This window comes from Hyphococcus sp., assembly GCF_041986965.1.
Taxonomy (GTDB): Bacteria; Pseudomonadota; Alphaproteobacteria; order Caulobacterales; family Parvularculaceae; genus Hyphococcus.
The window spans coordinates 111,154-167,173 of record NZ_JBHIXB010000004.1 but is presented as its reverse complement, the minus strand read 5'-3'; the positions used below and the strand labels follow the sequence as shown (position 1 = coordinate 167,173).

The 56,020-nt window shown below is 59.3% G+C and carries 54 protein-coding genes and 1 pseudogene (1 of these 55 cut by a window edge); 37 read left to right on the top strand and 18 right to left on the bottom strand.

What is annotated here, in order from left to right:
• The 8 genes from ACFC5L_RS17290 to ACFC5L_RS17255 all read left to right on the top strand — a co-directional run.
• Positions 1-93: the end of a LuxR C-terminal-related transcriptional regulator gene (locus ACFC5L_RS17290; RefSeq protein ID WP_375203941.1), read on the top strand. The gene continues 2,607 nt to the left of window position 1, outside the view; only the last 93 of its 2,700 coding nucleotides appear in the window; the start codon falls outside the window, past its left edge; its stop codon occupies positions 91-93.
• Positions 94-295: 202 nt separating this feature from the next.
• Positions 296-1,867 (top strand): hydantoinase/oxoprolinase N-terminal domain-containing protein, encoded by a 1,572-nt coding sequence (locus ACFC5L_RS17285; protein WP_375204076.1) that lies wholly within the window; start codon positions 296-298, stop codon positions 1,865-1,867.
• Positions 1,864-2,985 (top strand): DUF917 domain-containing protein, encoded by a 1,122-nt coding sequence (locus ACFC5L_RS17280; RefSeq protein WP_375203940.1) that lies wholly within the window; start codon positions 1,864-1,866, stop codon positions 2,983-2,985. Before ACFC5L_RS17285 ends, ACFC5L_RS17280 begins: the two co-directional genes overlap by 4 nt.
• Positions 2,986-3,035: 50 nt before the next feature.
• Positions 3,036-5,231 (top strand): TonB-dependent receptor, encoded by a 2,196-nt coding sequence (locus ACFC5L_RS17275; protein WP_375203939.1) that lies wholly within the window; start codon positions 3,036-3,038, stop codon positions 5,229-5,231.
• A gap of 50 nt (positions 5,232-5,281) precedes the next feature.
• A complete protein-coding gene (locus tag ACFC5L_RS17270) occupies positions 5,282-6,022 on the top strand; it encodes an aspartate/glutamate racemase family protein (protein ID WP_375203938.1) in 741 nt (246 codons plus the stop codon).
• Between the two features lie 384 nt (positions 6,023-6,406).
• Positions 6,407-7,387, top strand: a complete 981-nt coding sequence (dusA, locus tag ACFC5L_RS17265) for a tRNA dihydrouridine(20/20a) synthase DusA (protein WP_375203937.1) — start codon at positions 6,407-6,409, stop codon at positions 7,385-7,387.
• Complete coding sequence (locus ACFC5L_RS17260; protein WP_375203936.1) at positions 7,388-8,215, top strand: sulfite exporter TauE/SafE family protein; 828 nt, start codon at positions 7,388-7,390, stop codon at positions 8,213-8,215.
• 97 nt (positions 8,216-8,312) lie between these two features.
• Complete coding sequence (locus tag ACFC5L_RS17255; RefSeq protein ID WP_375203935.1) at positions 8,313-9,290, top strand: beta-ketoacyl-ACP synthase III; 978 nt, start codon at positions 8,313-8,315, stop codon at positions 9,288-9,290.
• Here ACFC5L_RS17255 and ACFC5L_RS17250 read toward each other — a convergent pair whose 3' ends face one another.
• On the bottom strand, positions 9,291-10,121 hold the full coding sequence (locus ACFC5L_RS17250; protein ID WP_375203934.1) for a sterol desaturase family protein: 831 nt from the start codon (positions 10,119-10,121) through the stop codon (positions 9,291-9,293). It abuts the gene before it with no gap.
• 93 nt (positions 10,122-10,214) lie between these two features.
• On the opposite strand from ACFC5L_RS17250, the gene ACFC5L_RS17245 reads away from it, so the two are divergent.
• From ACFC5L_RS17245 to ACFC5L_RS17220, 6 genes are all read left to right on the top strand, one after another.
• A complete protein-coding gene (locus ACFC5L_RS17245) occupies positions 10,215-10,913 on the top strand; it encodes a Crp/Fnr family transcriptional regulator (protein WP_375203933.1) in 699 nt (232 codons plus the stop codon).
• Between the two features lie 100 nt (positions 10,914-11,013).
• Entirely contained in the window at positions 11,014-11,436 is a 423-nt protein-coding gene (locus ACFC5L_RS17240) for a hypothetical protein (protein WP_375203932.1), read from the top strand.
• A 68-nt stretch (positions 11,437-11,504) separates the two neighbouring features.
• On the top strand, positions 11,505-13,601 hold the full coding sequence (locus tag ACFC5L_RS17235; RefSeq protein WP_375203931.1) for a TonB-dependent receptor: 2,097 nt from the start codon (positions 11,505-11,507) through the stop codon (positions 13,599-13,601).
• A 138-nt stretch (positions 13,602-13,739) separates the two neighbouring features.
• Positions 13,740-14,453: a hypothetical protein gene (locus tag ACFC5L_RS17230; RefSeq protein ID WP_375203930.1), complete on the top strand. Its 714-nt coding sequence runs from the start codon at positions 13,740-13,742 to the stop codon at positions 14,451-14,453.
• Between the two features lie 45 nt (positions 14,454-14,498).
• A complete protein-coding gene (locus tag ACFC5L_RS17225; protein ID WP_375203929.1) occupies positions 14,499-14,717 on the top strand; it encodes a SlyX family protein in 219 nt (72 codons plus the stop codon).
• Between the two features lie 218 nt (positions 14,718-14,935).
• Entirely contained in the window at positions 14,936-16,033 is a 1,098-nt protein-coding gene (locus ACFC5L_RS17220; protein ID WP_375203928.1) for a lactonase family protein, read from the top strand.
• Between the two features lie 54 nt (positions 16,034-16,087).
• On the opposite strand, the gene ACFC5L_RS17215 is transcribed toward ACFC5L_RS17220, so the two are convergent.
• A complete protein-coding gene (locus ACFC5L_RS17215) occupies positions 16,088-17,587 on the bottom strand; it encodes a phosphomannomutase/phosphoglucomutase (RefSeq protein ID WP_375203927.1) in 1,500 nt (499 codons plus the stop codon).
• 178 nt (positions 17,588-17,765) lie between these two features.
• On the opposite strand from ACFC5L_RS17215, the gene ACFC5L_RS17210 reads away from it, so the two are divergent.
• A complete protein-coding gene (locus ACFC5L_RS17210; RefSeq protein WP_375203926.1) occupies positions 17,766-19,052 on the top strand; it encodes a NupC/NupG family nucleoside CNT transporter in 1,287 nt (428 codons plus the stop codon).
• Positions 19,052-19,444 (top strand): GFA family protein, encoded by a 393-nt coding sequence (locus tag ACFC5L_RS17205; protein ID WP_375203925.1) that lies wholly within the window; start codon positions 19,052-19,054, stop codon positions 19,442-19,444. Before ACFC5L_RS17210 ends, ACFC5L_RS17205 begins: the two co-directional genes overlap by 1 nt.
• Here ACFC5L_RS17205 and ACFC5L_RS17200 read toward each other — a convergent pair.
• The gene (locus tag ACFC5L_RS17200; RefSeq protein ID WP_375203924.1) at positions 19,441-19,917 is read right to left on the bottom strand and encodes a GFA family protein; all 477 of its coding nucleotides are present in this window, start codon (positions 19,915-19,917) and stop codon (positions 19,441-19,443) included. The genes ACFC5L_RS17205 and ACFC5L_RS17200 overlap by 4 nt on opposite strands.
• 76 nt (positions 19,918-19,993) lie before the next feature.
• Here ACFC5L_RS17200 and ACFC5L_RS17195 point away from each other — a divergent pair, with 76 nt between their 5' ends.
• Positions 19,994-20,605, top strand: a complete 612-nt coding sequence (locus tag ACFC5L_RS17195) for a uracil-DNA glycosylase family protein (protein WP_375203923.1) — start codon at positions 19,994-19,996, stop codon at positions 20,603-20,605.
• Positions 20,606-21,148: 543 nt separating this feature from the next.
• Here ACFC5L_RS17195 and ACFC5L_RS17190 read toward each other — a convergent pair.
• Positions 21,149-21,586, bottom strand: a pseudogene (locus ACFC5L_RS17190) (lysozyme); the annotation flags it as partial.
• 221 nt (positions 21,587-21,807) lie between these two features.
• Positions 21,808-22,167 carry a hypothetical protein gene (locus ACFC5L_RS17185; RefSeq protein WP_375203922.1) on the bottom strand — a complete coding sequence of 120 codons (360 nt, stop codon included), beginning with the start codon at positions 22,165-22,167 and terminating at the stop codon, positions 21,808-21,810.
• 505 nt (positions 22,168-22,672) lie between these two features.
• Between ACFC5L_RS17185 and dksA the strand changes: the two genes are divergently transcribed.
• The 3 genes from dksA (at position 22,673) to ACFC5L_RS17170 (ending at position 24,066) form a co-directional block, all read left to right on the top strand.
• The gene (dksA, locus tag ACFC5L_RS17180) at positions 22,673-23,089 is read left to right on the top strand and encodes an RNA polymerase-binding protein DksA (RefSeq protein WP_375203921.1); all 417 of its coding nucleotides are present in this window, start codon (positions 22,673-22,675) and stop codon (positions 23,087-23,089) included.
• Between the two features lie 159 nt (positions 23,090-23,248).
• On the top strand, positions 23,249-23,614 hold the full coding sequence (locus tag ACFC5L_RS17175) for a GNAT family N-acetyltransferase (protein ID WP_375203920.1): 366 nt from the start codon (positions 23,249-23,251) through the stop codon (positions 23,612-23,614).
• 248 nt (positions 23,615-23,862) lie between these two features.
• Positions 23,863-24,066 carry a cold-shock protein gene (locus ACFC5L_RS17170; RefSeq protein WP_375203919.1) on the top strand — a complete coding sequence of 68 codons (204 nt, stop codon included), beginning with the start codon at positions 23,863-23,865 and terminating at the stop codon, positions 24,064-24,066.
• A 52-nt stretch (positions 24,067-24,118) separates the two neighbouring features.
• Here ACFC5L_RS17170 and lysM read toward each other — a convergent pair whose 3' ends face one another.
• The 5 genes from lysM to ACFC5L_RS17145 form a co-directional block, all read right to left on the bottom strand.
• A complete protein-coding gene (lysM, locus tag ACFC5L_RS17165) occupies positions 24,119-24,550 on the bottom strand; it encodes a peptidoglycan-binding protein LysM (RefSeq protein WP_375203918.1) in 432 nt (143 codons plus the stop codon).
• Positions 24,551-24,571: 21 nt separating this feature from the next.
• On the bottom strand, positions 24,572-25,168 hold the full coding sequence (locus tag ACFC5L_RS17160) for a DUF937 domain-containing protein (protein ID WP_375203917.1): 597 nt from the start codon (positions 25,166-25,168) through the stop codon (positions 24,572-24,574).
• 143 nt (positions 25,169-25,311) lie between these two features.
• The gene (locus ACFC5L_RS17155; protein WP_375203916.1) at positions 25,312-25,638 is read right to left on the bottom strand and encodes a hypothetical protein; all 327 of its coding nucleotides are present in this window, start codon (positions 25,636-25,638) and stop codon (positions 25,312-25,314) included.
• The gene (locus ACFC5L_RS17150; protein ID WP_375203915.1) at positions 25,628-26,233 is read right to left on the bottom strand and encodes an RNA polymerase sigma factor; all 606 of its coding nucleotides are present in this window, start codon (positions 26,231-26,233) and stop codon (positions 25,628-25,630) included. Before ACFC5L_RS17150 ends, ACFC5L_RS17155 begins: the two co-directional genes overlap by 11 nt.
• Before the next feature lie 40 nt (positions 26,234-26,273).
• Positions 26,274-26,642: a hypothetical protein gene (locus ACFC5L_RS17145; protein ID WP_375203914.1), complete on the bottom strand. Its 369-nt coding sequence runs from the start codon at positions 26,640-26,642 to the stop codon at positions 26,274-26,276.
• A 361-nt stretch (positions 26,643-27,003) separates the two neighbouring features.
• Here ACFC5L_RS17145 and ACFC5L_RS17140 point away from each other — a divergent pair, with 361 nt between their 5' ends.
• The 5 genes from ACFC5L_RS17140 (at position 27,004) to ACFC5L_RS17120 (ending at position 31,521) form a co-directional block, all read left to right on the top strand.
• On the top strand, positions 27,004-27,678 hold the full coding sequence (locus ACFC5L_RS17140) for an RlmE family RNA methyltransferase (protein ID WP_375204075.1): 675 nt from the start codon (positions 27,004-27,006) through the stop codon (positions 27,676-27,678).
• Positions 27,675-28,247 (top strand): hypothetical protein, encoded by a 573-nt coding sequence (locus tag ACFC5L_RS17135; protein WP_375203913.1) that lies wholly within the window; start codon positions 27,675-27,677, stop codon positions 28,245-28,247. Before ACFC5L_RS17140 ends, ACFC5L_RS17135 begins: the two co-directional genes overlap by 4 nt.
• Before the next feature lie 10 nt (positions 28,248-28,257).
• Entirely contained in the window at positions 28,258-29,733 is a 1,476-nt protein-coding gene (gene guaB, locus ACFC5L_RS17130; RefSeq protein WP_375203912.1) for an IMP dehydrogenase, read from the top strand.
• Positions 29,734-29,892: 159 nt separating this feature from the next.
• On the top strand, positions 29,893-30,144 hold the full coding sequence (locus ACFC5L_RS17125) for a hypothetical protein (RefSeq protein ID WP_375203911.1): 252 nt from the start codon (positions 29,893-29,895) through the stop codon (positions 30,142-30,144).
• An 81-nt stretch (positions 30,145-30,225) separates the two neighbouring features.
• Entirely contained in the window at positions 30,226-31,521 is a 1,296-nt protein-coding gene (locus ACFC5L_RS17120; protein WP_375203910.1) for an RsmB/NOP family class I SAM-dependent RNA methyltransferase, read from the top strand.
• Here the strand turns inward: ACFC5L_RS17120 and ACFC5L_RS17115 are convergent.
• Positions 31,505-32,755 carry a metal-dependent hydrolase family protein gene (locus tag ACFC5L_RS17115; protein WP_375203909.1) on the bottom strand — a complete coding sequence of 417 codons (1,251 nt, stop codon included), beginning with the start codon at positions 32,753-32,755 and terminating at the stop codon, positions 31,505-31,507. The two genes, ACFC5L_RS17120 and ACFC5L_RS17115, sit on opposite strands and share 17 nt — an antisense overlap.
• A 256-nt stretch (positions 32,756-33,011) precedes the next feature.
• On the opposite strand from ACFC5L_RS17115, the gene guaA reads away from it, so the two are divergent.
• Together guaA and ACFC5L_RS17105 are read left to right on the top strand one after the other, a co-directional pair.
• Positions 33,012-34,574: a glutamine-hydrolyzing GMP synthase gene (gene guaA / locus ACFC5L_RS17110; protein ID WP_375203908.1), complete on the top strand. Its 1,563-nt coding sequence runs from the start codon at positions 33,012-33,014 to the stop codon at positions 34,572-34,574.
• Between the two features lie 5 nt (positions 34,575-34,579).
• The gene (locus ACFC5L_RS17105) at positions 34,580-35,182 is read left to right on the top strand and encodes an O-methyltransferase (protein WP_375203907.1); all 603 of its coding nucleotides are present in this window, start codon (positions 34,580-34,582) and stop codon (positions 35,180-35,182) included.
• Positions 35,183-35,320: 138 nt separating this feature from the next.
• On the opposite strand, the gene ACFC5L_RS17100 is transcribed toward ACFC5L_RS17105, so the two are convergent.
• A complete protein-coding gene (locus tag ACFC5L_RS17100) occupies positions 35,321-37,675 on the bottom strand; it encodes a TonB-dependent receptor (protein WP_375203906.1) in 2,355 nt (784 codons plus the stop codon).
• Between the two features lie 237 nt (positions 37,676-37,912).
• Between ACFC5L_RS17100 and ACFC5L_RS17095 the strand changes: the two genes are divergently transcribed.
• Positions 37,913-39,385: an aldehyde dehydrogenase gene (locus ACFC5L_RS17095; protein WP_375203905.1), complete on the top strand. Its 1,473-nt coding sequence runs from the start codon at positions 37,913-37,915 to the stop codon at positions 39,383-39,385.
• A 30-nt stretch (positions 39,386-39,415) separates the two neighbouring features.
• On the opposite strand, the gene ACFC5L_RS17090 is transcribed toward ACFC5L_RS17095, so the two are convergent.
• Together ACFC5L_RS17090 and ACFC5L_RS17085 are read right to left on the bottom strand one after the other, a co-directional pair.
• Positions 39,416-41,968, bottom strand: coding sequence for a LuxR C-terminal-related transcriptional regulator (locus tag ACFC5L_RS17090; protein WP_375203904.1), 2,553 nt, complete (start codon positions 41,966-41,968; stop codon positions 39,416-39,418).
• A 6-nt stretch (positions 41,969-41,974) separates the two neighbouring features.
• The gene (locus ACFC5L_RS17085; protein ID WP_375203903.1) at positions 41,975-42,679 is read right to left on the bottom strand and encodes a TetR/AcrR family transcriptional regulator; all 705 of its coding nucleotides are present in this window, start codon (positions 42,677-42,679) and stop codon (positions 41,975-41,977) included.
• 163 nt (positions 42,680-42,842) lie between these two features.
• Here ACFC5L_RS17085 and ACFC5L_RS17080 point away from each other — a divergent pair, with 163 nt between their 5' ends.
• From ACFC5L_RS17080 to ACFC5L_RS17040, 9 genes are all read left to right on the top strand, one after another.
• Positions 42,843-43,946, top strand: a complete 1,104-nt coding sequence (locus ACFC5L_RS17080) for an isopenicillin N synthase family dioxygenase (protein WP_375203902.1) — start codon at positions 42,843-42,845, stop codon at positions 43,944-43,946.
• Between the two features lie 2 nt (positions 43,947-43,948).
• Positions 43,949-44,833 carry an isocitrate lyase/PEP mutase family protein gene (locus tag ACFC5L_RS17075; protein ID WP_375203901.1) on the top strand — a complete coding sequence of 295 codons (885 nt, stop codon included), beginning with the start codon at positions 43,949-43,951 and terminating at the stop codon, positions 44,831-44,833.
• Complete coding sequence (locus ACFC5L_RS17070) at positions 44,830-46,224, top strand: 3-isopropylmalate dehydratase large subunit (protein WP_375203900.1); 1,395 nt, start codon at positions 44,830-44,832, stop codon at positions 46,222-46,224. The genes ACFC5L_RS17075 and ACFC5L_RS17070 overlap by 4 nt, the downstream gene beginning before the upstream one ends.
• The gene (gene leuD / locus ACFC5L_RS17065) at positions 46,221-46,856 is read left to right on the top strand and encodes a 3-isopropylmalate dehydratase small subunit (protein WP_375203899.1); all 636 of its coding nucleotides are present in this window, start codon (positions 46,221-46,223) and stop codon (positions 46,854-46,856) included. The genes ACFC5L_RS17070 and leuD overlap by 4 nt, the downstream gene beginning before the upstream one ends.
• Complete coding sequence (locus ACFC5L_RS17060; protein WP_375203898.1) at positions 46,853-47,782, top strand: 2-hydroxyacid dehydrogenase; 930 nt, start codon at positions 46,853-46,855, stop codon at positions 47,780-47,782. Before leuD ends, ACFC5L_RS17060 begins: the two co-directional genes overlap by 4 nt.
• Complete coding sequence (locus ACFC5L_RS17055; RefSeq protein ID WP_375203897.1) at positions 47,718-49,061, top strand: glycerate kinase type-2 family protein; 1,344 nt, start codon at positions 47,718-47,720, stop codon at positions 49,059-49,061. Before ACFC5L_RS17060 ends, ACFC5L_RS17055 begins: the two co-directional genes overlap by 65 nt.
• Before the next feature lie 26 nt (positions 49,062-49,087).
• Complete coding sequence (locus ACFC5L_RS17050) at positions 49,088-50,650, top strand: class I adenylate-forming enzyme family protein (protein WP_375203896.1); 1,563 nt, start codon at positions 49,088-49,090, stop codon at positions 50,648-50,650.
• Between the two features lie 318 nt (positions 50,651-50,968).
• Positions 50,969-51,535 carry a 2'-5' RNA ligase family protein gene (locus ACFC5L_RS17045; protein ID WP_375203895.1) on the top strand — a complete coding sequence of 189 codons (567 nt, stop codon included), beginning with the start codon at positions 50,969-50,971 and terminating at the stop codon, positions 51,533-51,535.
• A gap of 114 nt (positions 51,536-51,649) precedes the next feature.
• Entirely contained in the window at positions 51,650-52,438 is a 789-nt protein-coding gene (locus ACFC5L_RS17040; protein WP_375203894.1) for a hypothetical protein, read from the top strand.
• 44 nt (positions 52,439-52,482) lie between these two features.
• Here the strand turns inward: ACFC5L_RS17040 and ACFC5L_RS17035 are convergent, their stop codons facing one another.
• Genes ACFC5L_RS17035 through alr form a run of 4 tightly spaced genes read right to left on the bottom strand, consistent with a single transcriptional unit; the run spans position 52,483 to position 55,963 of the window.
• A complete protein-coding gene (locus ACFC5L_RS17035) occupies positions 52,483-53,283 on the bottom strand; it encodes an FkbM family methyltransferase (protein ID WP_375203893.1) in 801 nt (266 codons plus the stop codon).
• Between the two features lie 2 nt (positions 53,284-53,285).
• The gene (locus ACFC5L_RS17030) at positions 53,286-54,065 is read right to left on the bottom strand and encodes an ABC transporter ATP-binding protein (protein ID WP_375203892.1); all 780 of its coding nucleotides are present in this window, start codon (positions 54,063-54,065) and stop codon (positions 53,286-53,288) included.
• An 8-nt stretch (positions 54,066-54,073) separates the two neighbouring features.
• Entirely contained in the window at positions 54,074-54,847 is a 774-nt protein-coding gene (locus ACFC5L_RS17025) for an MlaE family ABC transporter permease (protein ID WP_375203891.1), read from the bottom strand.
• 21 nt (positions 54,848-54,868) lie between these two features.
• A complete protein-coding gene (alr, locus tag ACFC5L_RS17020; protein WP_375203890.1) occupies positions 54,869-55,963 on the bottom strand; it encodes an alanine racemase in 1,095 nt (364 codons plus the stop codon).
• Positions 55,964-56,020: the final 57 nt, after the last annotated feature.

The window sequence follows — 56,020 nt, the reverse complement described above, 5'->3', positions numbered from 1 at the left end:
AAGTTTCATTTGAAGAATATTTTCTCCAAGCTGGGCGTCGATAACAGAGTCGATGCGGTGACAGTCGCGCGCGAGCGTCAGCTGACGTCCTGAAATCAAGGTATATGCATTTTGTCGCTTGATAAGGCGGCTTTCGGGCCGGTCCTACCCTTTTGGGTAGGGCGCCACGTTCGTCATTGACCCTGTCCCACACTGAAAAACTATCGACCTACACGGATCCTGCTTTGACGAAGGCGCCGGCGTTCCGGATGCTGAGAGATGACTGGCGACCAGGAAACACATGACCGGAGGTGGAATGCGGATCGGCGTTGATGTGGGCGGGACAAATACGGATGCGGTGCTGATGGACGGCGACCGTGTTCTTGCGACCGCCAAGACTGCGACGACGAAGGATGTCGGGTCCGGCGTCGTCAGCGCCATCTCGTCTGTTCTTGAGCAAGCAGGCCAGTCTCCGGCCTCCATAGACGTCGTCATGATCGGCACGACGCATTTCACAAATGCTATTGTCGAACGCAAAGGCCTCGCCCGGGTGGCCGTCATTCGGCTTTGTCTGCCGGCGACGCGCAGCCTGCCGCCAATGATCGACTGGCCCGCGGACCTTGTGGAGATGATCGGCGACGATGTTTATCTCGCCAAAGGCGGTTACGAGTTTGATGGTCGGCTAATCAGTCCCCTTGACCCCGATGAGATCGCGCAGATCGCCGATGACATTGTCAGTAAAGGCGTCAGGAATATCGCCATCTCTTCCGTGTTTGCACCGCTGAACGCGGAGATGGAGCAGGAAGCCGCAAAGATCATCAAGGCGCGGGCGCCGGAAGCAAATATTACGCTGTCTTACGAAATCGGGCGCGTCGGCCTGCTTGAGCGCGAAAACGCGACGATCTTCAACGCCGCGTTGACGGCGCTCGCTGTTGAGGTCGTTGCGGCGTTTGAGAACGCGCTGAAAGAACTCGACATCGCGGCGCCCCTCTATATCAGCCAGAATGACGGCACGCTGATGAGCGCCGAAACCGTCGCGCGCTATCCGGTTCACACATTCGCATCGGGGCCGACAAACTCCATGCGCGGCGCAGCTTTTCTGTGCGACGCGAAAGACGCCATCGTTGTCGATATTGGCGGCACCACTACAGATGTTGGCGTTCTGATCGGCGGCTTTCCACGCCAGGCGTCGTCGCGTGTCGATATCGGCGGCGTGCGCACGAATTTCAGAATGCCTGACGTTTATTCCATCGGGCTGGGCGGCGGAAGCATTGTCAGCGCCGACGGCGGCGTGAAGATCGGCCCCCAATCCGTCGGTTACCGTTTGACCCGGGAAGCGCGGATTTTCGGCGGCGGCGCTCTGACGGCGACAGATATTGTCGTCGCCGCCGGCCGCGCGGAGATCGGCGATGCCGCACGGGTCAGCAATCTCGACGCCGACGCCGTCGAGGCGGCTCGGCAGCTGATTAACTTCAAAATCAATGAAGCCATCGACTGCGTGAAAACTTCCGCCGCCAGGGCGCCGGTCATTCTCGTCGGCGGCGGCTCCGTGCTGGTGACGGAAGATTTGCCTGCTGCGTCGGAAGTCATTCGGCCCGATCATGCGTCCGTGGCGAACGCCATCGGGGCTGCCATCGCGCAAGTCGGCGGCGAAATCGACAAGGTTTATGATTTTGACGCGCTGGGACGGGAGAAAGCGCTGGAGAGCGCCCGCGAAGAAGCGTGTGAGCGCGCGGTCGACGCCGGTGCGGATCGTGAAACGGTTGCAATCATGCAGATCGAGGAAATTCCGCTCGCTTATTTGCCGGGGGCAGTGCGCGTCAACGTTAAAGCCGTGGGCGATCTTGCGGCCGTTAAGCCGGCCCGAACCAAGGAAGCGGCGCAATGAGCAGCACACAGAACGCCGGTTTTGAACTCAAGGCCGAATATCTTGAAGATATGGCGCGAGGCGCGGCTTTTCTCGGGGCGGGGGGCGGCGGCGATCCTTATGTAGGCAGTTTGACAGCGCTTCACGCGGTTCGCACCTATGGAGCGCCGCGTTGCATATCGGTTGAAGACCTTGGCGATGACGACCCGGTTTATATCGCCGCCATGATGGGCGCGCCGAGCGTCATGGTCGAAAAGCTGACCGGGATTGACGAAATCGAAATCGCGATCAGCGCGCTGGAGCGGCAAACTGGCAGGAAAGCCAAGGCGATCATGCCTGCGGAAATCGGCGGGCTGAACGCACTGGCGCCGGTCGCGGTCGCTGCCAAGCGCGGATTGCCGCTGGTGGATGCAGACGGCATGGGGCGCGCCTTCCCGGAATTGCAGATGGTCACTTTCGCCGTGCATGGCGTTTCAACCAGCCCGCTTGCTGTCGGCAATGAGCATGGCGAATATCAGATCATCAATGCGCGTGACAACAAGGCGTCGGAAAATTCGGCGCGCCGACTCGTTATTGAGATGGGCGCCTCGGTGGGTATCTCCTGTTATCCCATGCTGGGCGCGGATGCGAAGCGGTCGGCCGTTCGCGGCACACTTTCCCTGGCCAGAGGGATCGGCGAAGCAATCGCGCGGGGAAGGCGTGAAGGTGATCCGTTCGAAAGTTTGATGCGCTATTTGCGCACAACGGAATATTATAATCAGTGCGGCGTTCTTTTCAGCGGCAAGATCGCCGATCTGGAGCGCAAGACCGAAGGCGGTTTCACTCTCGGCGCCTGCAAGATTCTTTCAAATGAAGGCGACGGGCGCGAGATGGAAGTGATTTTCCAGAACGAATATCTGCGTGCCCGCTGCGGCGATGAAACACGGACGATCGTGCCTGATCTGACCTGCATTCTCGATGCGGAATCAGCCGAGCCGATCACAACGGAAACGTTGCGCTACGGCCAGCGCGTCAAGGTCATGGGAGTTAGCTGTGCGCCTGTGATGAGATCAAAAGCAGCGCTTGAACTTTTCGGTCCGGGCGCCTTTGGGCTCGATGAACCGTTCAAGCCGATAGAAGAGCTGATCGCCGCCGGGTAAGGCGCGGTCAAAATGGCGACTTTGAGGGGACTTAAGAGGAGTTTAAGGCGATGAGACAGGTTAGAGCGAGTTTGATGGCGGGAGCGGCGATCGCCGCAATGGCGGGGGCGTTGACGTCCGGCAGAGCGTTTGCGCAGGAGGAAAGAGCCGCTCCCCTGGACACGATCACGGTCACGGCGCGCAAACGCGAAGAAAATGTTCAGCAAACGCCGATTGCGCTGACCGCTTTCTCGCAAGCGACCCTCGAAGACCGGCAGATTTTCAACGTCAATGAGATTGCGCAATATGTGCCGAACCTGCAGGCGTCTTACGCCGCAGGCGGCTCTACGGCGGGGTCGAGCTTCTCCATCCGCGGTATCGGTCAGGCCGACTTCATCACCACAACCGATCCCGGCGTCGGGACATATCTCGATGGCGTTTATCTCGCGCGTGTGACAGGGGCGGCGCTTGAACTGGCTGACATTGAACGCATCGAGGTTTTGCGCGGGCCGCAGGGAACGCTCTTCGGGCGCAACACGATCGGCGGAGCGGTGAGCGTGGTGACGGCGAAACCCTCCGGCGAGTTCGGCCTCAAGGGCGAATTGACGGCAGGCAGTTTCGCCCGGTTTCAAGGGCGCGCGATCCTCGATGCGCCGCTTGTCGAGGATGTGCTGGCGGCGAAGATTGCGGTCTTCGGCAAGACGAGCAATGGCTATGGCAAGGATATCGAACCTCTCGGCGGTTCGGGCGATCTCGGCGCCGACGATGACATCGCTGGGCGGATTCAATTGCGCTTCACGCCCGGCGACGGGATCGAGTTCAATCTCTCTGGCGATTATTCGCGCCGACGCGGCACACAGGCGCCGCAGGGCCGCGTTTTCTTCGATCCCACAAGCGCAGTGGGCATGATATTTGACGATGGCGGCGCCAATGACGTCATTGGCGTCAATGGCGATGTGGACAGCGATGACCTCGACAGGATCGCCGTCGATACGCCGATGACCGACGATCTCGACGTCTATGGCGTCTCCCTGATCTCCGACTTCGATCTGGGCGGGGCGGATCTCAAATTGATCACCGCCTATCGCGGTCTTGAAAGCCAGAGCGGGCAGGACTTCGACGGCGGTAACGACCCCATTCTCAATCAGTTCATCGACAGCGAGCAGTGGCAGTTCAGCCAGGAAATTCAGCTCACAGGCGTCGCCATGGACGGCGCTCTTGACTGGCTGGTGGGCGGTTATTTCTTCACCGAAGACGGCCGCTTCGATACGGATGCAAATATCACAGGCACGCAGGTGCTCGTATTCACCAACAACAAAACGGACTCCTATGCCGGTTTCGCCCAAGGCACCTATCGCCTGAGGGACCGGTTCGCGGTCACCGGCGGCCTGCGCTATACGTCGGAAACCAAGAAAATCGATATCGACACGACCTTCGGCGGCTTCCCGCTGGTCACGGACGGGATCGACCAGAAGACGTTCGACGCGCTGACAGCAAAGGGAAGCCTTGAATTTCAGGCGACGGAAGATTTGTTGCTATACGCATCGATCTCGCAAGGTTTTCGCAGCGGGGGCTATAATGGCCGTCCGTTCTCGCCCACCGATCTTGCGCCTTTCGACGCCGAGCGCTCGCTTTCCTATGAAGGCGGCGTCAAATCCGATCTGGCCGATGGCCGTCTGCGCCTAAATCTCGCAGGCTTCTTCAACAAATATGACGATGTTCAGCTGACCGCCACAACCATGGACAGCATGGGCGGTTTCATTGTCATCACTGACAATGCTGGCGAGATCAATCTCTATGGGTTTGAGGCGGAAATGCAGGCGGCGCCTACGGACGCCCTGCGCCTCTTTGCCCAGCTCGGCCATACGAATACGGATAATCTGAAACCCAAAACCGGCTTCACTATCGGCGCCAACACGCTGCCTCTGGCTTCGGAATGGACCGCAGGCGGCGGGCTCGAATATACGGTCCCTCTTGGCGACGCCTATGAAGCGACCTTCGGCGCGGATGCGTCTTACCGGAGCAGTTACTATCCGCAGTTCAACAATTCGCCGATTGCGGAGGAAGACGGCTACACGTTGGTCAACGCGCGGCTGGCGTTGCGGCCGACCGGCGGCGCCTGGTCTCTGACTTTCTGGGGCAAGAACCTGACGGACGAGGTTTATCGTTCTTTCGGTCAGGACGGTCAGGGCGGCGGCACGCCGGCGGTGGTGGCAATCTTTGCGCCGACGCGCGAATATGGCGTGACGCTGGCCTTTGATTTCTAGGGACGGACGATGTGTTGCAGCAGGCTTTGCATTAAGAAAAGGAAAACGCCATGGCTATCGTGCATCTGGTGACGCCGATCATCACGGAAGGCATTCGCTGTCTGGACGACGTGAAGCCGCTGGAAAAGTTTGGAATTGAAATTCGTCATTCAATTCTCGACTCAGGGCCGGCCTCTATAGAATGCGAATATGATGAAGCCCTTGCTGTTCCGGACACGATCAAAAAATGCATTGAAGCCGAACGCGGCGGCGCCGATGCGATCGTGATTGACTGTATGGGGGATCCGGGCGTGCGCCCCTCGCGCGAGGTGGTTTCGATCCCCGTGCTGGGCCCGATGGAAACCAGCATGCATCTGGCGGCGACACTGGGTTCGCGCATGTCTGTCGTCACGGTCGTCGACGGCGTCGTGCCGATGATTGAGAACCTGGCGCGGATTTACGGCGTTAAGGAACGTCTGGCGCCGATCCGGGTGATCGATCTGCCCGTGCTTGAAATCGAAAAGGATATCGAGCGCACCAAAGCGCTATTGTGTGAAGCTTCGCAAAAAGCGGTGGAGGATGACCGCGCCGACGTGATCATTTTCGGCTGCACCGGATTTCTCGGCTGTGCGGATGCGATTCGAGAGCATCTTGCGGAACGTGACCTCGCCGTGCCTGTGCTCGACCCGGTTCCGGTCACCATGATGCAAGCTGCGGCCATCGCCAATGTTGGATTGTCCCACAGCAAGCGCTGCTACGCGCCTCCTCGGCCAAAAGAGATTAAGGGATACTCTTTCGATATATTGGGCTGATTTCCCTCTAACTCGTCACGAAACGCCACACTTATGCAAATTGCATGAAAAGGGTAATTCGCCGCAAGCGGTAGTCGTGGAACTGGCGGGCAGGTTGGCTCGCCGCCGTCTTAATTCATTCCCCCCGATCCACCGGGGCTCTCGTCTTGGATGCATCCTTGACGCAGTTTTCTTTTTTAGATTTTTCACGCCTCAGAGCGCGCGAACCGTAAGCCGCGCTATTACGTCATCCGCCCTGCAACGAGCCTTGGAATATTGGGCTGAGCGGGCAAGATGCGATAAATTGTTTCAAAGCAAATAGGCTTATAGGATCGGCATGCTGAAAGTTGACTAGCAGCCGCGCATCGTCACATTCTCGCTTAGTTCATTGGTTCAAAAAGAAAAATGCCGGTAAATCAAACATATCAATTCTGCGTAGCGCCGCTGATGGACGGCACCGATCGCCATTGCCGCTATTTTCACCGGCTCCTGTCTAAACGCGCGCGGCTCTATACCGAGATGATCACGGCGGATGCGGCGATCCATGGCGAGCGCGACTATCTTTTGGGCTTTGACGAAAGCGAGCATCCGGTCGCCTTGCAACTTGGCGGGTCTGAGCCGGAGAAACTGACCGAGGCTGCAACAATCGGTGAAGGCTTCGGCTATGATGAAATCAACATGAATGTTGGCTGCCCGTCCGACCGGGTCCAGTCGGGCGCCTTTGGGGCCTGCCTGATGAAGACGCCAGACCTTGTCGCCGATTGCGTGGCGGCCATGAAGACCGCCGTCGGGATTCCGGTGACGGTTAAATGCCGCCTCGGCGTTGATGACCAGGATCCGGAAGAGAGTCTTTTCGGGTTCGTTGAAAAAGTCGCCGCGGCGGGCTGCGAGATTTTTATCGTCCATGCGCGCAAAGCATGGCTGCAAGGGTTGTCGCCGAAGGAAAACCGCACCATCCCGCCGCTTGATTATGACCTTGTACGTCGGCTGAAAAAAGCGCGGCCAGATTTGACCGTTGTGTTGAATGGCGGAATTGAAACCATCAATGATGGTTGCGCGCTCGCGGCTGAGTTTGACGGCGTCATGCTGGGCCGCGCCGCCTATGGGACGCCTTACATGCTCGCCTCTGTCGACGCCGCCATGTTCGGGGAAACGGCGAGTGCGCCCTCCCGTGAAGAGGTGGTGCGCGCCATGTCGGATTATGTGAAGCGCGCCTTTGCGGCGGGCGTTCGGCCACATTCGGTAACGCGCCATATGCTCGGTCTTTATCACGGCGCGCCGGGGGCGAGAGCGTGGCGGCGCTTTCTGTCCGAAAACGCCAGCGCAGCGCGCGCGACCATCCTCGATGAAGCGCTGGAAATCATGCGCGCGCGCGAGCCCGCCTAGATGAGTTTGCTTGCTGAACACTGGGTGCTGATCGTGGCGCTGCTCGCCGCCGGTTTCGCATCGGGTTTCGCGGGCGGGCTGTTCGGCATTGGCGGCGGGGTCATCACGACGCCGGCGCTCTACGCGATCTTTCACCTTCTCGGCTATGAAGAGGGCCCGAGCCTTAAAACCGCGATCGGCACCTCGCTCGCGGTCATCATTGTCACATCGGTGCGGTCGCTGGCGACCCACCATCGCGCCGGTCATGTTGACGGTGAAATGTTACGCCATTGGGGGCCGTGGATTGCGGGCGGCGCCGGGGCGGGCGGCTTGCTCGCACATTGGGCGCCGGCGGAGCTGTTGACCATCGTCTTTGCGGGGGGCGCCTTTTACGTCGCTTACCGGCGCCTTTTCGGAAAAAACCGCGGTCACGCAAAGACCATCAATCTCAACCGCAAGCGCATGAAAATTCCTCTCGGCTTCGGTACCGGCTTTTTCTCAAGCCTCATGGGGATTGGCGGCGGCGCCATGGGCGTGATGGTGATGACGCTCGCCGGGCGCACCATGCATCAGGCGATTGCGACGTCCGCAGGGTTTGGCGTCGCGGTCGCGGGGCCAGGCGTCGTCGGCTTCATTCTTTCAGGGCTCGCCGCCGATGCGCTGCCGCCGGCCTCGCTCGGCTATGTGAACCTCCCGGCTTTTATGGTGATGGCTGTTATGGCGGGGATCGCTGCCCCCTGGGGCGCAAAAGCTGCGCATCACCTTGACGCCGATCTCCTGTCCAAGGGATTCGGGGCTTATGTGCTGTTCGCCGCCGGGGCGCTCGCCTTCGACGTTTTCACCAGTTAAGCGGCTAATCTTAAAATTTGTGCAGTGCGGCGAATTTCCTGTCGTCATGACCGGCGCATGTGCTTAAGGTGGCCATACGCGGCTTTGGGGAAGAGCGATGGCGATGATTGAGACGATAATTTCAGGTGTCGGGTCTTATTTGCCGGAAAAGGTCGTCACAAACGACGATCTCGCCAAAATCGTGGAAACCTCGGATGAATGGGTCCGCAGCCGCTCAGGCATCGCCCAGCGCCATTTTGCGGCTGAAGATGAGGCGTCCTCGGATCTGGCGACCGCCGCCGCCTGGAGCGCCCTCGATCAGGCGGGGCTCAAACCCCGGGACATTGGTCTCATCATCGTGGCGACGGTGACCCCGGACAAGACCTTTCCGTCGACGGCCGTCTATGTACAGGACAAGATCGGCGCGCCGCCGGGAATCGCTTTCGACGTCTCGGCCGCCTGCGCCGGATTTCTCTACGCGCTCACCCTCGCCAATGATTTCATCAAGACCGGCCAGGTGCAGCATGCGCTCGTCATTGGCGCCGAAAAACTTTCCTGTTTTCTCGACTGGGAGGACCGGGCGACTTGCGTACTCTTTGGCGACGGCGCCGGCGCGGTCGTCTTGAGCGGGGAACAGGCGCAGACCGCGCGTGAACCACGCGGCGTGCTTGCGACCTATCTTTCTTCTGACGGCCGGCTTGCAAAACATCTTTACGCCGATGGCGGCCCGTCATCGACCGGGACCGTCGGCAAGGTGCGCATGAATGGCAAGGAAGTTTTTCGAAACGCCGTTGAACAGATATCAAGCGCTGTTTTTGAAGTGACCGAGCGCGCGAAAGTAAGCCGTCATGAAATCGACTGGTTCGTGCCGCATCAGGCGAATATCCGCATCATCGAATCCTGCGGCAAACGGCTGGAGCTTGATGAGAGTAAGGTGATCGTCACCATCGACAAGCACGCCAACACATCGTCGGCGTCGATCCCGCTGGCGCTCGACGCCGGTATTCGCGACGGGCGCATTAAGCGCGGACAATTGCTGGTGTTTGCAGCGCTTGGCGGCGGTCTCGCCTGGGGTTCGGCGCTGGCGCGGTATTGATTATTCAGCAGGCGCGACAGCCGGCTCTTTTGCTTCTTTCACCCGCACCAGCGGCCACAATAATTGCTCTGCGGCGGTGGTGTCGGGCAGGTTCTCGACCCCAAATTCTTCCGGATAACGGCGCGTGATTTTCGCCGTGCCGAACAGGACATCCCAGAAGAACAAGAGATTCCCGTAATTGCCTTTGTAGTTGGTCACCCCATCGGCCTGATGCTTGCCGTGATGTGCGCTATGGGTCGCCGGCGTGGAGATCACACGCTCGACGACCCACAGCGCGGGGGAGAGCCATTTAATTTTGTAAAGCGGTTCATCCCAGCGCACGTCGGAATGCGCACCGTAAATGACAGCCATTTTGACGATGATGTAGCCGGCGTAGATCCAGCCGAGGCCGAGATAGATCAGGGCGCCGGAGAACCACAGGCCGGGCATCAACAGATAATAGAAAAGATTATTGCGATAGACGACGCGAATGGAAAGATACTCGCCATTGTGATGCGGGCGGTGGAGATTGTAGAGCCACGGGAAACTGTGCGAGGCGCGATGCCACCAATATTGCATCATGTCGTCGAAGATCAGGAACAGCGCGATCCCGGCGAGGACGGGTATGTTCGCCAGCGCGCCTTGCGCCCCCGGGGCGATCAACGCGGCGACCGTTGCGCCGCCGAGAAGGGCGAGCGGTTGTGTGACAAGCATCAGCGTCAGCGTTGACGCGATCTCCACGATTACGTCGGCGCGCTTCTGGTTCGGTTTGCGAAAGAAATTGGTGAAGATGATTTCAAGCAGGGCGAACATCGCCAAAATGCCGAGGATGACCAGCATTTCCGGTTTCATGAGCGTCTCTCCCTGCTGTCTGTTTTTTTTGGTTGGCGCTTGATTACCACCGGCGGCAGGAGCAGAATGCTAATAATTTAGCATTCTGGATCTATGGCGGATCTGCTCGATTTTGGCTCCACGCCGCTGCTCTCCCTTCTGCCGGAGGCGATCGCCGCCCGGCTCAGCGCCGCTGCGTCCGTCGTTGAGTATGATGACGGCGAGACCATTCATTCCCGGGGCGACGCCAAGCCGGGTCTCTCCATAATCCGGATCGGGGCGGTGCGTTTCGCCAATCCCGGGGCGGATGGCTCCTACGTTACGACTTCCATTCTTGGGGAAGGCCATTGTTTTGGCGAGGCGACCCTGTTCGCGCGGCTGCCCCGCGCCTATGACGCCATTGCGGTGGGCGAGACCGTGATCGAGCAAATCACCAAACCACGTTTCGACCGTATTTTTGATGAAGAGCCGGACCTTGCCCGCGCACTCGTCATTGCCGTGACGCGCCGGCTCTATTCGGTGCTGGATTTTCTGGAAGATGTGCGGCGCCTGCCCCTGGATGTGCGAACGGCGAAGCTCATCGCGGGCATGGAGCGTTCCGCGAGACATGAGGGCGTAGTTGAATGCAACCAGTCAGATCTCGCCTTCACATTGGGGGTCTCCCGCGTGTCGATTGGCAAGGCGCTCGCGCGTCTACAGGATGAAGGATTAATTTCGCTTGGTTATGGGAGTATCGAAGTGTCGGACCGTAAAAGCCTCCATGACTGGGTCGCCGCCCGCCTGCCGGTTGAGCCCCTGATGCGCGGCGAATAGCCCTACCTTTTGAAAGTGTCTTGTAAACCCGGCGCGCTATAGGGTTCGGCGGATATGACTGGCAGGGTGTAATTACTCAATGATGTTGAACCGTCAAAACATGACAGGAGCGCGCGCCTCGGCGTCCGCTTTCTCATGGGTGCGGTTCATGCTCGTTGCGGCCCTGTTCGCCGCGGCCCTGCGGGCGGTGACGCCGATTGGCTACATGATTGGCCATGACGACGCGACGGGCCGCATCGCCATCACCATCTGTACGGGAAGCGGTGAAAAGCCCGCATATTTCAATCCCGAAACCGGCGAAGTGACAGAGGAAGACGGCGCGCCGGCGCCAGCCGTCAATGAAGCCGGTCAGTGCCCATTCGCATCGTTCAGCCTTCTTTATGCGCCGGAGCAGGCGCCTGACGGTCTCGGACTGCCGGTCGCTTTTGCGCAATCGCCGCTGTGGCGCGCGCAATCTGTATTTCATGACAGTCAAAGCGCTGTCTCGCCGCCGCCTTCGCGCGGGCCGCCGCTCCATACCTGATCCGACATTTCCTTTTTGATCAGACAATGCGCGCTGTCCTTTGAGGCAGGCGCGCGATGGAGCATACAATGAAAACCTATCTGTTTTTGTCCGCGAGTCTCGCGGGCGTCATGAGTCTGTGCGGCGCAGCCCAGGCGCAATCTTCCGCTTCCGCGCTTCAGGACGTGATTGTCGTAACCGGCTCTCCGCGCGAGTCGATGACCGTCGATGCAACGGCGCCGGACTTTACCCCGGACGCCGGCCCTGATGCGGCGGGTATTGTCGCGCGCCTTCCGGGCGCGGCCCTGATCGATAACGGCGCGCTGTCCGGCCAGGTGCAGTATCGCGGTCTTTTCGGTGAACGGCTGAACATTCGCGTTGACGGCCAGTCCTTTGCCTCGGGCGGCCCTAATATGATGGACCCGCCGCTGCATTATGCGCCGGCGCCGCTGGTTGGCGTGATCGTCGTCGATCGCGGCGTCAGCCCGGTGCGCAACGGTCCCGGTCTTGCGGGCGGGGTAGACGCCCAGTTCAAGCGCGTTGGTTTCACCGAGGGGTCAGATTTAAAACTCGGATATGACGTAACCGCGCTCGCGCGCAGCGTCGATGAAAGCTATGCGGTGGGGGGCGTCGCCGGCGCATCCAATGAGGCTTTGCGCTTCAACATTCTCGGCTCTTATGAAGATGGCGGCGATGTGGAGTTTCCGGGCGGAACCATTGCATCGTCATCACACAGGCGCGCAGTCTATGGCGCATCCGCTGGTGCGAAATTTGGCGATCACGAAGTCGGCGTTGATGTGCGGCGTCAAAAGACAGGGCCTACAGGCAACCCGCCTTTCCCCATGGATATTCGCTTCTTTGAGACGGATTTCGCCCGGGCGACATGGAATGGCGCTTTAGGCGGCGTCAAATTCGAAAGCGCGTTCTCCATCGCCGATGTTGATCACGCCATGAACAATTTTGATCTGCGCCCGGCGCCGCCGGACCCGGCGCGGTTCCGTGAAACGTTTGCTGAGGCGCGCACGCTATCAGGCAAGGTCGCCATCATTGTTCCAGCGACGGGCGGCGATTTACGCCTTGGCGTCGATATTGAAGATGCAGACAAGGATGTGACGATCACCAATCCGAATAACCCGAATTTCTTCATCAACTCCTTGGCGGACATCGAGATACAGCGCAAAGGCGTTTTCGCCGAATGGACCGGCGCTGCTGGCTGGCTCAATGCGGAGCTGGGCGTGCGCGCCGATTTCCACGACGCGAGCGCCGGGGAGGCGACGGTCGGTCCCGCACTGCCGATGGGCCCGGTTAATCTCGCCGATGCATTCAATGCTGCTGACCGCGAATGGGACAAGACGACAGTGGACGGCGTCATCCGGTTGTGGTCGGAGGAAGCAAACGGCGTTTCATGGCGCCTGACCCTGGCCCATAAAACCCGGGCGCCCGGTTATGTGGAGCGGTTCTCCTGGCTGCCCACACAGGCGAGCGGCGGTCTCGCTGACGGCAATGTCTATATCGGCGACTTGCAGCTTACCAATGAAACCGCATGGATCGCCGAAGCTGGAACCGATCTGCGCGGCGACAATTTCTATCTGCGGCCGACGGTCTTTTATCGCCGCATTGACGACTATGTGCAGGGTGTTCCTTTCGACGCGACGGTCGACGTGATCGACACGCCGCAGGAAATGATCGCCGCCATGAACGGCGATTCAACGCCGCTGCGTTTCGCCAATGTAGACGCCGAACTTTATGGCGTTGATGTTGATGGCGGTGTTGCGTTGACGGATCATCTTCGACTTGACGGGGTTGTTTCTTATGTACGCGGCAAACGGCGCGATATTGACGACAACCTCTATCGCATCTCGCCGCCGCATGCGTCACTTGCGGCGACCTATGAAAGGGCGAAATGGTCCGTGAGCGCTGAAACAGTGCTGGTCGCAGATCAAAACAAAGTGTCTGTCACAAACAGCGAACAAGCGACGGATGGATATGCGTTGTTCAACATCACCGGCGACATCGAGCTCGCAACGGGCGTATCGCTTTCCGCTGGCGTCACCAATATTTTCGACAAGGATTATCGCCACCATTTGGCCGGCTATAACCGTGTCGCAAATTCAGACGTTGCGATCGGAGAAAGATTGCCGGGCAATGGCCGGGGCGCCTTTGTCCGGGTGCATCTGTCACGCTAATGAGATAGTGGGGCGGCTGGCTGTCTGGCCGCCCCGTTTTCTCATGTGAGACATTTTGTCTTGGCTTTTCGTCGCTGGATTTGCGGTCTCGCGCCGTTAAACAGGGGTGACACGGATGATTCGAGAAGGGGCGGCGCCATGAGTGAGGCCAAAACTGAAAAGCAACAGAAGCCAAAGCGGCGCGCTGGCGGTTATCTGTTCATTCCCAAGGACCTGCAAACCAACACCATTCTCACCTGGCTTCGGCGCAGCCATGCCTGGACCGGTTTTTATGGCGCGCTTTTCTTTTTCTTTCTTGGCCTGACAGGTTTCTATCTCAATCACCGGACGGCGCTGATGCATATAGAAGGCGGCGTCACGAAAGAGGTTGCGTCCCTTTCAGCGCCTGTTGACCCGGGGCTGATCACCAGTGAGGAAACGCTGGCGTTATGGATGCAGGACGCGTTCGATATTGACGCCGAACCGTCTCGCGGGCGCCGGCGTGCGGGCGGGCCTGTCTCCTTTGGCGGCCGCGCAGCTGAACAGGCGCCGAGCTATACGGTGACGTTTCGGGGGCCGAACGCAATTATCACTGGAGAGTACGAGCTTGGCGCCAATCGGGTTAGCGTGAAGCGTTCCAATGCGAGTTTGCTCAAGGGATTGATCGATTTGCACAAGGTTGTCGGCGTCAACAAGCTGTTTATCTTGATCATGGACACCATGGCGGGCGCCATGATGTTCATGGTGATGTCGGGGATATTGCTCTGGACCCGCCTTCACGGGCCGCGCCTGGCTGCCGTCGGCATTCTCGGGGCGGTTGCTGTGGCCGCCATGCTTGCGCTATCGGGGACGTGGATCGGCTGGGCGGCGTAAACTTCTTCCTGCGCACAGCCATGATAATGCGAAGGAATTTTCGCCATGACTGACGATGCTTTACTGTCGCGAATTGAGAAGCTGGAAGAACGCTCCGCCTTTCAGGAGCAAGCCATTGAGGACCTTTCCAAGGCGTTGACCGATCAATGGAAGCTGCTGGAATCGTTCAAGCGCGACGTGTCACGCCTGAGCGACGAATTAAAGGCCGTTGAAGATGCGGTAGATCATGGCGGTCATCGCGAACCGCCGCCGCCGCATTATTAGTCGCTGCGGAGCGGCTTTAAACTTACGGCCACAATTCTCCTGAATTCCAATCTCGACCGTGTGATCTCAAACATCTTTTCACGTCTTTAGCGCATCACACACAGTTTACTGAGCTCACAGACCTTTGGCGCGAATGTGAGTTCTGGACAGTGTGAACGCGTGCCAAAGCTCCTCGCCGTCAATGTTCCTTTATTGGGAAAACAACACGGAGGAGAAGTATGAAGTTTTTCAATTTAAGAATAGGTGTCGCTGCACTCACAGCTGCATTGGCTTTGGGCGCCGCATCAACGGCGAACGCGGTTACTGTCTATACGTCCAGCAATGACGCTGGCGGCAATCGAATCCTTACTTTTGAATCGAAAGGCGCAACCGGCGCTTTCATTGAAAAGAGGCCTGTTTCAACGGGCGGTTTGGGATCTGGCGGTGGCCTTGGAAGTCAGGATGCGCTCACTCTTGCGCGCAATGGACGCGTGCTTCTTGCTGTAAATGCCGGCAGCAATGACGTTAGCACATTCCGGGTTCGCAGAAACGGCGTCAGGCTCATTGGCGTGTATCCGTCCGGCGGCGTCATGCCGACCAGCGTCGCGGTTCATGATGACCTCGTTTACGTCATGAATGCCGGCGGTGAAACCAACGTTTCAGCTTTCCGTCTTGAACGTGACGGTTCGCTGACGCCGATTCCGAATTCTACGCGTTCCCTGTCTGTCGCGGCTTCCGCGCCAGCCCAGGTCGGTTTTAACGGAGCCGGGGATGCGCTGGTCGTCACCGAGCGGGCGACCAATAATATCCGGGTCTTTCCGGTTGATGAGGACGGCCTTCTTGGCGAGCCAGTAGATAACGCTTCAAGCGGTCAGACGCCGTTTGGTTTTACTTTTGACCGCCGCGATAACCTGCTTGTAAGCGAAGCTTTTGGCGGAGCGCAAAACCAGGCGGCGTTGTCATCTTATGGCCTGAACATTGATGACCTCTCGCTGGAGACAGTTACCGGCTCGGCTTCCGCAGATCAGACAGCGGGGTGCTGGGTCGTGACGTCCCGCAATGGCCGCTACGCCTATGTGACGAACACCGGTTCCGGCACCGTTACAGGCTACTCGGTTGGCCGCACGGGAGCGGTGACGCGTCTCAGCAATGACCCGGTCACCGGCGTTACGGGCGGCAATCCACTTGATGCTTCAGTCCGCGCCAACACCATGTTCGTGCTGACGCCGAGAAACGGTGAGATCGTTCCGTTCAAGATCGAACATGACGGCTCGCTTACGCGTGAACGGCCGATCTCCGGCGTATCGACGACGGCCGCCGGCGTCGTTGCCTGGTAGTAATAAAAAGGAGCGCCATGGATTTCCATGGCGCTCCTCTTCAGACTGATGGATCTAGATCTTCTGATTATACTCGCCGACTTCGGAATGCTTGCGCAGTTCGGCGTCCATTTCCTCGAACATCTTTTTCATGTTCTCTTCCGATGTCGGGCTTTCGATCACCACGACAAGTTCGGGTTTGTTCGACGAGGCGCGAATGAGCCCCCAAGTGCCGTCTTCCGCTGTAATACGTACGCCATTCACGGTGACGACATCGCGGATTTTCTGGCCGATAATCGTGCCGCCGGATTTCGCACGTTCCTCGAACGCTTTCACCACCTGTTCGACAACGCCATATTTGGTTTCATCGGCGCAGTGCGGCGACATGGTTGGTGAGGACCAGGTTTTCGGGAGTGATTTTCTTAAATCCGAAAGCTTCTTGTCGGGATTGTGGTCGAGCATCTGAAGAAGTGCGATGGCGGCGACAAGACCATCATCATAGCCGCGTCCGATTGGCTTGTTAAAGAAGAAGTGGCCTGACTTTTCAAAGCCGGCCAGCGCCCCCATCTCGTGGCTCTTGCGTTTGATGTAGGAGTGGCCGGTTTTCCAATATTCGGTCTTCGCGCCGTTCTTAATCAGCACCGGATCCGTCACGAAAAGGCCGGTAGACTTTACATCCACCACGAACTGCGCGCCGGGGTGCTGCGCTGAGAGATCGCGGGCGATGAGAACGCCAATCTTGTCGGCGAAAATCTCCTCGCCTTCGTCGTCGACTACGCCGCAGCGGTCGCCGTCGCCGTCAAAGCCGAGCGCCACGTCGGCGCCGTGTTCCCGGATAGCGGCCTGCATGGCGTGCAGCATTTCCATATCTTCCGGGTTCGGATTATAGCGCGGGAAAGTATGATCAAGCTCGGCGTCCATGGGGATGACTTCCAGCCCCATGCGCTCCAGCGCCTCTGGCGCATAGGCGCCAGCCGTGCCGTTGCCGCAGGCGGCGATGACTTTCATCTTCCGCTTGAAGGAAACGCCGTCGACAAGATCGGCGATGTAACGCTCGCGCAGGCCTTCGACATATTTATAGGCGCCGCCGGGGAAGGATTTATATTCGCCGTTCAACACGATCTCTTTCAGCCGGCCCATCTCATCAGGCCCGAAGGTGAGGGGGCGCGCCGCGCCCATCTTCACACCGGTCCAGCCATTTTCGTTATGGCTCGCCGTCACCATGGCGACGCAGGGAATGTCGAGATCGAATTGCGCGAAATAGGCGACCGGCGAAAGCGCGAGACCGATATCGTTGACTTCGATCCCGGCCGTCATGAGGCCAACGGTGAGCGCCTGTTTGATGGAAGCCGAATAACCGCGGAAATCATGGCCGACGACGATGCGCGGCTCTTTGCCCATTTCGCGGATCAGCGTGCCAAGGCCCTGTCCCAAAGCCTGTATGCCCAGGAGATTGATCTCTTTTTCGAAGACCCAGCGGGCGTCATATTCCCGAAAGCCCGTCGGTTTGACGAGAGGGGTTACTTCATAGGCGAGCGTGTTGGATTTCAGATCGGCGCGCGGCGCAGGCAGCATGGGTTCTTCCTTCAAGTCTGTCTCTTGCGCTGCACAATAGAGCCCCCGGCGGGACGTGCAAGCAGCAAAGAATCTTAACAGAATCAGTGACAAAGGCGCAGCGGTTGCGCATAGTTCCCGGCGGCATAAAAGGGCGGGTCAGCATAAGGCCTGGGGCGGCGCGACTTCCGAGGGGTTCATGGATTTGCCAGAGCAGTTGAGCGAGATCGGCCTGCGCGGCCAGAGCGCGATAGGTCTTGTGGTCTTCATCTCTATCGCATGGCTGTTTTCGAGCCAGAAAATGCGTTTTCCATTTTTTGCGGCGGTCTGGACGGTTGCAGCGCAGATCCTGATCGCCGCCTTTCTTCTTTATCAACCCTGGGCCCGGGCCGGCCTCGCCTCGCTGCAAACCGTGGTCGAAGTCTTACAGGCCGCGACCCGGGAGGGCACAACGTTCGTTTTTGGATTTCTTGGCGGCGGCGATGCGCCGTTCGAGGTTGTGAATGAAGGCGCGATGTTCAGTTTCGCTTTTGGCGCCTTGCCGCTCGTGATCTTTTTTTCCGGCTTGTCGGCGGTCATGTGGCACTGGGGCATTTTGAAAATTTTTGTGCGCGGCTTCGCCTTTCTGCTTGAGAAAGTGTTTCGCGTCGGCGGCGCAGTGGCGCTCTCCTCGGCGGCGAACACTTTTCTTGGACAGACAGAAGCGCCGCTGCTCATTCGTCCTTACCTGTCGAAGATATCGCGCGCTGAAATGCTGATTGTCATCACCGGCGGTTTCGCCACAGTCGCCGGATCGGTGATGGCGGTTTTTGCAATCATTCTTGCAGACATTGATCCTTCTATTTTGGGTCATATCATTGTCGCGTCGATTATTTCTGTTCCGGCCGCGATCCTGATGGCCCAGGTGATGATGCCGGAGGAAAAAGGCGCAACGCCGACGCCGGTCGAGGCTGCGGACGATTTCGGTTATGGCGGCACCATGGATGCCTTCATGCGCGGGGTCACCGATGGGCTCGGCCTCTATCTCAATATTCTCGCGTCATTGATCGCCTTTATTGCGGCGGTGGCGCTGATCAACATTATCTTGTCCGCAGGGCCGGATGTCGCCGGCGCCCCAATCACGTTGGAGCGCATATTGGGCTATATTTTCGCTCCCTTTATGTGGCTGGCTGGCGTTCCCTGGTCGGAAGCCAAGGCGGCCGGCGAATTCATGGGGTTGAAAACGGCGCTCAACGAATTCGTCGCTTATCTTCGCCTTGCAGAAGCGCCGCCGGGCACCTTTTCAGAGCGCAGCGTGCTCATCGTCATTTATTCGCTTTGCGGCTTCGCAAATTTCTCTAGCCTTGGCATTGTCATTGGCGGCTTGACGGCGCTGGCCCCGGACCGGCGCATGGATGTTATCGATCTTGCGCCGCGCGCGCTCATCGCCGGCACGCTGGCGACGCTGATGACGGGCGCTGTCATCGGCCTCATCTGGGTCGGGTGATGGCGGCCCAGAAAACAGGAAGGTGTCATTGCGGCGCCGTGACATGGGAGGCGGCGCTTCCTGATGAGATCGTCGCTGACGAGTGTAACTGCTCCATGTGCGAGATGGTCGGGTTTCTCCACGTCATTGTCCCGCGTTCGAAATTCAAGCTGCTAACCGGCGACGATCACCTCACGGAATACCGCTTCAACACAGGCACGGCGCGGCATTGGTTCTGTAAAACCTGCGGTGTGAAGTCTTTTTATATCCCACGTTCGAACCCGGACGGTTATGCGTTGAATCTGCGTTGCATGGACCGCAGCCAGTTTGCAAAAATCGAGATCCGCCCGTTTGACGGACAGAACTGGGAAGCGAACGCGAGCAAGCTCGCTCATTTGTCCAAAGGTGATTAAGGCTGTTTTGGCGGCCAGCTTTCCGTCTCATGATCGGGATGCTGGCGGTTCGCAGAATTCATCGCCGGTTCTTCGGGAAAATCAGTCACTTTGAGGGTTGCGATATCCACAAACCACGCAATGCGCGAGGATGTTCCCATCTGGTTATGCGGCGGGAACTGATCAGGATGGTCGAGCGATCCGATCGTGAGATTGATGCGGTCATTGTCAAGAGAGTTGAAAAAGAGCGGCGTGCCGCAATCAGCGCAGAAGCCGCGTTCAGCGTAATCGGAGCTCTGAAACACCGCCGGTTCGCCGCGGGTCCATTGCAGCGCTTCATTGGGCGTCGCCACGAGTGCGGCGAAGATGTTGCCCATGGCTTTCTGGCACATGCGGCAGTGACAGAGATGGGAATTATCCAGCATTCTGTCCGTGCGATAGCGCACCGCGCCGCATTGGCATCCGCCGGTGACATCCATTTTGATAATCTTCATGTGCCTTCACCTGAAATTGAAAGTAATCGTGATGCGTGCGCGATGACATTTTCGCCAATTTCAATATAGCAGCGTTATGGCCGCCAAAAAACAAAGCCTCGCCTCGCTCCTGAAAGAAATTCGCGCCTGCCGCCTTTGCGTGGAGGCGCCGAAAGGCGCTGCGCTGCCTCATGAGCCGCGGCCGGTGTTGCGAGCCTCATCGACAGCGAGGCTCGCCGTTTTCGGTCAGGCGCCTGGCAATCTGGTTCATCAAAGCGGCAAACCCTTCACCGACCCGTCGGGTGTGCGCCTGCGTGAATGGATGGGGGTTAGCGATGAAGAGTTTTATGACGAAAAGAAGATCGCCATTATTCCCATGGGCTTTTGTTTTCCCGGGTATGACGCCAAGGGCGGCGACAAGCCGCCGCGAAAAGAATGCGCGGGCGCCTGGCGCGCGCGGCTTATGGCGGCGATGCCTAAACTCGAAACCATGATCCTCGTGGGCGGTTACGCCCAGAAATGGCATTTGGGCGATGACGCGAGAAAGACCCTGACGGAAACGGTGGAGAACTGGCGTGATTATACGCCGCGCTATTTTGCGACGCCGCACCCGTCCTGGCGAAACAATGTCTGGCTGAAAAAGAATCCGTGGTTTGAAGAGGAGCTGCTGCCCGTTTTGCGCAAGCGGGTGAGGACGCTCTTGAAGTAACTGTTACCGCCGGTAGTTCCGCCAGTCATCGAAACGGGCGTAGATCACGAACAGCACCGACAGGATGATGAGGATGACGAGCGCAAACTGCACCTGCGCTTCGACGGCATGGACTTCATGTTTTGATGGACGGTCGCCCGGCACTTCGATCATTTCGCCGGTTTCTACATCAGCGCCGGACTGGCCCGTGGACGGGGCGCTATCGCCGCCGTCTTCTTCGCCTTGCGCTTCCTCGCCGCCTGCTTCGCCACCCTCGGAGCCGTTACCTTGCGTTTCGCTGGCGGGCGGGGTTGAGCCTTCGCCGGCTTCCGGGTTTTCGGTCATGCCGGTCCCGTTTTCGATATTGGTCTCGATCTGGTCGAGCTCTTCGGCGTTGTCCCTGCCCATGGTCGAGGCGGCGACGCCGGCGCCGCCAGCGATAGTGGCGCCTTGCACGGTCCGGCTCTCGGCGACGTTTCCGCGGCGCGGTGAGTCTTCAACCGGCGTCGCGCGGGAATTTTCATCCAGCTGTTCGGGATCGCGCACCTGCGGCGCCGCTGTCGGGGTCAAAAACAGCGCCTTTTCGGCGGCCCTCCGGCGTGTAAGACCAAGAACTTCACGCAAGACGCCGCCAACAGTCGCCTTGTTCCACCAGGTCAGCGCGTCGGCGGCGCCGACCCGGTCGCCCTTATTGAGCCGCTTTAAGGCGGTGGAGCCGCGAAAAGCCGCCGCACCGACATTGTAAACAAAGCTGACCAGCGCATCGAATTCGTTCTGGTTCAGGGGGACTTTGACCGCGCCTTCAACGGCTTGCTCGCGCGGCTTCAGATCGCGTCGCAGCAGTTCTTCGGCGTCCCGTTCGCTGATTTTCATGCCCGGCTGTACATCTGCGCCTGTGTGGCCATAGCCAATCGTCCAGATGCCCGCGATGTCCTGATAGGCTTCGAGCTCCAGCCCCTCAAATCGCTTGATTAGCTCGACGCCATTTTCAGAAGTTCTCACGACTACACTCCCACCCCTCTAACGGCGCCACCTTAACCTTAAAAAGGGGCGAAATGTAGAATGTTCCGGCGGAAAATAAGCGGCTCGATGCGGTCTGGGGCGAACGGAGATTTCCGACGCAATAAGAACAACTTAGCGGTGAAAGTCCGGCTTTTCCTGACAACAGGCGATCGACTGCGGTCCATCACAACCCGGTGGGAGCCCGCTCATCGGCGCCTTGTCTACGCGATCTGGCCGCAATCTTCGCCAGTTTCGGCGGTCTCTTCGACGCCATCAAGCAGCGCCCGCTGGCGCGCAGCCCGCGCTTCGAACACCGCCGTTACGGCGCGCAAACGCACCAGCGCGGCCTCATCCACGGCGGCGACACCGATGCGATCGGCGGCGATCATCCGGATCGACTGGGCGTAGGCCGAGGCGAGGCGGGCTTTTTCCTCCTGAAGAGGGGCCGCATCTTCCGGGCGATCTTCTTCTATCGCCTCATTTTCCTCTTCGAAAATGAGGTTGAGGGACTCCGTGATGTCGATTAGCGCCGCAACCCGGTCAGCGGCCTCTGGCGAATGGATCGTTTCGAGGGCGGTCATGCCGGCGTTCCTTTAGTGCTGGCGGCGGTATGCTCCGTATCCTGAGCGTTGACCTCAGGAGGCAGGCAGGGTGCAGGGGGCTGCATGATGGCTTGCATGGCTCGCACAGTGTTTTCCTCGGTTCCGCAGGGTTTTTGGCTGCGGGCTCGCTCGCCCTCAGGGGCGCGCTCTTCGGCTATACGAAACCCGGAAGAACAAAGGTTTGAGCATTTGAGTGAAATTGTTCGTATCTTGTGCGAGGCGGGGCTCAGGGGCTCTCACACCCTTATGGGACGGCTCCCGGCGGCGGCGGCCCAATATGCTGCGCCGCAGCGAAATCGGCTTCCGGGCGGCCGATTTCCCTCAGAGCAACTGAAAATCAAGACTTCAAAAATATGAATTTTTTTCGATGACGCGCTGGGTGCGAAAACCCTGCTTGAGCCCATGGGACGGCGCCGTTATAGAGAGCCGCGACTCGGCGCCGGAATCGGCTTCGGGCAGGGGGCTTGTTAGTTGGGAGAAGGCCATGTCTGCGTCCGAGATTGATGAGTATCGTCCGTCCGAAGACGAACCCTTCATGAATGACCGTCAAAAGGAGTATTTCAAGAAAAAGCTCCTTTCCTGGAAACAGGACATCCTGAAGGAAAGCAAAGGCACGCTGACCAATCTTCAGGAAGATGACAACCACCTGCCGGACATCGCTGACCGCGCGTCGAGTGAGACCGAAAAGGCGCTTGAGCTCAGAACCCGCGACCGCCAGCGCAAGCTGATCTCCAAGATCGACGCCGCCTTGCGCCGGATCGAAACCGGTGAATATGGCTATTGTGAAGAGACTGGCGAGCCCATCGGCGTGCGCCGTCTCGATGCGCGTCCCATCGCGACCCTTTCCCTCGAGGCGCAGGAGCGCCATGAGCGCGAGGAAAAAGTCTACCGGGACGACTGATGACCGGGCGGGCGACGTTTGAACTGTCGCATGAGTGACGATTGCCGCATCCGGCCTTTCCGGCCGGCGGATCTGCCAAGACTCCATGAAATAAGAATAGCGGCTTTTGCGCCGGTCTTTGCGTCCTTTCGGGAATTGGTGGGCGAAAGGATCGCGTCAGTGGCGTTTGCGGGCGCGGAAAAAGAGCAGGCGGCTCTGCTTGATCGTTACTGCGGGCCGGATTCCGATCGTGAGGTGTATGTCATTGAGCGGCGCGGACAGGTTGCGGGCTTTTGCACTCTGTCGCTGAACCGGGAAACCCTGATTGGGGAGATCGATCTGAACGCTGTCGACCCGGATTGTCAGGGCGAGGGGCTTGGCGAAAAGCTCTACGCTTTTGCTCTTCGCCGCATGAAAGAGGCGGGAATGAAAGTCGCCACAGTCGGAACGGGCGGCGACGAGGCGCATGCGCCCGCACGGCGCGCCTATGAAAAGGCGGGTTTCGCCGCCGCGATCCCGTCGCTTTATCTCTACAAATCGATTTAAAAATCCCCGAAAAAATCCTGTTATTTTCGTCACTTGCGAAGCGGGTGAGGGACGCCTATATCTGGGTTCGCAATTTCTGTTTTGGGCCGCAGCCGAACCGCGGCCGATGCTAACACCGTCTGCTGAACTTCGACGTTTCCAAGACATGAGCTTGCATACACCGGACGCTGTCTCTTTAGAGGCGGCGGCCAACAGCCTGCGAGGACAACAGACTTCGCAGGCGCGCCTTATGTCAAAGGAGACTAAAAATGGCGACTGGTACTGTAAAATGGTTTAACGGCCAAAAAGGTTACGGCTTCATCCAGCCTGATGACGGCGGCAAGGACGTATTCGTCCACGCAACCGCTGTTGAGCGCGCTGGCATGTCGGCCCTGGTCGAAGGCCAGAAGATCGAGTTCGAAATCGTAACCGATCGCGGCAAGTCCTCTGCGGGCAACCTGCAAAAAATCTAAACCGGTCTCCGGTTTGAAAAGAAAACGGCGCCTCTTGGGGCGCCGTTTTTTGTTAGTTGATCGACGGGATCCGTAATGTCTGGCCCGGATAGATCTTGTCCGGATCGGAGAGCATCGGTGTGTTGGCCTCGAAGATCACCGGATATTTCATGGCGTCGCCATAATGCTCCTTGGCGATTTTCGAGAGCGTGTCGCCTGATTTGACCGTGTAGAAGATCGTCTGATCCGGCTCATCCTCGATATCAATATGCGCTTCGACTTCGCCAACGCCCGGCGTATTGCCGGCGGCGACAATCGCTTTCTCCGCCTCGGCGCGGTTTTTCGCTTTACCCTTCAGGACGACGCGGCCGTCGCCCGCCTCTTCGACTTTCAGGTCTTTGACTTCAGTCTTGTGACCCTGGATACGCTCCTTGATGCCTTCGGCCATATTGGCGACGCCTTCACGAAATTTCTCGCCGGCTTCTTTTGCGAATTTGAATAGCATTCGAAGTGCCTCCCTTGATGGTTATTTCCGCCCGAAAAGGCCGCCGAGCAATTGCTTGCCGGCCTGCTCAAGAATGTCGTCCTTGAAGTCGCCGTCGCCGTCCTGATCGAGAAAGCCCATGAGGCCGCCAAGGGCCGGCGGCGCCGATTTCTGCGCGCGCACGCTTTCTTCGGTGACGAGCCCTGCGAGGGCTGAGGCGTCGAGGCCCTGTTCGCGCTTGGCGCGGCCGAGAGAAGCGAGCACGGCGGGCGCCGCCATGGCGAGAAGCTGAGCGATCTGGCCCTGATCGACGCCGGCGGTTTTGGCGAGCGCCTGTGCGGTCTGGTCCTGTTTGCCGCCAAGAATGTGACCGAGGATTTTCTGGCCGTCTGAAAGGACATCGTCATTGGCGAGCGCGGAAACATTGTTCAACAGGCTGCCGTCATGCCGGTCGAGCGCATTGGCGAGCGCCTGTGCGCCCTCGGGCTGGGAGGCGTTCTTTTTTAATCCCGCCATCAGCGCCGCCATGGCCATCGGCATCATTTTTTCTGCAAGGCCTTCCGAAAGGCCGGTCTTCTGCGCCGCCTGGCCCGCCATCTGGCCGACAACGACATCCGTCAACTGATCCATCAATGACATGATAACCTCCACCCTGAATTCGCGGTCCCACGACCTATGCGCGAAGTGTAGGTCTCAAATTCGCCTGCCGCAAATTATTCAGGGCGAAGCGCCTGGCGCGCACGCTATAACATTCGGACAGGTCGGCGTTTTTGAAGGCCGCCTTAAAAATCCTGACGCAGCACCAGGGCCGTCGCCGTCAGTGCGCCTGCGAGCATAAGAGCTGCGAGGAGATGTGGAGAAAGCCCCGCCGACGCCATTTCCGGCGCCGCGTTTCCAAGCGCAGGCGCCAGCGCCGAGACGAAGCCGGTGAATTGAGACGCCGCGAAGGCCGCGCCGATCCCGCCGGCAAACGCCACGACGCCGAGCCGGGCGCGCTGGCGGGCGCCGAGTTTGAACAGGATACGCTCTGCAAAGCGATCCCGTGTGAGCCGGTCCGCCAATGCGTCGAAATCCGATTTCAAGATATCTTCGACAGGATCAGAAGACATAATGCTTTCCCTTTACTGGTTGAGAAGGAGAGGCGACGGCTGTGGGCTTCTGCTCGCCTTCAGTCGAGGTGTCGGAAAGGGCGGCGCGCATTTTGTCTCTGGCGCGCGCCACATAGGTTTTGACGGAGCCTAGCGGCGCCCCAAGCGCGGACGCCGCTTCCGTATGAGAAAAGCCGGCGGCGTCGCATAAAAGGATTGCTGCGCGCTCCATCTCGTCAAGGCAGGAAAGCGCCTTTCGAAGATCAAGCGACATGCCGGCTTCGAGTGTATCGGTCCGCGGACTTGCCGCATTGTCTTTCAGAGCGTCTTCCAGTCTTGCCGCCGCTTTCGCCTTGCGCGCATCCTGAAGGAACTCGCGATAGGCGATGGCGTAAAGCCAGGACCGGAAAGAGCCGCCGCCCTTGAAGCCGGCAAGGCCGGCATGAGCCTTCATGAAGGCTTCCTGTGCAATGTCGTCGGCGAGCGCGCCGTCTCCGCAGAGTCGGATCAAAAACGCGCGCAGCCGCGCCTGATGGCGCCGCACAAGCACGGCGAAGGCGCGCTCGTTCTGAGCGGCCTTCGCAAGCGTGACGAGTTCGATGTCAGCAGGCTCCATGGAGCGGCCTCCCGCCGCGGGCGCGCTTTGACCGACGAGTCTAAACCGTCGGCTCTCTGGGCGCAAAGAAGTGGAACGCCACATATGCCGCGCCGACAAGGCCGGGAAAGGATGCAACACCCAGCATGGGTCTGACGGCTTCTTCCTCGGGGATGGCGAGGCCCAGCGTGATAAAGGCGGCGGCGATGGCGATCAAAATGATGCCTTTGCGCAGATCCGCATAGGGCCCCACATTGTCGCGAATAATCGCCTCTACGAGCGCCGCATCGACCGTGCCGGTCTTTTCGATGGCGACCTTGATCGCATCGTAAACGATAGTCCGCTTTTTGTAGCTGAAATAGAAAGCAGACACGACAATCACGGCGAGAGACCCGAAAACCACGAGGGGGATGAGAACATCTTCGGCCATAACTCAAATTTCCTTTTCTTTACTTTTAACGTGTTCGCCCGGCTTTTCGCCGGCTTGTACCCTGTTGGATGCGCCGGGCCTCCCGTTTGGATGTCCGGGGCCGCGAATTTTCTCCGAAAAACGGCCAGATGATGGGTTTGAGCGGCGAAATGAGCCGTTTTCGGGCCGTCTGCGGATCCTGCCGCGCTGCGTCAAAAACCGGTTGAAACACCCTGAGACTCCGCTATGAAGGCCCATGGAGCGACGCAATTCCTCATCCAAACCGCCGCAAACCCGGCGAAAGCGCGCGAAAAAGACCAATATCGCGACGACGGCGCTTGGCGCAGAGCCTGAAAAACGCTCGCGCAAGAAAGACGCGCCCATGGCCGGTGAGGCCAAGCCGCGCGACTTCAATGTCCATGTGAAGACGGCCAAGCGGCGCGATTACGCATCGACGCTCTGGCTCAAGCGGCAATTGAACGATCCCTATGTGCGCAAAGCCAAGGCCGAGGGATGGCGTTCGCGCGCCGCTTACAAGCTTCTCGAACTCGACGAGAAGTTTTCCCTGCTAAAGCCTGGCGCCCGGATCGTCGATCTCGGTTGCGCGCCCGGCGGCTGGCTGCAGGTCGCGGTGAATGCCATTGGCAAAAAAGGCAAGGTCGTCGGCATCGATTATCTCCATGTGCCAGCGGTGCCGGGCGCGGAAATTCTCGAAATGGATTTTCTCGACGAAGAAGCTCCCGACCGTCTGAAAGAGATGCTCAGCGGCGAAGCCGATGTGGTGCTCTCCGACATGGCGGCGCCGACGACGGGACACCGCTCCACGGATCACTTGCGCATTGTCGCGCTCGCCGAAGCCGCGCTTGATTACGCCGAAGACGTGTTGGCGCCCGGCGGCGCTTTTGTCTGCAAGGTTTTCGCCGGCGGCGCCGAGGGCGATTTGCTGACCCGCCTCAAACAGAATTTCGAAAGCGTCAAACACGCCAAGCCGAAAGCCTCGCGTTCGGATTCGGCGGAAAAATATGTGGTCGCAACCGGCTTCAGGGGGCGGTCATGACAGTCATCACCGCAATCTATGATCAGGCTGAAAACGTGACATGGCTAGGTTCCAATGGCCGGGCGACAATCGGCAGCTATGTAGGGCCGTCCATCGATACAAAATGGTGGGCGATCCATGACTGGGCCATCGGCATCACCGGCGCAGGCCCGAAACTCGAAGCGCTGGAAGCCAACCAGAAAGATTTTCCGAAACACGCAACGCGGCCGTTTGAAGTTCTGACCTTCATGAAGGAGGCTTACGGCGCCTTTGACATTGGCGAGATGGAGGAGGGGTTGAAGCGCTATTGCGGCAATGGCCTTCTCATCCATAAGAGCGGCGCCATCTGGGACTTCGACAATTCGTTTTGTTTAACCCCGGTCGCCAAAGGCGGCTTCTGGGCGCGCGGCTCCGGCATGGATATCGCGCTCGGCGCCGGGATCGCGCTGAAAGAGTTCATGCCGTCAGCCAAGGCGCTCACAAGGCGCGTTCTTGAGATCACTGTCGCCAATGATGTCGACAGCCCTGGCGAAATTCTGCTGCAATCATTCGACGCCGACGGCGTCCTGTCCGATCCGATAGAGGTGTGAGGTAACGATCATGCAAATCCGTGAAGCGCTGACATTCGACGATGTGCTTTTGGAGCCCGGAGCGTCCGAGGTGATGCCTTCGGAGGTGGATGTGAAAGCGCAGCTGACGCGTGAGATCACGCTCAACATTCCGGTGCTGTCTTCCGCCATGGATACAGTGACGGAGGCGGAAATGGCCATCGCCATGGCTCAGAATGGCGGCATTGGCGTGCTTCACCGCAATTTGTCTGTTGAGATTCAGGCCGAACATGTGCGCCGGGTCAAACGCTTTGAAAGCGGCATGGTGGTGAACCCGCTCACCCTGACGCCGGATGACACCCTTCACACCGCGCAGGAATTGATGCTGGAGAAAAGCATATCCGGTTTCCCGGTCGTGGAAAATCGCGACGCCAATGGCGTCGGCAAGCTCGTCGGCGTGTTGACCAACCGCGACATGCGCTTTGCGCGCAATCTCGATCAGCCGGTGCGCGATCTCATGACGGCGGTGGATCTTGTGACAGTGAAACCCGGCACATCGCAGGATGAAGTGCGCGAGCTTTGTCACAAGCGCCGCATCGAGCGAGTGGTCGTTGTCGACGATGATTATCGCTGCGTCGGACTTATCACCGTCAAGGACATGGAAAAGGCGCGGGCCTATCCTATGGCGGCGAAGGATGCCGAAGGGCGTTTGCTCGTCGCGGCAGCGTCCTCTGTGGGCGATGCGGGCTATGAACGCATCGAAGCGCTGATCGACGCCGGATGCGACGTCATTGTCATCGACACCGCGCATGGTCATTCCTCGAAAGTTGTCGATCAGGTTCGCCGCGTAAAACGCGCGTTCAACAAAACGCAAGTGATCGCCGGCAATGTCGCCACTTATGACGCGGCGAAAGCGCTGATCGACGCCGGGGCTGATGCGGTGAAAGTCGGCATCGGGCCGGGCTCCATTTGCACGACCCGTATTGTCGCGGGTGTCGGCGTGCCGCAATTGACGGCGGTCATGGACGCCTCGCGCGCGGGCCGCGAAGCGGGCGTTCCTGTCATCGCCGATGGCGGCGTCAAATATTCCGGCGACATGGCGAAGGCGCTCGCCGCCGGCGCCGATTGCGTCATGATCGGCTCGCTGCTTGCCGGCACTGACGAAGCCCCGGGCGAGGTCTTTCTCTATCAGGGCCGCTCCTACAAATCCTATCGCGGCATGGGCTCTATTACGGCCATGTCGCGGGGCTCCGCCGACCGCTACTTCCAGGCCGATGTGAAAGAACAGATGAAGCTCGTCCCTGAAGGGATCGAGGGGCGCGTTCCCTATAAAGGTCCGATCGGTCCGATCCTGCATCAGCTTGTGGGCGGGGTCCGCGCCTCCATGGGCTATGTGGGCGCGCCGTCGATCGCCGAAATGCAAAAGCGCGCGCGGTTCGTCAAAATCACCAATGCGGGGCTGAAAGAAAGCCACGTCCATGACGTCGCCATTACCCGCGAAGCGCCGAACTACCCGACGCCGAATTAGGGTTTCCCATCGAAAACGGCTTTGTCTTCCCCGCCGGTCTGTTCGCGAGGGGCGGAATTGCGCTAGGCTCCGGCCCGGGCATACCGGAAAGTCGCGCAGCGTCCGGTGCAAGGGGGCCCGACAGATATGAAAACGCACAAGGATTTAGGGAGTTTACCCATGAAAAAAGCTTACCTTCTTGCGGGCGCCATGGCGCTCGTCGCCAGCGCTGCGCTTGCCGGCGACTCACAGTCGGCCTGTGAAGAATTCGCCGCTAATAATGGCGTTTCGGCCGAGCCCTGCGCCTGCATCGCCGAAGCGGTCGCTGGCGACGCGGACCTTCAGGCCGAACAGATGGCGCTTGTCACGATGGAGGATTATGAAAATTCCTCCGACGAGTTGCACGCCGCCCTCGATCCCTGCGTCGAGTAATAAACGGCTAAACACTTTTGAGCGCCGCGATTTATCCGTAAAGGGATGATCGCGGCGTTTTTATTTGAAAAGGCTAACTGAATGCAGCTCGGTGGACGGATTTCCGCAGCGATAGAGATCCTTGAGGATTTTGAGGCGCGGCGTGTGCCGTTGAGGACGGCGATCGCAGACTGGGGCCGCTCGAACCGCTATGCGGGCGCCAAGGACCGTGCGTTTATATCGGGTCTTTGTCTTGATGCGCTGCGCCGCCGGCGGTCGCTGGCGAGGACGATGGATAGTGAAGGCGCCCGGGCGGCTATACTTGGCGCGCTGGGGTTTTTGTGGAATCGTCGCGTCGAGGATATCGCGGCGGCTGTCACCGAAGAGCACGGTCCCGGCGCACTCACCGAAAATGAACAGGCGACGCTTTCGGGCGCCGTGCTGGAAGAGGCGGGCGATTATCCCGACTGGCTGGCGCCCAACCTCCGGCGTGTATTTGGCGATGATGTGGATGCGGTCATGGCGGCGTTTTCGGAACGCGCTGATGTCGATTTGCGCCTCAACACGCTCAAAGCATCGCCTGAAAAAGCGCTTACGGCGTTGAAGACCGTAAAAGCCGAAGCGGCGCCCCTGCTTAAAACCGCCGCACGTATCGCGGCGCCGCAGCCAAGCGAAAAGGCCCCGGGCGTCACCGTCATCCCAGCCTTCAACAAGGGCTGGGTCGAGGTGCAGGATCTCGGAAGCCAGCTTGCGGCCTCGGCGGCCGGCGATGTTAAAGGGGCGCAGGTTTTGGACTATTGCGCCGGCGGCGGCGGCAAAACGCTGGCGCTCGCGGCGATGATGGAGAACACAGGTCAGCTTTACGCCTATGACCGTGATCCGCGCCGTCTCCAGCCTTTGTTTCATCGCGCCAAACGCGCGGGCGTCCGCAATCTCCAAATTCGTTCGCCTGCGGGCGGAGAGGGGCTCGATGATCTCACGGGCAAAATGGATTTGGTTTTCGTCGATGCGCCCTGCACTGGCGCAGGCACATGGCGGCGCCATCCCGACACCAAATGGCGGCTCACGGAAAAACAGTTGCAAACGCGGATGAGCGAGCAGGATGCGGTGCTGAAGGAAGCGGCGCGTTTCGTCAAACCCGGCGGGCGCATGGTCTGGGTCACCTGTTCTTTTCTTATGGAGGAAAACGAGGACAGGCTCGCCGCGTTTCTTGAAACGCAGTCAGAATTCTCCCGTGCGCCGGCGCTTGAGTTTATGGAAAAATCCGGCCTGCTCATCGACGAAGAGAAAGCAGCGCTTCAGCCTTGCATGACGCCTGAGGGCGCGGTTCGTCTAACGCCGGACAACATCCGCGCCGATGGATTTTTCGTTGCTGTCCTCGTCAGGGCTGGCGGATAATCGTTCCGCCCTGCATGACGAACGAGACTGCGCGCAAAGCCGATATATCAGCGGAGGGATCGCCCGGCATGGCGGCGAGATCGGCGACCAGACCGGGGTGAATGGCGCCGATCTCATCTTCAAGATGCAGGATTTTCGCGTTGCCGGATGTCGCCGCCTTTAAGGCGTCAATCGGTGAAACACCGTAATCGACCATGAGCTCCAGCTCCCAGGCATTATCGCCGTGATCGAAAACACCCACATCCGAACCGTTGCAGAGCGGTGTTCCGGCGCGAAGGATGCGCGCCATCTGGTCGTGCTTATCCGTGATGCGATCGGGCGCAGAATCGGGGCGGCCGTCCCACCCGCGGTAGCGCATAATCGCTTCAACCGCGCCGAGGGTGGGGCAGATGGCGACGCCTTTGCGCGCCATCAGGCGATAAGTATCCAGCGAGCCCCTGTCGCCATGTTCGATCGTCTCGACGCCGGCTTCAATCGCCATACGCATGCTTTCGTCAAGTCCGGCATGAGCGACAACCGGGACGCCGGCGGCCTTGGCGGTTTCCACAATCGCTTTTAATTCGCTTACGGAAAATGTTGGTCGAGGCTCTCCCGCAGGCCCCCAGCTGTAATCGGCGTAGACCTTGATCCAGTCGGCGCCGCCGCCGATCTGGCGGCGTGTTTCCGTGATCAGGTTTTCAATGCCGCTGACCTCAACCGCGCCTTTGGGGACTGTCACGCCCTCATGAAACCCTTTGGGTCCGTAAACACCCGTCGCGACAATGGCGGGACCGGCGACGATAAGACGGGGGCCCTTGATGACGCCTTTTTCGAGCGCCTGGCGCAGCCCCACATCGGCGAATCCCGCGCCTTCCGATCCAAGGTCGCGCAGGGTCGTGAAGCCGGCCTCGAGTGTGTCTTTCAAATGATTGACAGCACGCGCTGAGCGTTCGGCGACAGACTCCTTGAGGACTTGGTCGTTCCACGAGGTTTCGTCATAAGGGTGGAGCAGCACATGGGAGTGGGCGTCGATGAAGCCCGGCGTCAGCGTCATGCCGGAAAGGTCGATTACCTCGGCTCCGGTCTGGTCCACATTTGGCCCGGCGGCTGCGATGCGTCCGCCTTCGACCCGCACATGCCAGCCTTCGCGCATGGCCTCGCCGTCGAACACGCGATCGGGCGTCAGCACATAAATCTGCGCCTGCGCCGCCATGCTCGCCAGAAACCAGAAAATTATGGCCAGAACTCTCGTCATCGCCCGTCTCCGTTTTGTGAGAGGGTCGTCGACGCCGCGCCGAGGGTCAAGGCGACGCGCCGCCACTTTGGTGGTGGGGGACGCATGGGGCGGCGGCAAGTATAAGGGCAATCCGGCTCCCGTGGATAAGTTTTCACGGGGGTTCGCCAGGCCCTATAGTGCCATGGAAATTCTCTGTTGCGCTTGCGAAAAGAGGCGTGACCTTACCGTGAGACTCAGCTAAAGGCTCAACATGCAGCCAGATCCTCAAGCCCAAATGCACGCCCCCCAACATGAGAGGGCCCTGATTGTCGATTTCGGCAGCCAGGTGACGCAGCTCATCGCCCGCCGCCTTCGCGAGGCCGGGGTTTATTGCGAAATTCATCCTTTCAATCGCGTCGACAAGGCGTTTCTGGACGATTTCCGGCCCAAGGCGATTATCCTCTCCGGCGGCCCGGCCAGCGTCAAAATCGAGACGAGCCCGCGCGCCGATCAGGCGGTTTATGATTACGGCGCGCCGATCCTCGGCATCTGCTACGGCGAACAGACCATCTGCGCCCAGCTTGGCGGCGATGTTGAAAGTTCCGATCATCGCGAATTCGGCCGCGCCATGATCGACGTGGTGAAAGCAAGCCAGCTTTTTGACGGTGTGTGGGAGCCGGGTTCGCGCCATCAGGTGTGGATGAGCCATGGCGATCGCGTGAACGCGATCCCTGACGGTTTTGAAGTCATCGCCAAATCCGACGGCGCGCCCTTCGCGGCCATCGCGAACGAGGCCCGCAAGATTTACGCTGTGCAGTTCCATCCGGAAGTGGTGCACACGCCGGACGGGGCGAAGCTGCTTGCGAATTTTGTCCAGAAGATCGCGGGGCTCACTGGCGACTGGACCATGGCCGCGTTCCGCGAGGAGGCGATCGCCCAGATCCGCGAACAGGTGGGCGACGCCCGCGTCATTTGCGGCCTATCTGGCGGCGTCGACTCCTCCGTCGCCGCCGTGCTGATACACGAAGCCATCGGCGAGCAGCTGACTTGCGTTTTTGTGGACACGGGGCTGATGCGCGCGGGCGAGGGTGAGGAGGTCGTGCGTCTCTTCCGCGACAGCTACAACATCCCGCTGATCCATGTTGAGGCGGAGGACTTGTTCCTCGGCAAGCTTGCCGGCGTCGACGACCCGGAGAAAAAGCGCAAGATTATTGGCGGCCTTTTCATCGACGTCTTCGACAAGGAAGCCTCGCAGATCGAGAATGCGGAATTTCTGGCGCAGGGAACGCTCTACCCGGACGTCATTGAAAGCGTCTCTTTCGACGGCGGGCCGTCGGTCACGATCAAGTCGCATCACAATGTGGGCGGTCTGCCGGAGCGGATGAATCTGAAACTGGTCGAACCCTTGCGCGAGCTTTTCAAAGACGAGGTGAGGGCGCTGGGCCGCGAGCTTGGGCTTCCTGAGCATTTCGTTGGGCGCCACCCGTTCCCGGGCCCAGGGCTCGCCATCCGTATTCCAGGCGAAGTCACGAAAGAAAAAGCGGATATCTTGCGCAAGGCCGACGCCATCTATCTCGATGAGATCAGGAAAGCGGGTCTATACGACGCCATCTGGCAGGCTTTTGCCGTATTGCTTCCCGTGCGCACGGTCGGCGTCATGGGCGATGAGCGCACTTACGATCATGTGCTGGCGCTGCGCGCCGTCACTTCAACCGACGGCATGACCGCAGATTATTATCCGTTCCCGCATGAATTTTTGGGCGCCTGCGCCACACGCATCATCAATGAAGTGCGCGGCGTCAATCGCGTCGTCTATGACGTCACCTCAAAACCACCGGGAACGATCGAGTGGGAATAGGGCCCATGGATGATAAGGTAACCGCTGTTCTCGACGAGTATCACACGCGCATGCAGCGCGAGCGTAATGAGCGCGAAGGCAAGAATAGCGCCGATTTTCTCGACAAGCACATGTTGTCGGTCGGGCCGGACACCGGTCCGTTTATCAATCTGATCGCGCGCAGCATGGACGCACCGCACATTCTCGAGATCGGCACATCTTTCGGCTATTCCGGCATATGGCTGGGTGATGCGGCAAGGGCTTCGGGCGGGCGTGTGACGACGCTGGAGCTGGACGCGTCCAAGTCAGCCCACGCAAAGAAAATGTCGGAAAAAGCGGGGCTTGCAGATTACGTAGACTTTCAGATTGGCGACGCCGTCGAACTCATCGGCAAGCTTTCATCAGGCGTCGATTTCGTCCTGCTCGATCTCTGGAAGGATATGTATGTCGCCTGTCTCGAGGCGTTCTTTCCGAAGCTCAATCCCGGCGCCATCATCGTCGCGGACAATATGATTTATCCGGGCGGCGAAAACACCGAACGCTATGGAAAAGCTGTGCGCGCCAAGCCGGGGATCAACAGCGTCCTCCTGCCCGTCGGCACCGGGCTCGAGATTAGCCGGCTGTCCTGATTGGACAGCGGCTATATGCAGCTTGCGAAGCGTTTTTTGACCGGTTTCGATTGAGAGTTCTATGAACGCAGATCGCTTCAATCTGTTCTTCGCCTTGTTTCCCAATCAGGCGGGGCCTTTCGCCGACGCCTTTCTGACCTAATAGTTGAAGCGTACGCTGACGCCATAAGTTGCGGGAACAGTGTACTGCACGCGGTTAAAGCCGAAGTCTCCGAGATCGGCGACATAAGTGATGTAGCGCGTATTTGTGATGTTCTTGCCCCATGCGGCTATCTCGGTCCGGCCGTCCGGCGTGCGATAGGCCGCACGCAGGCCGACGATAACGCCATCCCCGGTGCGCAGGTTCGCCAGATTGCGGGTGTCAGTATAAGTGCGTGACTGATAGCTGTAATCACCAGACAGGATGATTGCCGCGGATGACGGAAGGTCGATGGTGTAAGTCGCGCTGCCGCTCGTCGAGACTTTCGGCGCGTAGGCGAGTTCGTTGCCGCGCAGATTAGCGCCGTTTCCGCCGATAAAATCGGCGGTGATTTCCGAGTCGAGAAGGCTAAGGCCGGCGCTAACGACGAGCGCTTCGACCGGGCGCGCCAATAGTTCCAGCTCGGCGCCGTAGACGCGCGCCTTCGGCGCGTTCCGCAATACCTGCTGCGGGATGCCGCCTGTGCTTTCCAGAGAATAGACCTGCAGGTCGCGGTAGTCGTAGTAAAACCCTGTCGCATTGAGACGCAAGCGGCTGTCAAGCCATTCGCTTTTCACCCCGGCTTCATAGGCGCGAAGACTTTCGTCTCCGAACGGCTCAGCTTGAATGGGATCGAGCATGAATGCGCCGTTGAAGCCGCCGGACTTCGATCCCTTGCTTGCGCTTGCGTAGAAAAATACGTCTTCGGTCGCCTGCCATTCGATGGCGCCGCGCCAGGAAAGATCGTCAAAAGACGTCTTGTTGTTGCCGAGCGCAGCGCTGACTTCAACCAGGGGAATGGTGACGAAGGGCTCTACTAGAGCGGACATGTAATCAAAAGTGCGATCTTCTTCCGAATAGCGCAGACCGCCCGTCAGCGTCACAGAGTCGGCAAGGCGATAATAGGCTTGCCCGAAGAACGCCCATGACTCCACTTTCTGGTCATAGGAATAAGTGCTAGCGAGAGTTGGATAGGCGAAGATCGGGTTGCCGAGCATAGCGGCGAGATCAGGCCCGCCTGTGGGATTGAAGCCGGCCTCCAGCGGCAATCCAAGCATCAGGTCTGCAGCGGCGGCGGCGATGGCGGGGCGGACTTCACGGAAGAGGTCAAACGCGCCGTCAAAATGCAGATCTTCGTTGAAGTAATAACCGCCGGCGAGCCAGTAAAACCGCTTTTCTGTCGGCGAAGCGATGCGTACTTCCTGCGTGAACTGAGTGCTTTCCGGCCGGTGCACGGCGTCCAGAAGGTCGTTCGGGCTGTCGTCGCCGTCGAAAATCGTGTCGCGGCGGACATCTTCATATGCTGATATTGAAGTCAGGGAATATTCGCCGATGGCGATGTCGGCTTTCAGATTGCCGCCCCAGACTTCGACCAGTTCCCGGCTCGGGTGATTGTACTGGACTGTGTCTGGGTCTGTGTAGCCTTCACTATACCCCAATGCGTCGACGCAAACACCAGTATCAAGCATGTCGAGAGAGCAAGGCGTGAAGGTGGCCGGGTCAAGGAGGCCGCGGTGGTTGAAATTGAGGCCCGTGGTTTCGCTGCGGCCGTAGTGAACATTGAATTTCAGTTCGACTGCGTCCGATGGCGTCACATCGACCAGCAGCCGCATGGCGCCTGTGTCTAGGTCGTTAAATCGCTCCGGCGCGCCTTCGAGGACGGGCGAAGTGTTTTCGATCGTGCCGTCGCGGCGGTGATAGGTTCCGGAAATACGCGCTTTCACAACGCCGGGAACGATCGGGCCGCCGACGCCGAGCTCCACCTGTGCTTCGTCATAGCGGCCATAGAGGGCGCGCGCATAAGCGCTGAGTTCGTCAGTGGGACGGCGCGACAGGAAATTGATGGCGCCGCCCGTTGTGTTGCGGCCGTATAGCGTGCCTTGAGGGCCGCGCAGAACTTCGACCCGTTCCGTATCGAAGAACTGGAAGAGCTGTCCGGCGGGCGAGCTTTGATAGACTTCGTCAATATAGACACCGACCGCGCCAGTGACATTAGCGTTAAAGTCCCCAATGCCGACGCCCCGAATATAAATGTTCGGATTCGCTGCGCCAAAGTCCGTCTTCACTGCGAGACTGGGCGTCTGCAATGCAAGGTCCTGCACATTGTTGATGCCGCGCGCTTCCAGGGTTTCGCCTGTCACCGCGGTGATGGAGAGGGGAGCGCTTTGCAGGTTCTGCGACTGACGCTGGGCCGTGACGACAATGTTGTCGAGCCCGGCGCTGCTGTTGGCCGCCGCATTATCCTCTTGCGCTTGTGCTGCAGTTGCGAATGCGATGCTGCTGACGCAGGACATCAAAAAGTGACGAACACACATATTTATACCCTCCCAAAAATGCGGCCGATCTTGGGTTCATGCATGCCGGCCGTCATATTTTATATGTTTGCGCCAGCTTAGGGCGGGCAGATGGCCCATGTACCAGCCCAAAGTCGGGGTTGGGGGCGGGACCGACAAAATTTCACCGGCTGCAGCGGCCCATCCTTTGGGCGGGTCTCTGGCCCGCCAGCCTCCCTTAGGTTGTCCAGCAAGAAAACCAATAAAGGAGGAGGGACCATGGCCGTCCTGCGCACATATCAACAATATATTGATGGTAAATGGACGGATGCGGTCTCGGGCGCGACCTTTGAGTCCGAAAATCCTACGTTTCGTGAACCGTGGGCGGTCGCGCCGGATAGTGGAAAAGAAGATATCGATCTGGCGGTCGCCGCGGCGCGGCGCGCATTTGAGTCGGAGGAGTGGCGCACATCGCTTCCGCAATACCGGGCGCGCTTATTGCGTCGTCTGGCGGCGCTCGTGGAAAAATACGGACCTGACATTGCGGAGATTGAAACGCAGGACAATGGCAAACTGATTACAGAGCAACGCCTGCAATGGATGCTAGCGGCGGAGCTATTGTATTACTGGGCCGGCATGGCGGATAAAATTGACGGGCGCATGATTGCAGCGCCCTTGCCGCTGCCAGTGAAAAATCTGCCGATCCCAGAAAGCTTCGTTTATACAAGGCGCGAGCCGGTTGGCGTGGTCGCAGCGATTACCCCGTGGAACTCGCCGGGCGGCCAGCTTCTATACAAATTGGGCCCAGCAATTGCCGCCGGCTGCACGATTGTCGCCAAGCCGTCAGAGCACACGCCCGCCTCTGCGCTGGAGATCGCCAAGCTTGTCGATAAGGCGGAATTTCCCGCCGGCGTTTTCAATGTTGTGACCAGTCAGGACCGCGAGGCCGGCGCCGCGCTTGTCGCGCATCCCGATGTGCACAAGGTGAGCTTCACAGGATCCACGGCGACGGGAAAGGCGATTGTTCGTGCGGCGGCTGATAATATGAAACGCGTCACCTGCGAACTTGGCGGCAAGAGCGCCAGCCTTGTTTTTGATGACGCCGATATTCCGACTGCAGTCAAAGGCGTCATGGCGGGGATTTTTGCGGCCGCTGGCCAGACCTGCATGGCGGGGTCTCGCGTGCTTGTGCATGAAGATATTCACGACAGCTTCGTTGCTGCGCTGGCGGACGCAGCGCAGAGCATGGTCATTGGCGACCCTATAGACCCTGCGACGCAGATGGGTCCGATTTCGAACCGGCAGAATTACGAAAAAGTGATGGGTTATCTCGAAGTCGCGGAGGATGAAGGCGCGCGCATCCTTTGCGGAGGGCCGCATGAGACATTAGGCGGGTATTACATAAAGCCGACTATCGTGACCAATGTCACGAATTCCATGCGTATTGCGCGCGAAGAGATTTTCGGCCCGGTCGCCTCAATTATCCGTTTCAACAGCGAGGAAGAGGCGATTGCGATCGCGAATGATACGGAATACGGACTTGGCGGCGCCGTCTTCACGCAAAGCATTGCACGGGCGCATCGCGTCGCGCACCGGCTGAGAACAGGATCGGTGTGGATCAACACTTACCGGCTGGTGACGCATATGGCGCCATTTGGCGGCTACAAGGAGAGCGGGTGGGGACGTGAAGGCAGCCTTGAAGGGCTCGACGCCTTCCTTGAAACCAAGGCGGTCTGGACGCCGGTTGAGTAACTCCATCCTGTCCAGGCCTTTGCATCGCGATCAGGCCAGGAGGCGAAGCTGACGCGCGCGCGCAATGGCCGCGGATCGGTTTGAGGCGTGAAGTTTCGACAATATGTTCCCGATATGCCACTTTACGGTTGCGACGGATATAAACAATTCTTCCGCTATGCCCTGATTGTTGCGCCCCTCGGCCGCAAGCTGAAGCACTTCGAGTTCCTTCGGGGTAAGGTCCGTTGTGGCCGCAACGCGCGCATTGCACGCGAACGCTTTGCGCTGTGCGGGCGTTTCGTCGAACCGGTCTGCATTTGGGCGGTCCGCATCGACCAGCCAGGCGTCGTCCGTGATGTCCTGGGCGCTGCGCTTGCTGCGATAGGCGGAAAGAAGCTGTTGAAAAGACGCATGATGGAAGTCGAGAAATGCGCGCATATTGCGTGATTTCTCGCCGAGCTTGAATGCTTCGCGCAATGTGCGGAACGCTTTGGCGTCTTCGCCGCCTGAATGTAAGGCTGTCGCATGCAAGAGCAAAGCCTGCAGCAACATTGGCGCGCTTTCACTGCGTCTTGCCAGTCCCAGCGTATCGTATGTTTTCGCGATAAGGTTTTCTTCATCGCCGTTGGCAAGCGCAAGACGATGTTCCGCCAGCATGGCCACAAGCTGGGCCCGCTTCAGCCAGAACGATTTCGCAGGCGCGTTTTGAAGCGCTGTATGTGCGTCCTCAAGCCGCTGTTGTGCTGCTTCGGCGGCGCCGAGCGCAGACTGTATGTCGATGACGATGGCATGGGCTCTGGCTGTTGTGACCGGCCGGCGAAGGCGGTGAGCAAGGCCGTGAAGCGCTTCGGATAAATGGAGGCCGCTCTCCCAATCGCCTTGCGCGCAGGCGAGGCGGGTTTCAAGCAGCCGGTGCTCAAATTCCCATTCCGGGCTTTGCAGCGCAGGCAAGAGCTCTGCGGCTTCGCTCAGCCATCGCGCGGCGTTTTCAAGATTGTTGCGCGCATAAGCAAGCCGCGCCAGTATAATGACGGCCGGAGCAATCGCCGGAATGCGCATATTTGTCCATTGTGCGAGATCCTTCACCAAGGCCGTACAGCGATCTTCCGTCTGAATGAAATCGCCGCCGTCATAGTCAATCTGCGCCAGCACCATCTGACCGACAATGAGCGCATACCAGGACGAACTTGCCTCCAGATGCGCCATTGAGTCGAGAATGGCGGCGCGTGCGCCCGCAAAATCACCCTGGCGGTGGAGGATAGCGCCTTTTAATAAAAGCGCTTCGCCGTAGACAGTTCTTTGCTGTCGAAACGTATCTTCCAGCAAAGCATCGATCCGGCGCAAATCGATGTCATCGGGGCAGCGGTGGAAGTCAATAAGCTCCCTGTGAAAGCGCGTATGGGCGGCGATCTCATCAGCGCGCTTCGCCTGCCCGTCGGTATCGTTGAGAAGCGACAAAACTTCTTCATTTGCACGGTCTGCTTCTTCCAGCCGTCCCGCCGCCGCAAGCGCAGTGACATAAAAGAGGCGGATGCGCGGACGCCCGTCATGTTCGACGACGGGCAGCCGGTCGAGCCAGGCGAGCGCTTCGCTGATTTGCCCATTGGCAATGAAGGCGCGCGCGCCTTTGTCGATGACCTCAGCAGCAAAGCGCGTGTCGCCGCATTCAAGTGCGTGTGCAGCCGCTTCGGTCGGCGTTCCGGCGGCAAGGCGCCATTCGGCTGCGGCGCGGTGCGCGCGCTCAAGCTCATCCAGACCAAGAGTCTGCGCGCTTCTTGCGAGATGTTTGCGGAACATGCGGTGGAACCGCCACCAGCCTTCCCGGTCGGGCGACGGGAAAAGCAGTGCGCCGGCCTCAGCAATAGCGGGAAGGTCCGTGCCGCCAGTGATATGCTCGAATAGCGGCACGCAGAGTTCGTCGGAGATGCTCGCAAGCAGAAGGCGCTGGCGTTGCGGTTCTGGCAGCGGGCGCAGGATGGTTTCATTGAAATAAGCTTCAAGACTGGTCGCGACATCAACGCTTCGATTGCTCCTGCGGCTGGCGGCCCATTGCAGCGCGAGAAATTTTGCCCCGGCTATCCAGCCTTCAGCCTTTTGTGCAATCTCGTGACAGACAGTTCGCGGAGCCTCCGGTTCTCTTATCGTCTTCAATAGAGCGAGAACATCCTCGGCGTCGCAACGAAGGTCGAGATGCGTCCAGATGCGCAAGCTCTCCTGCAATTGCATCTGCGCCGTTTGGATCGCCGGACGCGCGCGCGCGGCCATGATGACCCGCGGGCCTTCATCGGCGGATGTGAGGCGCATAACCGCATCAAGCAGGCGCGCATCATTGGCGTCGTCAATCAGGATAACATCGCCTTGACTGGCTGCGTCGAGTTGCTGCGCGTTCAGGTCCGGCTCAAGACGCAGGACTGTGTTGCTTTGCGCCAGGCGATTTTCGATCTCGTCCAATAGGCAGGTTTTGCCGTAACCGGCAGGCGTGCAAAGCAGGTGCAAGCGTTGCGGCGCTGAAAGAATGGCGTCGACGATAAGGCGGCGCGGCGTCGGCGAGACGTCGGGATGAGCAAGGCCTGCTGAAAGGGAGGTGACAGCGCCGTCAGGCATGGCGGATCAGGGCTGTGCGCCCAGAGAGGCGAGAATATGGGCCTTGATGTCCCGCACAAGTTTGGCGCGGGGCCTGCCGACGGCGCGCATGCGCGGGTTGTCATCTGTCATCTGAATGACTGTCGTCATCATGCCCCACATGGACATGACCTCGAATTCAGGATCGGAACAGGTGAAGACGCCGTCTTCAACGCCATCTTCGATCACTTTCCGGATGATGGTGATGTTGGACCTTACGATCTCGTTGGTTTCTCGAACAAGATCTTCGCCGAGCGCAACCGAAGACCGCATGCCGAAATGATAACGGACGAGAACATCGAACAAGTGTCTCGCCTCAACATATTCTGACGTGTATGCGTCGATGATCGCGAGCAGTCTTGCCCGTGGCGTTCGATGGGCGGCGACCGCCTTTGTCAAGCGTTCGTGCATACGCTTGACGCCGTCAGTGACGACCGCCGCATAAATTTCTTCCTTGTTGGCGAAATAATAATAGATCGGTCCGCGGGTGAGACCGCTCTCCGCTTCAAGGTCCCGGACAGAGACGCTTTCGTAAGGTTTGCGGTCAAACAGGCGAACGGCTGCGTCGATAATCTGCTGGCGCCGCGCATCGGCGCCGGCGTTGTCGCCGAGCGAGTCGGTTCGTGGCCGCCCGGCAGGGGGTCGTCCTGCCGCGGTGCGGACGGGGAGCTTTTCAAGCGTCTTCGCCATCATGGCAGTTTATCTCCGTTGGCGGCGGCGTCCATATAATCGCCTTGCGAGGCCTCGCCTTTGAGACCCTCTTGAATCGGGTTTAAAAATATTATAACGTAATAATATTATCTGTTCCAGCGCTATAAAGCAACCAGAAATCAGGCGCAAACCACGGGAGGATTCGATGGACGAGACTGAACACAAGTCCCTTTTCAAGGCGCGTTATGTAAAGGACGAACGGCGTTTCGGCGTTCAACGGCGCGCCATGCGCGAGCTTCCAGTGATCGATATCGGTGCGCTGGTGGACGGCAGGCGAGACGTTGACGCGCGCGCCAAGACGGCGGCGGAGATTCGCGACGCCTGCATTAACAGCGGCTTTTTCTATATCAAGAATTACGGCGTTTCTGACGACGACATGCATGTCATACGCGACATGGCCATGAGGTTTTTTTCCCTGCCGCTGGAAAAGAAAACTGTTGCAAAAGCAGTCGAATTTAACGCGGCGCGCGGGTATCAGCCTATGGATGCGGAGCGGATCACGCCCGGCTATGAGCCAGACTTCAAGGAATATTACGATTTCGGTCTTGAACTTGAAGACGAGACGCTCGCGCCGATTGACCGCGGAACGACCTTGTGGCCGCATGAGGAAGACCTACCGGGCTTTACAGCGCTAATGCGCGAACACGTAAAGCGTACCGCCGATATTTCACGCAATCTTATTCAGGGCTTTGCATTAAGTCTCGGACTTGATGATACATATTTCGATGAAGCCCATCGCGCGCCGTTCTACAATATGCGCACTTCCTATTATCCGCCGGCGCATGACGTGTTGAAGGCGAACAGATGGAGTTGCGGGCCGCATACCGATTATATGGCGTTCACGATGCTGTGGCAGGACGATGTGGGCGGTCTTGAAGTGATGAACCTTGACGGCGAATGGATTGCGGCGCCGCCAATGCCGGAGACCATGGTCGTCAATGTCGCCGACATGATGTCCATATGGACGAATGACCTTTACACCTCAAACCCGCACCGGGTCGCCAATCGCGCGGACCGGCATCGCATGTCGATCGCCCATTTCATGGGGCCGGGCGCGACGACCAAGGTCGAATGTCTGCCCACATGCCAGGGGGAGGGCAACCCGCCGCGCTATCAGCCGACCACGACGACGCAGCACATCACTAATATCATGGCGAAGGCGCTTGATCCTGAGCTGATGCGAGATGTGAAGGTCGATAATGAAGGGGCGACAGAACAGCTTCGCAATCTTGAGCGCATCGGAGGGTAAAGGTGCTACGCTCATTGCTGAGGGAAGAGCGGTTCATCGCCGCGCCTGGCGTGCATGACGGGTTTTCTGCATTGCTGGCGGACCGGTTTCCCTTCGATGCTGTCTATATGAGCGGCTATTGTGTGGCGGCGAGCCGGTTCGGCTTGCCGGACGCCGGTCTCATCGGCCTTTCCGATATGCTGCAAGTCGTAAATCTGATCCGCCGCTGCACCGACAAGCCGCTGATCGCCGACGCCGATACGGGGTATGGCGGTCTTCTCAATGTTCAGCATACCGTGCGCGAATATGAGGCGGCGGGTGTGAACGCAATCCAGATCGAGGATCAGGAAACGCCCAAAAAATGCGGTCACACAAAAGGAAAACGCGTCATCGATGCTTCGGAAATGTCCGCTAAAGTCGAAGTGGCTGCGGAATCGCGCAACGATGATAGCTTTCTTATCATTGCGCGCACCGATGCGCTTGCGACCCATGGGCTGGATGAAGCGATCAGGCGAGCGCGGCTTTATCGGCGCGCCGGCGCGGATGTCGTGTTCATTGATGCGCTTGACAGCCAGGAGGCGATGGAGCGTGCGGGTGAGGCGCTCGGTGGGGAGGGGCCGCTGATGATCAACATCACGCCCCAGATGCCCGGCTTTGTCACGCCTGAAGCGTCGATTGAGGAGTTGTCCGCCCTCGGTTTCGCCATCGCAATTTTTCCGGGGCTTTTCGCAACGCCGTCTCTGGCGGCCATGGAAGCGGCGGCGCAGACCTTACTCAACACGGGGCGTCAGCCAGCGGCGGCGGGTTCCTCCCTCGCGCCGGCGCATGAACTTGTCGGTTTCCCGAAGGTCTGGGCCGACGAGGCGCGCTGGCAGGCACGGTATCAAAATGGTGGCGGAACGACGTGACGCCGCCGCAAACGATTATCGAGAAAATCTGGTCTGCGCATACTATTCTCAGCGAGAATGGTCTGGATCTTATTCATATCGACCGCAGTCTGCTGACGGACCTTTCGGGCACAATCGGCCTGGAAGAAATGGAAGCGGACGGCTTGCCCGTCCATGATCCTGCGCTCAATTTCGCGATTCCCGATCATGTGGTGGAAACCGGAGAAAGCGCCGGTTTTGATCCTGCGCGCCGCGAGCGTTTCGTCGCCACGCTGGAGCGTCTTTCCGCACGCGCAGACGTGCGGCATTTTCCGCGCGGTTCCGGGCGTCAGGGCATCGTTCACGTGGTCGGACTGGAACAGGGCGTCACCTTGCCGGGGCTGACGCTTGTCTGCGGCGATAGCCACACATCCACTCATGGCGCCGTCGGCGCGCTCGCCTTCGGGATTGGCTCCACTGAAGTCAAGCACGCGCTGGCGACGCAGACTTTATGGATGCAGCGTCCGCGCCTCGCGCGCATCACCTTGACGGGAAAGCTGCGCGCCGGCGTTTACGCCAAGGACGCGGCCTTATGGCTTATCGCGCGCCTTGGCGCCGATTGGGGCCGCGAACATGCGATTGAATTTGCCGGGCCGGGCATAGAAGCCATGAGCGTCGATGAACGCGCGACGCTTTGCAACATGGCGGTCGAACTCGGCGCGCGTATCGGCGTCGTCGCGCCGGATCAAACTGTTTTCGATTATTTGCGCGGCAAGCCCTATGCGCCGCGGGGCGCCGACTGGGAGACGGCGGAGGCGGCGTGGCGTGCGCTCCCCAGCGATCCATGGGCGGCTTTCCACAAGGAAGCAAGTTTCGACTCTGGCGAGATCACGCCTCAGATCACCTGGGGAACGAGCCCTGAACACGCTATTGCGGTCGGCGGCGCCGTGCCGCCCGCAAACGAGGCGGCCATGGCGGCGGCGGACTATATCGGTCTGGCGCCGGGACAGGCGATGGGCGGCGTTCCGGTTGATTTCGTCTTCATCGGGTCGTGCGCGAATGGACGGATTGAGGATCTGCGCGCGGCGGCGGCCGTCGCACGCGGCGGTCATGTGCCTGAACATGTGACGGCGCTTGTCGTGCCAGGCTCGGAAGCGGTGAAGGCGCAGGCCGAGCGCGAAGGGCTCGATGCCGTGTTCCGCGACGCCGGCTTTGAATGGCGCGAGCCCGGGTGCTCCATGTGCGTTGGCGTGAACGGAGACATTGTGCCGCCCGGCAAGCGCTGTGTGTCGACGTCGAACAGGAATTTTGTGGGACGGCAGGGGCCTGGCGCCCGCACTCACCTTGCGAGTCCCGCCACGGCAGCGGCTTGTGCAATCGCCGGAACGATTGTGACGGCGCCGCATAGCGTGGAGAAAGCGGGCGCCGCATGAAACCGTTCACCAAGATTGAAGGCGTCGCCGCCGCGCTGCGGCTCGACAATGTCGACACCGATGTCATCATTCCCATGGATGCGCTTTTGTCCCGGCCGCGCGACGAGCTGGGCAAATATGCTTTCGAACCGCTGCGTTATAAGCCCGGCGGAAGCGAGAGTGCTGACTTTGTCCTGAACAAACCGGTTTACCGCAAGGCGTCGATTCTAATCGCCGGACGCAATTTCGGTTGCGGCAGTTCGCGCGAGGGGGCCGTGCACGCGCTTGCCGGTTTCGGCGTCCGTGCCGTGATTGCGCCGACATATGGCGATATTTTTTACAGCAATTGCATCAAGAACGGCGTCTTGCCTGTGCGCCTGAACGTAGAAACCGTTCATGCGGTGATGGACGCCGCCGATGAGGCTGCGGGCGCCGCGCCGTTCCGCGTTGACCTTGTTTCGCAAACTGTCATGGCTCCCGGTATGGCGCCGGTTTCATTCGATTTCGATCCGGCGCTTAAGCAGCGTCTCATTGATGGCGAAGATGAAGTTGCGATGACGTTGCGGCATCAGGCGGCTATTCGCGCCTGGCAGACGCAGGATCGGTCCACAAGGTCATGGGCGTGGACTGTGCTTGAGGGCTACCGCCAATGAAGCGCGTCGCGCATACCGCTGAAATGCCCGAAAGCGTCGCCAGCTTGATCGGCTCCGTTTTTGGCTTGCGCCACGCGCCGCTGCGGGGGCGTCCAATCGGTGAATTCCTTACCGACATGGAAGATGTTTCGGCGCTGATCGTCGCGCCCGGCGATCCTGTTGACGCGGCTTGCATCGCTGAGCTTCCGAAGTCGATCAAGCTGATCGCCAGCTATTCGACAGGCCTCGACCATGTGGATGTTGAGGCTGCTCAGCGGCGAGGTATTCCGGTCAGCAATACGCCCGATGTGTTGACCGATGCGACGGCCGACATCGCCATGCTTCTCATTCTGTCCGCTGTACGCGGCGCCGGGGACGCCGAGCGGATGCTGCGCATGGGCGACTGGAAAGGCTGGACGCCGCATCAGATATTCGGATCGGATCTGGCGGGGCGCGTGCTCGGCATTGCGGGGCCGGGCCGGATCGGCGCCGCCACGGCGCTGCGGGCGGCGGCGTTCGGGATGCGCCTCGTTTATTGGGGGCGGCGTCAATCGGAAGCGATGAACGGCCTTGGCGCCAAACCGCTGCTCGACCTAGACGCCTTTCTCGAAGCGGTTGATGTGATCTCGTTGCATCTGCCGTCGACGCCCTGGACGCGGCGTTTCATCAATGAACGGACGATTTCGGCGATGCGAAAGGGCGCTGTCGTGGTGAATACGGCGCGCGGCGACCTTGTCGATGATGAAGCGTTGATTGCGGCGCTTCACGACGGGCGCATCGGCGGCGCTGGGCTCGACGTTTTTGAAGGCGAACCGGCGCTTCACCCGGGCTATCTGACCGCGCCGCATGTAACCTTATTGCCGCATATAGGCAGCGCGACCCATGAGACGCGTCTTGCCATGGGGCGAAGCGTTTTTTCAAGCCTTCAACAACATCTATGCGGCTAATCGGGATATGCCGCGCAGACTTCTCCATAAGGCGTTTGAGAAGGCTGTCGCCGCCAGCCATCCTTCGGCGCTTCTGCCGCAAAGCCGGTTGTTGACGCGGCTTTGCAAATCGCCTCCCAAAGGCTCAGTGCGCATCATCGCAGCTGGCAAAGCCGCCGCCGCTATGGTTGAGGCGCTGGAGAACCATTGGCCTTGTGTGGAGCCGCCTGTTGGCGTCGCCGTGGCGCCGGACGGATATCTTGTTCCTACCCGCTGGATTGAGGTGATTGCCGCCGCTCATCCGCATCCTGATAGCCGCTGCATCGCCGCGGCGAAGAAGCTTTCGGAAATCGCAAAAACATGCGGACCCGATGATGTTCTGGTTGTGCTCCTCTCCGGGGGCGGCTCGTCATTGCTTTCCTGGCCGGTGGAGGGCGTATCCCTTGAGGCTTATGTTTCCGCCTTGCGCGATCTGATGGCGGCGGGCGCCGATATCGAGGCCTTAAACACGGTGCGCCGTCATCTTTCGCGTCTTGCGGGAGGCGGTCTTGCGGCGCTGGCGGGTGGGGCGCGGATTGAGGCCTTGCTGCTTTCCGATGTTGTCGGGGACAGCGAGAGTCTCATTGCGTCCGGCCCTATCTCGCCTGATATGAGCACGCTTGCCGATGCGCGCAACGCGTTTACGAAGCATGGTGTGACGCCTTCCGCCGACATTGAGGCTGCCCTTGCCGGGCCGGACAATGAAACGCCTGAGCCGGGCGATCCGATTTTCGAAAAAGTCTGCACGGAAGTTATTCCGTCATCCGTTTGGATGGCGCCCGTTGCCGAACTTTTGCGGGCCGAAGGTTATGAGACTCGTATCATCGGTGAGCAGCTTGCTGGCGATGCGGCGGACCTTGCGCGCCTTCATGCCCGCGCCGCCATTGAGGCGGCTAGCGAAGCGCACCCGGTTGCGCTGCTTTCCGGCGGCGAGGCCACAACGCATCTCAAAGGCGACGGGGAGGGCGGTCCGAATGCGGAATTCTGTCTTGAACTCGCCCGCGCGCTCGAGGGACGGCCGGGCATATGGGCGTTGGCCTGTGACAGCGACGGCGTAGACGGCGCCAGCAATGCGGCCGGCGGCGTGATCGGCCCGGACACGCTCGTGCGCGCCGCAGCGCTTGGGTGTTCTGTTGATTACGCGCTGGTCCATAGCAACAGCACCGGGTTGCTCAAGCGCCTTGGCGACGCCGTGGTTGTGGGGCCGACAATGACGAATGTGAATGATGTGCGCGTGGTGTTGGCGAACCCGCCAGCATGAAGCATTGCGCGGCAAGGGAGGTTTTCATGAATGCAGCGACGGATGTGGACGAGTTGATGCGCCGCGCGGCGCGGCGGGCGCCTGAGCGCGAAGCTTTACGGGATTCGCAGCGGAACGTGATTTGGGCAGAGCTTGACACACGCATCAACAAGATCGCCAACGCAATGATCTCAGGCGGCGTGGCGAGAGGCGATACAGTGGCGATCCTCGCGCACAATTCAGTTGCCTATGCGGAAGTGTTTTTTGGCGCCTTGCGCGCCGGCGCCTGCGTGGCGCCGCTTTCCAGCCTTTCCTCAAGCGACGCCCTTGTTCAAATGATCGCGGACAGCGGCGCCAGATATCTCTTCACCGACGCCGCAAATGCCGCCTATATAGAGGCTCGGGTTGCTGAATTGCCCGGTCTTGCGCCTGACAGGATGCTTCGTCTTGACGGGGCGTCCGATGATCAGCGTAGCCTGGTGCGCTTTATCGCGGCGGCTCCCGACACCGCGCCTGATGTCACTATATCGCCCGATGACGGGTTTAACCTGATCTATTCTTCCGGGACCACGGGCATGCCGAAAGGCATCATGCAGCCACGCCGCTTTCGCGCACGCGAAGCGCGCGATCTCGGCGGCGGTTTTGGCTTTGACGAGACGGCGCGCCTCATTGTTTCCACACCGCTTTGCTCGAACACCTCGCTCACTCTATTTTTTGCCGCAATGGCGGCCGGCGGGTCTGCGGTGATCATGGAGAAATTCGACACGGTCGAATTCCTGAAGATCAGCGAACACGAAAAGATTACCCATGCGATGCTTGTTCCCGTGCAATATGTGCGGCTTCTTGCTGATCCGAAGTTCGACGATTACGACCTTTCTTCCTATCGGGGGAAGTTCTGCACGAGCGCGCCGCTTTATGTGGAGACAAAGCGCGAGATTTTAGCGCGCTGGCCCGATGGCGGGCTGGTCGAAGCCTATGGTCTGACGGAGGGGGGAATTGTCTGTCTTCTCGCGGCGCATGAGCATCCCGACAAGCTCGATACTGTTGGCATTCCAGCGCCTGACTGCGACCTTCGGATTATCGGTGAAGACGGAAAAGAGCTGCCGCAAGGATCGGCCGGCGAAATCATCGGGCGCAGTTCGAAAATGATGACCGGCTATCACAATCGCGACGACGCAACGGCAGAAGCGAGTTGGTATGACGCCGATGGTAACAGGTTTCACAGAAGCGGCGATATCGGCTGGCTTGACGAAGATGGTTTTTTGCACCTCCTCGACCGCAAGAAAGACATGATTATCTCCGGTGGCTTCAATATCTATGCGGTGGATCTCGAGAATGTGCTGCTCGCCCATCCGGATGTCGCGGATGCTGCGGTGATTGGCGCGCCGAGCAAGCAGTGGGGTGAGACCCCGGTCGCTTTTGTCGTACTGCACGCTGGCGCGATAAGTAAGCCCGAGGAACTCAGAGATTGGGCGAACGCCCGGCTCGGCAAGGTCCAGCGCATTTCCGCCCTGCATCTGCGCCCAGCGTTGCCGCGCAGTTCGATAGGAAAAATCCTGAAACGTGAGATTCGCGAATGGTTGGCTGCTATGCCAGGTGGCGCTCTCTGAGCGACGTTCTGCTTGGCGTATACGGAGCAGGCCGACTCCTGAAGCGCACTATTTTGCAGATGAACAAGCCCGACCTTCCTTTTCATCATCAAAGCGTGGAATGATATAAAAATCTTATGAGAGTTTTTCCCGTCTGAGAGACTAAAAGACTATTTTGGTCTTGAGCGCTTCATAGCTAACAGCGCGATCGTTTTGCTTAACGGGCGAGTTTGCTGAGACAGGGCTTAAGCAATGTTCCAGTTTCTATAGCGCCCTTGGAGCATCACATACCCGTTTAAAAATAACGACTAACAAATACTGTTATTGGGCAACTTACTCGTGACCGGACATGAAGGAAAACGTTTCAACCTGTTCTTCGCCCTGTTTCCCGATCAGGCGGCGCCGGACAAAATACAGGCGCTCGCGGCGCAATTGCAGAACGCTCACCATTTGGCGGGAAAACCGTTTGTGGCGGACAGGTTTCACGTTTCGCTTCAAAACCTGGATCGTTATGAGTGCGTGCCGAACGAAGTGGTCGACAGCGCGGGTAAGGCGGCCGCACATTTGCAGCAGGATTCATTTGATCTCACGCTTGATCGCGCACAAAGTTTTTCAAGAGGACCAGGCGGCTGTCCATTAGTGTTGTTGCCCGGTGACGGCGTTGAGGCGCTTTGTGAGTTTCATCGCAACCTTGGCGCCGCGTTGAAGAGGGAAGGCCTCGGCCGATTTGCAGCTTTCGATTTCACGCCCCACCTGACGCTGCTTTACGGGGACAGGCTTGTCGAAGAACACCCCGTTAGCCCCATAAGCTGGCGAGTGACGGAGTTTTCGCTTGTTCTCAGCCATGTGGGCCAGACGCGATATGATATCCTTGGCCAATGGCCGCTGGATGAGGGCGCCGGCTAGCGGGGCTGTCAGGAAATCGATAAAGCGACTTGATGCTGCGTCGTATTGAATTCACAAGCATTTGGTTCAGTATGATACTGGATTCGTTTAGATAATTTCGGGGTGCGCCGCTTTATGAGCTGGGACGAGTATTTCGCTGAAGAACAGGATGGGCGCGCCGCCGCGCAGAGCGGTAAAAAACGCACGATTACTGTCGGCTGGACGGTGCGTGCGCAAAAGGCCTCCGTCATCTGGGCGCCGCCGCAGCCTTTTTCCCGTAACGACCCAAAGCCGGTCTCGTCGAAGTCGGTGCAGGTTTGTCCCGCGGCCGTAGATTTTGACCGCCGGCATTATGTGGTGCCGTGCCCCGTCGATTTGACGCTAAAATTTGATCGCCAGCCGAACGGCCAGTTGACGCTTGTCGACGCCGATGGCGAAAAATCCGGCATGCGCCAGACGGGCTTGCGCGAAATGATGATTCTTCATCCTCAACATGAATGGCGTAATCCGGAACGCCCGCTGATCCAGATTATCGCGCCCTATGTTTTTGTGACGGATGACCCTTGTTACATCGTGCAGACGCCGCCTTACCTTCATTATTTTCCAACGCCGCGCCCGGGCCTTCAGATGGGCGGACGGTTTCCGGCGCATATCTGGCCGCGGCCTTTGAGCTGGGGATTTGAATGGTATGACGTCACAAAGCCATTGATTCTAAAACGCGGCGAGCCGTGGTTTTATATCAGTTTCGAAACCGAAAACCCGTCTGCGCATGTGCGCCTGGTTGAACAGGAGATGACGCCGGAGCTCGAGAAATATATGCAGAGCATCGTCGACGTCTCAAACTATGTGAACAAGACCTATTCGCTTTTTTCCGAAGCGCAGCGGATGCGTCCGGCAACGCTTGTGAAAGCGAAAAAAGGTTAGGCGCCGAAACCTGAGAACGGTTCAATCAACTCGCGTCGCCCGCATCATTTTAAGGCCGAACGATTAACACCAAACGTCATGAGCCGCTTGCCGATCTTTTCATCAATAACGGAAAAGCCGTTTTCTTCGAGAATCCTGCGGCATTCGTGATGCGTGCGTGCGCCTTTGCGTTCCGGTCCTGTGTCGAGCGCAATCACCTTGATTTGCGCAAACATCGCGCCAATCCCTTCCAGGATTTCAGGCTCGGCGCCCTCTGCATCGCATTTGAGAAGGTCCAGTCGCTCAATGCCGTGATCGGTGCAGAACCGCTCCACTGTGACTGCGGGTTTTGTGACTTTTTCGCCTTGTCCTTCATCAAAGACCGAACTGTCGGCCGTGTCCGGCGCTGAAAAAAAATCGACCTCGCCATTTTCCTTCCAGATCAGCGCATCATGAATACTGACGTCTGAAAGATCGGACGTGTTTGCTGAAAGGCAGGCGAAAACTTTCGGGTCCGGCTCTATGCAATGGATGCGGGCGCCATGACGGGCGGCCACATATGCAAACTCGCCGGCATTGGCGCCGATATCGAGGATGACGCTGTCCTGGTCCAGGCTTATGTGGCGCCCGACGCCATATTCGCGCGCCAGCTGATCGAGGCGGGCGGTCCAGCCTTTTTTATAAAGCTTCCAGCGCAGGGGTGAGGGAGCATAGATCGATTTTCCGTCCACCGTGATGACCGCGCCAAGAGGGTCGGCGCGCACAGAGACGGGCGCATGGCCGCGAAAGGAAAACGCGGCGTAAACGCCTTGACGCAACAGCTTCAGTTTCTGTTTGAGGGGAAGACCTTCAATGGCGGCCGCCATTCCTAGCTCCGCCGGATGGCCATTTTGATCGGCCCTTCCGCCCTTCCGTTCACGAACTGGTCGACCATGGGGTTGCCGGAATTTTCTATCTCGTCGGGTTTGCCGCGCCAGATGATCCGCCCTTGATAGAGCATGGCGATCTCGTCAGCGATCTTGCGGGCCGAGGCCATGTCATGCGTGATGGAGATTGCTGAGGCGCCAAGCGCTTTCACCCGTTCGACAATCAGATTGTTGATCACGTCAGACATGATCGGATCGAGCCCCGTCGTCGGTTCATCGAAGAAAAGAATCTCCGGGTCCGAGGCGATGGCGCGAGCCAGACTCACTCGCTTTTGCATGCCGCCAGAAAGCGCCGCAGGCTGAAGATCGCCAATCTCCGGCGCGAGACCAACCTGGGCGAGGCAGTCGACGGCTTTCGCGCGGGCTTCCTTTCGCGACTTACGGTCAGCGTTGAGAAGGCGAAAGGCGATATTCTCCCAGACTTTGAGGCTGTCAAAAAGCGCCGAGCCCTGAAACAGCATGCCGGTCCGCTGGGTCATGTAGCGCCGGTCGCTTTCCGTATGCCGTGCGATGTTGCGGCCATCGACTTCCACGGTGCCGCGATCAGCCTTCATCAGGCCGACAATGCATTTCAGGAGCACTGATTTGCCGCTGCCTGATCCGCCGATAATGACAAGGGACCGGCCCTTGTCCACGTCGATATCGACGCCGCGAAGGACCTGATTATTCTCAAAACCCTTGTGAAGACCGCGCACGGTAATGGTGTGTGACGTCTCGCTCATGGTCCGGATTAAAACTCCACGAGGAAAGAGGTCATGACATAGTTTGACGCGAGAATGGAGACGGCGGCGGCGACAACGGCGGTGCGGGTTGCGGCCCCGACCCCTTGGGCGCCGCCGCGGCTGCGATAGCCGTAATAACACCCCATCACCGCGATCAGGAAACCGAAGACGCCCGCTTTCACAAGGCCGCTGATCACGTCACGGTTTTGCAAGAATTCGGAAATATTGCGGATGAAGACAGGCCCCGAAAAGTCGAGGCCATAGACCGCGACGAGATAGCCGCCATAGACGCCGATAATATCGGCCATCAGAACAAGCACCGGCAAGGCGAGCGTCGTCGCGAGAATGCGCGGCGCCACGAGATATTTGAACGGGTCCACGGCGAGGGTCGACATAGCGTCAATCTGTTCGGTGACGCGCATCGTGCCGAGTTCCGCCGCCATCGCTGACGAGCAGCGTCCTGCAACCATCAACGCCGCCAGCACTGGTCCCAGTTCGCGCACGATAGAGACGCCGAGGATCTGCGGCAGAAAGGTTTCGGCGTTAAAGCGCAGCGATCCGTCATAGATATTGAGGGCGAGGGCGGCGCCGGTGAAGACGGCGGTCAGCCCGACCACGGGCAATGACGTGAACCCGATGCGGATCAGCGAAGAGAAAAACGCGCGCCAGTAAAACGGTCCGAGGATGCTGGCGAACGCCCCGCGGCCGGCGAACCCGGCCATGCGGCCAGTCTCGCGCAGGGCGTCGATGGTGACGCTGCCGGTCACGGCGAAAATATTCATGAACGCTTCCCCTTGGACTCTTTAGAGGTAGCGGTGATCGACCCGCCCGCCAAGCCCTGTGAGCAAGTCATAGGGCGAGCGGTGGGTCGCCATGGCGGCCTCGAAGAGGCGCAGGCGAGGGCCGAAGAATTCTGCATAATCCCCTATTTTTACAGGATTCTTATGTCCTGTAACGTCAAGCGTGATGAAGTCCATGGAAACCCGGCCGGCAATGGCCGAGCGGGCCCCGTTCACGATCGCGGCGCCCCCCGGCGCGGTGTTGCGAGGATAGCCGTCGCCATAGCCGAGCGCGATGCTGGCGATTCGCGTCAGGGCCGTCGCTGTAAACGCCGCGCCGTAACCGACCGTCTCGCCTGGCTGGAGGTCGCGCAACTGAACGACGCGCGCCTTCAAGGTCACGACGCTGCGAATGCGGTCGTCATCGGCGTCGAAGGGGCTGCCGCCATAAAGCGCGATCCCGGGGCGCACGAGATCGAACTGATAGGCTTTATCCATCAAGGCGCCGGCGGACGCCGCCAGGGAACGCCGCGCGCCGGGAAAATGCTGCGCCGCTTCGACAAATAATGCGCGCTGCTCTTCGTTCTTTGGATGCGCGGGATCGGAGGCGCAGGCGAGGTGGCTCATGACGACGCTGACTTCAAGCCCCGCCTCTTTAAGTGACGCTGCAATCGCCGCCGCTTCGCTTGCCGGCGCGCCAATGCGGTTCATGCCGGTGTCGATGTGAACCGCTGCGGGCTGATTGCCGCGAGACGCCCAGAGTTGCGCCTGCGCCAGCGAATTGATGACGGGCGTCAGCCCCGCGCTTTCGTAAAGCGCAAGCGTGTCTTCCGACGGCCCGGCGAAACAATAGATGCGCGGGGCCGCATCGTTCAGCGCCGCGCGCAGGGCGGCGCCTTCTTCAGCATAGACGACGAAAAATTCATCGCAGCCGCGCTCGAACAGGGCGCGCGCCACAGGGCTGAGGCCGAGGCCGTAAGCGTTGCATTTCACCGCCGCGCCGACTTTTGCGCTCGGCGCCGCATTGCCGATCATCGCGTAATTAGCGCAAAGCGCCGAAAGATCGATTTCGGCGACTGGCCCCTCATGCGGGGCGGCGGATAGGGCGTCGTTACTCATAGACTCCGAGCTTTAAGGGGCTTTTTGCGGCGGGAAAAGGGCGAGCCCGCCGCTGCT

What these genes read in the sequence shown, in the direction of transcription:
- ACFC5L_RS17060 (WP_375203898.1), top strand. Translation starts at nt 46,853, where the DNA reads ATGAAGCGCGTCGCGCATACCGCTGAAATGCCCGAAAGCGTCGCCAGC.
- dksA (WP_375203921.1), top strand. Translation starts at nt 22,673, where the DNA reads ATGTCTGCGTCCGAGATTGATGAGTATCGTCCGTCCGAAGACGAACCC.
- ACFC5L_RS17255 (WP_375203935.1), top strand. Translation starts at nt 8,313, where the DNA reads ATGGCGATGATTGAGACGATAATTTCAGGTGTCGGGTCTTATTTGCCG.
- ACFC5L_RS17275 (WP_375203939.1), top strand. Translation starts at nt 3,036, where the DNA reads ATGAGACAGGTTAGAGCGAGTTTGATGGCGGGAGCGGCGATCGCCGCA.
- ACFC5L_RS17050 (WP_375203896.1), top strand. Translation starts at nt 49,088, where the DNA reads ATGAATGCAGCGACGGATGTGGACGAGTTGATGCGCCGCGCGGCGCGG.
- alr (WP_375203890.1), bottom strand. Translation starts at nt 55,963, where the DNA reads ATGAGTAACGACGCCCTATCCGCCGCCCCGCATGAGGGGCCAGTCGCC.
- ACFC5L_RS17035 (WP_375203893.1), bottom strand. Translation starts at nt 53,283, where the DNA reads ATGGCGGCCGCCATTGAAGGTCTTCCCCTCAAACAGAAACTGAAGCTG.
- ACFC5L_RS17215 (WP_375203927.1), bottom strand. Translation starts at nt 17,587, where the DNA reads ATGCTGCCTGCGCCGCGCGCCGATCTGAAATCCAACACGCTCGCCTAT.
- guaA (WP_375203908.1), top strand. Translation starts at nt 33,012, where the DNA reads ATGCACGCCCCCCAACATGAGAGGGCCCTGATTGTCGATTTCGGCAGC.
- ACFC5L_RS17270 (WP_375203938.1), top strand. Translation starts at nt 5,282, where the DNA reads ATGGCTATCGTGCATCTGGTGACGCCGATCATCACGGAAGGCATTCGC.
- ACFC5L_RS17055 (WP_375203897.1), top strand. Translation starts at nt 47,718, where the DNA reads ATGAGACGCGTCTTGCCATGGGGCGAAGCGTTTTTTCAAGCCTTCAAC.
- ACFC5L_RS17125 (WP_375203911.1), top strand. Translation starts at nt 29,893, where the DNA reads ATGAAAAAAGCTTACCTTCTTGCGGGCGCCATGGCGCTCGTCGCCAGC.
- ACFC5L_RS17090 (WP_375203904.1), bottom strand. Translation starts at nt 41,968, where the DNA reads ATGCCTGACGGCGCTGTCACCTCCCTTTCAGCAGGCCTTGCTCATCCC.
- ACFC5L_RS17280 (WP_375203940.1), top strand. Translation starts at nt 1,864, where the DNA reads ATGAGCAGCACACAGAACGCCGGTTTTGAACTCAAGGCCGAATATCTT.
- lysM (WP_375203918.1), bottom strand. Translation starts at nt 24,550, where the DNA reads ATGCTATTCAAATTCGCAAAAGAAGCCGGCGAGAAATTTCGTGAAGGC.
- ACFC5L_RS17085 (WP_375203903.1), bottom strand. Translation starts at nt 42,679, where the DNA reads ATGATGGCGAAGACGCTTGAAAAGCTCCCCGTCCGCACCGCGGCAGGA.
- ACFC5L_RS17245 (WP_375203933.1), top strand. Translation starts at nt 10,215, where the DNA reads ATGGCGGATCTGCTCGATTTTGGCTCCACGCCGCTGCTCTCCCTTCTG.
- ACFC5L_RS17040 (WP_375203894.1), top strand. Translation starts at nt 51,650, where the DNA reads ATGAGCTGGGACGAGTATTTCGCTGAAGAACAGGATGGGCGCGCCGCC.
- ACFC5L_RS17160 (WP_375203917.1), bottom strand. Translation starts at nt 25,168, where the DNA reads ATGTCATTGATGGATCAGTTGACGGATGTCGTTGTCGGCCAGATGGCG.
- ACFC5L_RS17030 (WP_375203892.1), bottom strand. Translation starts at nt 54,065, where the DNA reads ATGAGCGAGACGTCACACACCATTACCGTGCGCGGTCTTCACAAGGGT.
- leuD (WP_375203899.1), top strand. Translation starts at nt 46,221, where the DNA reads ATGAAACCGTTCACCAAGATTGAAGGCGTCGCCGCCGCGCTGCGGCTC.
- ACFC5L_RS17140 (WP_375204075.1), top strand. Translation starts at nt 27,004, where the DNA reads ATGGCCGGTGAGGCCAAGCCGCGCGACTTCAATGTCCATGTGAAGACG.
- ACFC5L_RS17230 (WP_375203930.1), top strand. Translation starts at nt 13,740, where the DNA reads ATGAGTGAGGCCAAAACTGAAAAGCAACAGAAGCCAAAGCGGCGCGCT.
- ACFC5L_RS17205 (WP_375203925.1), top strand. Translation starts at nt 19,052, where the DNA reads ATGGCGGCCCAGAAAACAGGAAGGTGTCATTGCGGCGCCGTGACATGG.
- ACFC5L_RS17225 (WP_375203929.1), top strand. Translation starts at nt 14,499, where the DNA reads ATGACTGACGATGCTTTACTGTCGCGAATTGAGAAGCTGGAAGAACGC.
- ACFC5L_RS17135 (WP_375203913.1), top strand. Translation starts at nt 27,675, where the DNA reads ATGACAGTCATCACCGCAATCTATGATCAGGCTGAAAACGTGACATGG.
- ACFC5L_RS17200 (WP_375203924.1), bottom strand. Translation starts at nt 19,917, where the DNA reads ATGAAGATTATCAAAATGGATGTCACCGGCGGATGCCAATGCGGCGCG.
- ACFC5L_RS17115 (WP_375203909.1), bottom strand. Translation starts at nt 32,755, where the DNA reads ATGACGAGAGTTCTGGCCATAATTTTCTGGTTTCTGGCGAGCATGGCG.
- guaB (WP_375203912.1), top strand. Translation starts at nt 28,258, where the DNA reads ATGCAAATCCGTGAAGCGCTGACATTCGACGATGTGCTTTTGGAGCCC.
- ACFC5L_RS17235 (WP_375203931.1), top strand. Translation starts at nt 11,505, where the DNA reads ATGAAAACCTATCTGTTTTTGTCCGCGAGTCTCGCGGGCGTCATGAGT.
- ACFC5L_RS17155 (WP_375203916.1), bottom strand. Translation starts at nt 25,638, where the DNA reads ATGTCTTCTGATCCTGTCGAAGATATCTTGAAATCGGATTTCGACGCA.
- ACFC5L_RS17260 (WP_375203936.1), top strand. Translation starts at nt 7,388, where the DNA reads ATGAGTTTGCTTGCTGAACACTGGGTGCTGATCGTGGCGCTGCTCGCC.
- ACFC5L_RS17080 (WP_375203902.1), top strand. Translation starts at nt 42,843, where the DNA reads ATGGACGAGACTGAACACAAGTCCCTTTTCAAGGCGCGTTATGTAAAG.
- ACFC5L_RS17250 (WP_375203934.1), bottom strand. Translation starts at nt 10,121, where the DNA reads ATGAAACCGGAAATGCTGGTCATCCTCGGCATTTTGGCGATGTTCGCC.
- ACFC5L_RS17025 (WP_375203891.1), bottom strand. Translation starts at nt 54,847, where the DNA reads ATGAATATTTTCGCCGTGACCGGCAGCGTCACCATCGACGCCCTGCGC.
- ACFC5L_RS17285 (WP_375204076.1), top strand. Translation starts at nt 296, where the DNA reads ATGCGGATCGGCGTTGATGTGGGCGGGACAAATACGGATGCGGTGCTG.
- ACFC5L_RS17170 (WP_375203919.1), top strand. Translation starts at nt 23,863, where the DNA reads ATGGCGACTGGTACTGTAAAATGGTTTAACGGCCAAAAAGGTTACGGC.
- ACFC5L_RS17095 (WP_375203905.1), top strand. Translation starts at nt 37,913, where the DNA reads ATGGCCGTCCTGCGCACATATCAACAATATATTGATGGTAAATGGACG.
- ACFC5L_RS17150 (WP_375203915.1), bottom strand. Translation starts at nt 26,233, where the DNA reads ATGGAGCCTGCTGACATCGAACTCGTCACGCTTGCGAAGGCCGCTCAG.
- ACFC5L_RS17240 (WP_375203932.1), top strand. Translation starts at nt 11,014, where the DNA reads ATGACAGGAGCGCGCGCCTCGGCGTCCGCTTTCTCATGGGTGCGGTTC.
- ACFC5L_RS17185 (WP_375203922.1), bottom strand. Translation starts at nt 22,167, where the DNA reads ATGACCGCCCTCGAAACGATCCATTCGCCAGAGGCCGCTGACCGGGTT.
- ACFC5L_RS17100 (WP_375203906.1), bottom strand. Translation starts at nt 37,675, where the DNA reads ATGTGTGTTCGTCACTTTTTGATGTCCTGCGTCAGCAGCATCGCATTC.
- ACFC5L_RS17145 (WP_375203914.1), bottom strand. Translation starts at nt 26,642, where the DNA reads ATGGCCGAAGATGTTCTCATCCCCCTCGTGGTTTTCGGGTCTCTCGCC.
- ACFC5L_RS17195 (WP_375203923.1), top strand. Translation starts at nt 19,994, where the DNA reads ATGGCCGCCAAAAAACAAAGCCTCGCCTCGCTCCTGAAAGAAATTCGC.
- dusA (WP_375203937.1), top strand. Translation starts at nt 6,407, where the DNA reads ATGCCGGTAAATCAAACATATCAATTCTGCGTAGCGCCGCTGATGGAC.
- ACFC5L_RS17105 (WP_375203907.1), top strand. Translation starts at nt 34,580, where the DNA reads ATGGATGATAAGGTAACCGCTGTTCTCGACGAGTATCACACGCGCATG.
- ACFC5L_RS17220 (WP_375203928.1), top strand. Translation starts at nt 14,936, where the DNA reads ATGAAGTTTTTCAATTTAAGAATAGGTGTCGCTGCACTCACAGCTGCA.
- ACFC5L_RS17120 (WP_375203910.1), top strand. Translation starts at nt 30,226, where the DNA reads ATGCAGCTCGGTGGACGGATTTCCGCAGCGATAGAGATCCTTGAGGAT.
- ACFC5L_RS17210 (WP_375203926.1), top strand. Translation starts at nt 17,766, where the DNA reads ATGGATTTGCCAGAGCAGTTGAGCGAGATCGGCCTGCGCGGCCAGAGC.